The sequence below is a fragment of the Phenylobacterium sp. genome (assembly GCF_019636135.1).
GTDB lineage: Bacteria > Pseudomonadota > Alphaproteobacteria > Caulobacterales > Caulobacteraceae > Phenylobacterium.
Window position 1 is genome coordinate 111,352 of record NZ_JAHBYD010000002.1, and the last position, 56,390, is coordinate 167,741.

51 protein-coding genes, 1 tRNA gene and 1 pseudogene (2 of these 53 only partly in view) are annotated in these 56,390 nt (G+C 71.4%); 32 read left to right on the forward strand and 21 right to left on the reverse strand.

Annotated elements, in window-relative coordinates:
- The 4 genes in view from KF737_RS01815 to KF737_RS01830 are tightly spaced (each overlapping or abutting the next) and all read right to left on the reverse strand, a layout consistent with a single transcriptional unit that may run on beyond the window.
- Window positions 1-181 carry the beginning of an NADH-quinone oxidoreductase subunit D gene (locus KF737_RS01815; protein ID WP_296449762.1) on the reverse strand. 1,055 nt of this gene lie to the left of the window's left edge, so the window shows 181 of its 1,236 coding nt (coding positions 1-181); the start codon lies at window positions 179-181; the stop codon falls past the left edge of the window.
- The gene (locus KF737_RS01820) at window positions 178-807 is read right to left on the reverse strand and encodes an NADH-quinone oxidoreductase subunit C (RefSeq protein WP_296449764.1); all 630 of its coding nucleotides are present in this window, start codon (window positions 805-807) and stop codon (window positions 178-180) included. Before KF737_RS01820 ends, KF737_RS01815 begins: the two co-directional genes overlap by 4 nt.
- Window positions 804-1,385: an NADH-quinone oxidoreductase subunit B family protein gene (locus KF737_RS01825; protein WP_296449766.1), complete on the reverse strand. Its 582-nt coding sequence runs from the start codon at window positions 1,383-1,385 to the stop codon at window positions 804-806. Before KF737_RS01825 ends, KF737_RS01820 begins: the two co-directional genes overlap by 4 nt.
- A complete protein-coding gene (locus KF737_RS01830; RefSeq protein WP_296449767.1) occupies window positions 1,355-1,732 on the reverse strand; it encodes an NADH-quinone oxidoreductase subunit A in 378 nt (125 codons plus the stop codon). The genes KF737_RS01825 and KF737_RS01830 overlap by 31 nt, the downstream gene beginning before the upstream one ends.
- A gap of 670 nt (window positions 1,733-2,402) precedes the next feature.
- On the opposite strand from KF737_RS01830, the gene KF737_RS01835 reads away from it, so the two are divergent.
- The 6 genes and pseudogenes from KF737_RS01835 to KF737_RS01860 all read left to right on the forward strand — a co-directional run bounded on the left by KF737_RS01835 (window position 2,403) and on the right by KF737_RS01860 (window position 11,713).
- A tRNA-Asp gene (locus KF737_RS01835) sits at window positions 2,403-2,479 on the forward strand.
- A gap of 78 nt (window positions 2,480-2,557) precedes the next feature.
- A pseudogene (locus KF737_RS01840) lies at window positions 2,558-4,162 on the forward strand (DEAD/DEAH box helicase); the annotation flags it as partial.
- Between the two features lie 1,138 nt (window positions 4,163-5,300).
- Window positions 5,301-6,881: a winged helix-turn-helix domain-containing protein gene (locus KF737_RS01845; protein ID WP_296449769.1), complete on the forward strand. Its 1,581-nt coding sequence runs from the start codon at window positions 5,301-5,303 to the stop codon at window positions 6,879-6,881.
- A gap of 274 nt (window positions 6,882-7,155) precedes the next feature.
- Window positions 7,156-9,348 (forward strand): NAD(P)-binding protein, encoded by a 2,193-nt coding sequence (locus KF737_RS01850; protein ID WP_296449771.1) that lies wholly within the window; start codon window positions 7,156-7,158, stop codon window positions 9,346-9,348.
- 574 nt (window positions 9,349-9,922) lie between these two features.
- Window positions 9,923-10,636, forward strand: a complete 714-nt coding sequence (locus KF737_RS01855; protein ID WP_296449774.1) for a helix-turn-helix domain-containing protein — start codon at window positions 9,923-9,925, stop codon at window positions 10,634-10,636.
- 141 nt (window positions 10,637-10,777) lie between these two features.
- Complete coding sequence (locus KF737_RS01860; protein WP_296449776.1) at window positions 10,778-11,713, forward strand: ester cyclase; 936 nt, start codon at window positions 10,778-10,780, stop codon at window positions 11,711-11,713.
- Window positions 11,714-11,726: 13 nt separating this feature from the next.
- Here the strand turns inward: KF737_RS01860 and KF737_RS01865 are convergent, their stop codons facing one another.
- Window positions 11,727-13,742: a TonB-dependent receptor gene (locus KF737_RS01865; protein WP_296449779.1), complete on the reverse strand. Its 2,016-nt coding sequence runs from the start codon at window positions 13,740-13,742 to the stop codon at window positions 11,727-11,729.
- Window positions 13,743-13,866: 124 nt separating this feature from the next.
- Between KF737_RS01865 and nikR the strand changes: the two genes are divergently transcribed.
- Complete coding sequence (gene nikR / locus KF737_RS01870) at window positions 13,867-14,340, forward strand: nickel-responsive transcriptional regulator NikR (RefSeq protein WP_296449781.1); 474 nt, start codon at window positions 13,867-13,869, stop codon at window positions 14,338-14,340.
- 501 nt (window positions 14,341-14,841) lie between these two features.
- Here the strand turns inward: nikR and KF737_RS01875 are convergent.
- Entirely contained in the window at window positions 14,842-15,363 is a 522-nt protein-coding gene (locus tag KF737_RS01875; protein ID WP_296449783.1) for an ACT domain-containing protein, read from the reverse strand.
- A gap of 180 nt (window positions 15,364-15,543) precedes the next feature.
- Between KF737_RS01875 and KF737_RS01880 the strand changes: the two genes are divergently transcribed.
- Window positions 15,544-15,867 carry a YnfA family protein gene (locus tag KF737_RS01880; protein ID WP_296449785.1) on the forward strand — a complete coding sequence of 108 codons (324 nt, stop codon included), beginning with the start codon at window positions 15,544-15,546 and terminating at the stop codon, window positions 15,865-15,867.
- Window positions 15,868-15,898: 31 nt separating this feature from the next.
- On the opposite strand, the gene KF737_RS01885 is transcribed toward KF737_RS01880, so the two are convergent.
- Window positions 15,899-16,582, reverse strand: coding sequence for a Crp/Fnr family transcriptional regulator (locus tag KF737_RS01885; RefSeq protein WP_296449787.1), 684 nt, complete (start codon window positions 16,580-16,582; stop codon window positions 15,899-15,901).
- Window positions 16,583-16,666: 84 nt separating this feature from the next.
- On the opposite strand from KF737_RS01885, the gene KF737_RS01890 reads away from it, so the two are divergent.
- The 3 genes from KF737_RS01890 to KF737_RS01900 are packed head-to-tail and all read left to right on the forward strand — an operon-like array spanning window position 16,667 to window position 19,687.
- The gene (locus KF737_RS01890; protein ID WP_296449789.1) at window positions 16,667-17,983 is read left to right on the forward strand and encodes a CitMHS family transporter; all 1,317 of its coding nucleotides are present in this window, start codon (window positions 16,667-16,669) and stop codon (window positions 17,981-17,983) included.
- Between the two features lie 13 nt (window positions 17,984-17,996).
- Entirely contained in the window at window positions 17,997-19,382 is a 1,386-nt protein-coding gene (locus tag KF737_RS01895) for an acyclic terpene utilization AtuA family protein (protein ID WP_296449791.1), read from the forward strand.
- Window positions 19,379-19,687, forward strand: a complete 309-nt coding sequence (locus KF737_RS01900; RefSeq protein ID WP_296449794.1) for a DUF4387 domain-containing protein — start codon at window positions 19,379-19,381, stop codon at window positions 19,685-19,687. Before KF737_RS01895 ends, KF737_RS01900 begins: the two co-directional genes overlap by 4 nt.
- Before the next feature lie 224 nt (window positions 19,688-19,911).
- On the opposite strand, the gene KF737_RS01905 is transcribed toward KF737_RS01900, so the two are convergent.
- Together KF737_RS01905 and KF737_RS01910 are read right to left on the reverse strand one after the other, a co-directional pair.
- Entirely contained in the window at window positions 19,912-20,610 is a 699-nt protein-coding gene (locus KF737_RS01905) for a PEPxxWA-CTERM sorting domain-containing protein (protein WP_296449796.1), read from the reverse strand.
- 123 nt (window positions 20,611-20,733) lie between these two features.
- Window positions 20,734-22,923 carry a penicillin acylase family protein gene (locus KF737_RS01910; protein WP_296449798.1) on the reverse strand — a complete coding sequence of 730 codons (2,190 nt, stop codon included), beginning with the start codon at window positions 22,921-22,923 and terminating at the stop codon, window positions 20,734-20,736.
- Window positions 22,924-23,066: 143 nt separating this feature from the next.
- On the opposite strand from KF737_RS01910, the gene KF737_RS01915 reads away from it, so the two are divergent.
- Window positions 23,067-23,267, forward strand: a complete 201-nt coding sequence (locus KF737_RS01915; RefSeq protein WP_296449800.1) for a hypothetical protein — start codon at window positions 23,067-23,069, stop codon at window positions 23,265-23,267.
- Between the two features lie 211 nt (window positions 23,268-23,478).
- Here the strand turns inward: KF737_RS01915 and KF737_RS01920 are convergent, their stop codons facing one another.
- Both KF737_RS01920 and KF737_RS01925 read right to left on the reverse strand, forming a co-directional pair.
- Window positions 23,479-23,982: a hypothetical protein gene (locus KF737_RS01920; protein WP_296449802.1), complete on the reverse strand. Its 504-nt coding sequence runs from the start codon at window positions 23,980-23,982 to the stop codon at window positions 23,479-23,481.
- A gap of 190 nt (window positions 23,983-24,172) precedes the next feature.
- Window positions 24,173-25,030 (reverse strand): hypothetical protein, encoded by an 858-nt coding sequence (locus KF737_RS01925; protein WP_296449804.1) that lies wholly within the window; start codon window positions 25,028-25,030, stop codon window positions 24,173-24,175.
- A gap of 182 nt (window positions 25,031-25,212) precedes the next feature.
- Here KF737_RS01925 and KF737_RS01930 point away from each other — a divergent pair, with 182 nt between their 5' ends.
- A complete protein-coding gene (locus KF737_RS01930; protein WP_296449806.1) occupies window positions 25,213-25,416 on the forward strand; it encodes a hypothetical protein in 204 nt (67 codons plus the stop codon).
- Window positions 25,417-25,843: 427 nt separating this feature from the next.
- Here KF737_RS01930 and gmk read toward each other — a convergent pair whose 3' ends face one another.
- A complete protein-coding gene (gene gmk, locus KF737_RS01935; protein WP_296450011.1) occupies window positions 25,844-26,524 on the reverse strand; it encodes a guanylate kinase in 681 nt (226 codons plus the stop codon).
- Between the two features lie 189 nt (window positions 26,525-26,713).
- Window positions 26,714-27,610 (reverse strand): YicC/YloC family endoribonuclease, encoded by an 897-nt coding sequence (locus KF737_RS01940; RefSeq protein WP_296449808.1) that lies wholly within the window; start codon window positions 27,608-27,610, stop codon window positions 26,714-26,716.
- A 242-nt stretch (window positions 27,611-27,852) separates the two neighbouring features.
- Between KF737_RS01940 and KF737_RS01945 the strand changes: the two genes are divergently transcribed.
- Complete coding sequence (locus KF737_RS01945) at window positions 27,853-28,545, forward strand: PEPxxWA-CTERM sorting domain-containing protein (protein WP_296449810.1); 693 nt, start codon at window positions 27,853-27,855, stop codon at window positions 28,543-28,545.
- 14 nt (window positions 28,546-28,559) lie between these two features.
- Here KF737_RS01945 and mltG read toward each other — a convergent pair whose 3' ends face one another.
- The 5 genes from mltG to fabD all read right to left on the reverse strand — a co-directional run bounded on the left by mltG (window position 28,560) and on the right by fabD (window position 32,986).
- On the reverse strand, window positions 28,560-29,573 hold the full coding sequence (gene mltG / locus KF737_RS01950) for an endolytic transglycosylase MltG (protein WP_296449812.1): 1,014 nt from the start codon (window positions 29,571-29,573) through the stop codon (window positions 28,560-28,562).
- Window positions 29,570-30,853 (reverse strand): beta-ketoacyl-ACP synthase II, encoded by a 1,284-nt coding sequence (fabF, locus tag KF737_RS01955; protein WP_296449814.1) that lies wholly within the window; start codon window positions 30,851-30,853, stop codon window positions 29,570-29,572. The genes mltG and fabF overlap by 4 nt, the downstream gene beginning before the upstream one ends.
- Before the next feature lie 90 nt (window positions 30,854-30,943).
- Entirely contained in the window at window positions 30,944-31,183 is a 240-nt protein-coding gene (locus tag KF737_RS01960) for an acyl carrier protein (protein WP_068877152.1), read from the reverse strand.
- A gap of 121 nt (window positions 31,184-31,304) precedes the next feature.
- On the reverse strand, window positions 31,305-32,045 hold the full coding sequence (fabG, locus tag KF737_RS01965) for a 3-oxoacyl-[acyl-carrier-protein] reductase (protein WP_296449816.1): 741 nt from the start codon (window positions 32,043-32,045) through the stop codon (window positions 31,305-31,307).
- Window positions 32,045-32,986 (reverse strand): ACP S-malonyltransferase, encoded by a 942-nt coding sequence (fabD, locus tag KF737_RS01970; protein WP_296449818.1) that lies wholly within the window; start codon window positions 32,984-32,986, stop codon window positions 32,045-32,047. Before fabD ends, fabG begins: the two co-directional genes overlap by 1 nt.
- A 90-nt stretch (window positions 32,987-33,076) precedes the next feature.
- Here fabD and KF737_RS01975 point away from each other — a divergent pair, with 90 nt between their 5' ends.
- Window positions 33,077-34,159: a zinc-binding dehydrogenase gene (locus tag KF737_RS01975; RefSeq protein ID WP_296449820.1), complete on the forward strand. Its 1,083-nt coding sequence runs from the start codon at window positions 33,077-33,079 to the stop codon at window positions 34,157-34,159.
- On the opposite strand, the gene KF737_RS01980 is transcribed toward KF737_RS01975, so the two are convergent.
- Window positions 34,156-35,421: a hypothetical protein gene (locus tag KF737_RS01980; protein ID WP_296449821.1), complete on the reverse strand. Its 1,266-nt coding sequence runs from the start codon at window positions 35,419-35,421 to the stop codon at window positions 34,156-34,158. The two genes, KF737_RS01975 and KF737_RS01980, sit on opposite strands and share 4 nt — an antisense overlap.
- 585 nt (window positions 35,422-36,006) lie before the next feature.
- Here KF737_RS01980 and KF737_RS01985 point away from each other — a divergent pair.
- The 12 genes from KF737_RS01985 to alr all read left to right on the forward strand — a co-directional run bounded on the left by KF737_RS01985 (window position 36,007) and on the right by alr (window position 49,253).
- Entirely contained in the window at window positions 36,007-36,537 is a 531-nt protein-coding gene (locus tag KF737_RS01985; protein ID WP_296449823.1) for a DUF4402 domain-containing protein, read from the forward strand.
- 56 nt (window positions 36,538-36,593) lie between these two features.
- Window positions 36,594-37,103 carry a hypothetical protein gene (locus tag KF737_RS01990; RefSeq protein WP_296449825.1) on the forward strand — a complete coding sequence of 170 codons (510 nt, stop codon included), beginning with the start codon at window positions 36,594-36,596 and terminating at the stop codon, window positions 37,101-37,103.
- Window positions 37,103-38,011, forward strand: coding sequence for a hypothetical protein (locus KF737_RS01995; protein WP_296449827.1), 909 nt, complete (start codon window positions 37,103-37,105; stop codon window positions 38,009-38,011). The genes KF737_RS01990 and KF737_RS01995 overlap by 1 nt, the downstream gene beginning before the upstream one ends.
- A complete protein-coding gene (locus KF737_RS02000; RefSeq protein WP_296449829.1) occupies window positions 37,992-40,757 on the forward strand; it encodes a hypothetical protein in 2,766 nt (921 codons plus the stop codon). Before KF737_RS01995 ends, KF737_RS02000 begins: the two co-directional genes overlap by 20 nt.
- Window positions 40,758-40,810: 53 nt before the next feature.
- On the forward strand, window positions 40,811-41,800 hold the full coding sequence (locus tag KF737_RS02005; protein ID WP_296449831.1) for a DUF4402 domain-containing protein: 990 nt from the start codon (window positions 40,811-40,813) through the stop codon (window positions 41,798-41,800).
- 80 nt (window positions 41,801-41,880) lie between these two features.
- Window positions 41,881-42,423, forward strand: coding sequence for a peroxiredoxin (locus tag KF737_RS02010; RefSeq protein ID WP_296449833.1), 543 nt, complete (start codon window positions 41,881-41,883; stop codon window positions 42,421-42,423).
- A gap of 177 nt (window positions 42,424-42,600) precedes the next feature.
- Window positions 42,601-42,963, forward strand: a complete 363-nt coding sequence (gene rpsF, locus KF737_RS02015) for a 30S ribosomal protein S6 (RefSeq protein ID WP_296449835.1) — start codon at window positions 42,601-42,603, stop codon at window positions 42,961-42,963.
- A gap of 18 nt (window positions 42,964-42,981) precedes the next feature.
- Window positions 42,982-43,266 carry a 30S ribosomal protein S18 gene (rpsR, locus tag KF737_RS02020; protein ID WP_296449837.1) on the forward strand — a complete coding sequence of 95 codons (285 nt, stop codon included), beginning with the start codon at window positions 42,982-42,984 and terminating at the stop codon, window positions 43,264-43,266.
- A 13-nt stretch (window positions 43,267-43,279) separates the two neighbouring features.
- On the forward strand, window positions 43,280-43,870 hold the full coding sequence (gene rplI, locus KF737_RS02025; protein WP_296449839.1) for a 50S ribosomal protein L9: 591 nt from the start codon (window positions 43,280-43,282) through the stop codon (window positions 43,868-43,870).
- Window positions 43,871-44,115: 245 nt separating this feature from the next.
- Window positions 44,116-46,548: a TonB-dependent receptor gene (locus KF737_RS02030; protein ID WP_296449840.1), complete on the forward strand. Its 2,433-nt coding sequence runs from the start codon at window positions 44,116-44,118 to the stop codon at window positions 46,546-46,548.
- A 149-nt stretch (window positions 46,549-46,697) separates the two neighbouring features.
- Window positions 46,698-48,197 carry a replicative DNA helicase gene (locus KF737_RS02035; protein WP_296449843.1) on the forward strand — a complete coding sequence of 500 codons (1,500 nt, stop codon included), beginning with the start codon at window positions 46,698-46,700 and terminating at the stop codon, window positions 48,195-48,197.
- 6 nt (window positions 48,198-48,203) lie between these two features.
- Complete coding sequence (gene alr, locus KF737_RS02040; protein WP_296449845.1) at window positions 48,204-49,253, forward strand: alanine racemase; 1,050 nt, start codon at window positions 48,204-48,206, stop codon at window positions 49,251-49,253.
- Here alr and KF737_RS02045 read toward each other — a convergent pair.
- Both KF737_RS02045 and KF737_RS02050 read right to left on the reverse strand, forming a co-directional pair.
- On the reverse strand, window positions 49,238-49,858 hold the full coding sequence (locus tag KF737_RS02045; protein ID WP_296449847.1) for a Yip1 family protein: 621 nt from the start codon (window positions 49,856-49,858) through the stop codon (window positions 49,238-49,240). The two genes, alr and KF737_RS02045, sit on opposite strands and share 16 nt — an antisense overlap.
- 65 nt (window positions 49,859-49,923) lie before the next feature.
- On the reverse strand, window positions 49,924-51,129 hold the full coding sequence (locus KF737_RS02050) for a Yip1 family protein (protein ID WP_296449850.1): 1,206 nt from the start codon (window positions 51,127-51,129) through the stop codon (window positions 49,924-49,926).
- Window positions 51,130-51,255: 126 nt separating this feature from the next.
- On the opposite strand from KF737_RS02050, the gene radA reads away from it, so the two are divergent.
- The 5 genes in view from radA to KF737_RS02075 are tightly spaced (at most 12 nt apart) and all read left to right on the forward strand, a layout consistent with a single transcriptional unit that may run on beyond the window.
- Window positions 51,256-52,626 (forward strand): DNA repair protein RadA, encoded by a 1,371-nt coding sequence (gene radA / locus KF737_RS02055; RefSeq protein WP_296449852.1) that lies wholly within the window; start codon window positions 51,256-51,258, stop codon window positions 52,624-52,626.
- The gene (locus tag KF737_RS02060) at window positions 52,611-53,219 is read left to right on the forward strand and encodes a CvpA family protein (protein WP_296449854.1); all 609 of its coding nucleotides are present in this window, start codon (window positions 52,611-52,613) and stop codon (window positions 53,217-53,219) included. The genes radA and KF737_RS02060 overlap by 16 nt, the downstream gene beginning before the upstream one ends.
- Complete coding sequence (gene purF, locus KF737_RS02065; protein ID WP_296449856.1) at window positions 53,216-54,709, forward strand: amidophosphoribosyltransferase; 1,494 nt, start codon at window positions 53,216-53,218, stop codon at window positions 54,707-54,709. The genes KF737_RS02060 and purF overlap by 4 nt, the downstream gene beginning before the upstream one ends.
- Window positions 54,706-55,746 carry a bile acid:sodium symporter family protein gene (locus tag KF737_RS02070; protein ID WP_367273202.1) on the forward strand — a complete coding sequence of 347 codons (1,041 nt, stop codon included), beginning with the start codon at window positions 54,706-54,708 and terminating at the stop codon, window positions 55,744-55,746. Before purF ends, KF737_RS02070 begins: the two co-directional genes overlap by 4 nt.
- Before the next feature lie 12 nt (window positions 55,747-55,758).
- Window positions 55,759-56,390 carry the 5' portion of an SDR family NAD(P)-dependent oxidoreductase gene (locus tag KF737_RS02075; protein WP_296449858.1) on the forward strand. The gene runs 133 nt beyond the window's last position, so the window shows 632 of its 765 coding nt (coding positions 1-632); it begins with the start codon at window positions 55,759-55,761; the stop codon falls past the right edge of the window.

Genomic DNA, 56,390 nt, shown 5'->3' on the forward strand with positions numbered 1-56,390 from the left:
GGCCGATGTGCGGGTCGACCCGCTCCACCACCTCGCCGTCCAGCTCCAGCACCAGGCGCAGCACCCCGTGGGCCGCCGGGTGCTGCGGGCCGAAGTTGATGTTGAACTTGCGGACCGGGGTCTCGGCCGCCTCGGGCGCGAAGAAATCGGTGGCCGCCGCGGGCGTGTTGTCGCCGGTCATTTGGCCTTCTCCCCGGACTTCTCGTCGCCGGGCAGGATCGGGGCGAAGCCCTTCTCCACGCCCTCCCAGGGCGACAGGAAGTCCCAGTTGCGCCACTCGACCGACTTCACCGGCTCGTAGACCACCCGCTTCAGCTCGTCGTCGTAGCGGACCTCGACGTAGCCGGTCATCGGGAAGTCCTTGCGCAGCGGATGGCCGTGGAAGCCGTAGTCCGTGAGGATGCGCCGCAGGTCCGGATGGCCGTCGAAGAAGACGCCGTACATGTCGAACGTCTCGCGCTCGAACCAGTCGGCCGCCGGGAAGACCGACACGACCGACGGCACGGCGGTGTCCTCGTCGGTCTGCACCTTCAGCCGCACCCGCCGGTTCTTCGTCATCGACAGCAGGTGGTAGACCACGTCGAACCGCAGTGGCCGCTCGGGATAGTCCGCGCCGCACAGGTCGATGAGCTGATGGAAGCCCTGCGCGTCCTTCAGGTAGGTCAGCGCCTCGACCACGCGGGCCGCCGGGCCGGTCAGGGTCAGCTCGCCGAACGCCACCTCGGCGCCCGTGATCAGGCCCTTGGCCTCCTTCACGATGGCCTTGCCGAGCTTGGAAAGCTCGCTCTCGCTCGCCGGCCAGCTCATCGGATGATCGTCCCGGTGCGGCGGATCTTCTTCTGCAGTTGCAGCACGCCGTAGACCAGCGCCTCGGCGGTCGGCGGGCAGCCGGGCACGTAGACGTCCACCGGCACGATCCGGTCGCAGCCGCGCACGGTCGAATAGCTGAAGTAGTAGTAGCCGCCGCCGTTCGCGCAGCTTCCCATGCTGATCACGTACCGCGGCTCGGGCATCTGGTCGTAGACCTTGCGCAGCGCCGGAGCCATCTTGTTCACCAGCGTGCCGGCCACGATCATCACGTCGCTCTGCCTGGGGCTGGCGCGCGGCGCGAAGCCGTAGCGCTCCAGGTCGTAGCGCGGCATCGAGGCCTGCATCATCTCGACCGCGCAGCACGCCAGGCCGAACGTCATCCACATCAGCGAACCGGTGCGGGCCCAGGTGATCAGGTCGTCGACGCCGGCGGTCACGAAGCCCTTGTCGGCCAGCCGCTGCGACACGCCGTCGAAGAAGGGGTCGTGCGTCTTCGGGTCGTAGCCCTCGACCGCGCTCCGGCCGGCCGACCCCGCAGGAACGATCACTCCCATTCCAGGGCGCCCTTCTTCCACTCGTAGATGAAGCCCACCGTCAGCACGCCGAGGAAGGTCATCATCGACCAGAAGGCGTACTTCGCCGCATCCGGCGGCAACTTCATCAGCGCCACGGCCCACGGGAACAGGAATGCGACTTCCAAGTCGAAGATGATGAAGAGAATCGAGACGAGGTAGAATCGCACGTCGAACTTCATCCGCGCGTCGTCGAAGGCGTTGAAGCCGCACTCGTAGGACGACAGCTTCTCGGGATCGGGCGCCCTGGGCGCGAGCACGGTCGCGGCGAGAATGAAGACGATACCCAGCACCGCCGCGATCCCCAGGAAGATCACGATGGGCAGGTACTCGAGCAGGAAGTCGTTCACGTAAGTCTCCGGCGGGGAGTCGCGGCGCCCTTCTAGACCGATCATTCCGGCGTTTCAAACCGCCTTGTGCAGCGCGAAACGCAGGTTTTTTCGACAGTTGCGAACCATTCTCAATTCGCCGCCCAGCCAGGCCACGCCCGCCGTCGCCCGCGCCCCGCCACCTCTCACTCAATAGGATGTCATCCCGGTTTCGCCCCCCTGTCATCCCAGGGCTATCGCATATGGCTTGTGGGCGGCTTGTCCGCTCGATTCATGAACCGCAGAGATCGCGGAGATACGCAGAGAAGCTCGCGGATCCACGGGAATCCTCCGCGTATCTCCGCGATCTCTGCGGTTCGACTGACGGCCTTTCGGCCACCCGCATCCATATGCGATTGCCCTCCCTGTCATCCCGGTTTCGCGAAGCGAAGACCGGGACCCAACCATCGGGCGCGTCGATGTTTGGCGGGTGGCCTTGGCGGTCGGGGCCGGATCACCGCCTCAGGGCACCGGTAGGTTGGGTCCCGATCCCCCGCCTTCGCGAGAGCAGGCTTTGGCCTGCGGCGAAACCGGGATGACACTTTGGGGTAAGCGGCAATGCGCACCGCGCGGTCACGCCCCGCACTCTTCCGTTGACACGATTCCGGCCCGCCCATATGAGAGCCGCCTTCGCACGGCCGGACGGTCTTGCGCGGGTGTAGCTCAGTTGGTTAGAGCGCCGGCCTGTCACGCCGGAGGTCGCGGGTTCGAGTCCCGTCACTCGCGCCATGTCCGGTGGCGAACTCCCCAGATCCGAACAGACTCCTGACGCCAGGCGCTGTCCGCCGCGTTATGGAATCCCCGCCCATGGCCTTCCCCGCCACCCATCCCGCCCTCGCCCGCGCGCTCGACGCGCAAGGCTACGCCGAGCCGACGCCGGTCCAGGCCGCCGTGCTCGCCGCCGAGCCCGACCGCGACCTGCTGGTCTCGGCCCAGACCGGCTCGGGCAAGACCGTCGCCTTCGGCCTGGCCGCCGCGCCGGCCCTGCTGGGCGAGGCCGAGCGGTTCGACCGCGCCCAGGCGCCGCTCGCCCTGGTCATCGCCCCCACCCGCGAGCTGGCCCAGCAGGTCGCCCGCGAGCTCGGCTGGCTCTACGCCCCGGCCGGCGCGCGCCTCGCCACCTGCGTCGGCGGCATGGACGCCCGCGCCGAGCAGCGCGCGCTCGCCGCCGGCGCCCACATCGTCGTCGGCACCCCCGGCCGCCTGCGCGACCACCTGGAACGCGGCAACCTCGACCTCTCGGCCCTCAAGGTGGTCGTCCTCGACGAGGCCGACGAGATGCTGGACATGGGCTTCCGCGAGGACCTCGAGGAGATCCTCGACGCCGCCCCCGCCGAGCGCCGCACCTTCCTCTTTTCCGCCACCATCGCCCGCGAGATCGCCGCGCTGGCCCGGCGCTACCAGCGCGACGCCCACCGCATCGACACCATCCGCCGCGACGAGAGCCACGGCGACATCGCCTACCGCGCCGTCCGCGTCGCCCCGACCGAGATCGAGAACGCGGTCGTCAACGTGCTGCGCTACTTCGAAAGCCCCGGCGCGCTCATCTTCTGCGCCACCCGCGAGCGCGTCCGCTACCTGCATTCCGCCCTGCGCGAGCGCGGCTTCGCGGTCGTGCAACTCTCCGGAGAACTCTCGCAGAAGGAGCGCTCCGACGCGCTCCAGGCGCTCCGCGACGGCCACGCGCGGGCCTGCATCGCCACCGACGTCGCCGCCCGCGGCCTCGACCTGCCCGACCTGGGCCTCGTCATCCACGCCGACCTGCCGGCCGGCCCGCCCGCCCTGCTCCACCGCAGCGGCCGCACGGGCCGTGCGGGCCGGAAGGGCGTCTCGGTGGTCATGGTCCCGCATCCCAAGCGCCGCCAGGCCGAGCGCCTGCTGCAGATCGCCGGCGTCGACGCCGAATGGTCCGGCCCGCCGCTGCCGGAGGAGATCCGCGCGAAGGACCAGGCCCGGATGCTGGAGGACCCGATCCTCGCCGACCCGCCCACGCCCGAGGACCTCGAACTGGCGCAGCGCCTGCTGGCCGACCGCAGCCCGGAGGCCGTCGCCGCCGCCCTGGTGCGCCTCTACCGCTCGCGCCTGCCCGAGCCCGAGGAGATGCTGCCCGACCGCGGCCCGGACCGCGGCGAGCCCCGCCCGCTGCGCCCCGAGCGCCAGGCCCAGATCGAGTCCGCCGACGGGAGCTGGTTCCGCCTGCCCGTCGGCCGCTCGAAGAACGCCGACCCGAAGTGGCTGGTCCCGCTGATCTGCCGCCTCGGCCACGTCACCAAGAAGGACATCGGCCTCATCCGCATCTTCGACCACGAGACGAAGTTCCAGATCGCCGCCGACGCCGAGGGCCGCTTCGGCGAGGCCATCCGCGCCGCCGCCGACGCCGGCGAGATCCGCATCAACCCGTCCAGCGCCCCCGGGCCCCAGGCCCCGCGCGGCCCCCGCCCTCACGGCAAAGGCCCGCCCGGCAAGCACGCGCCGAAGCCCCGCGGCCCCAGGCCGCCGCGCGGACCCCGCCCCTGACCACGGCGTCGATCGCGCCAGCGTCCGCACTCAGGCGCACATCATACGCCGCCGTCATCCCGGCCGCAGCGCAGCGGAGAGCCGAACGGCCCTCCGGCCGGGATGACGGGATATTTTGCGGCGACTCCATTAAGTCCGGACCCCAAGCAATGTTGCGATGCCTGCCCAACAGGCAGCCTCCCTTCCTCCTCGATGGAGGAAGGGCCGGGGATGGTGGTGTGCGCAGGACCTCACCGGCCGGGCGCGGGAGGCGCCGTCTGCCGTAACGCCGTCGCCACACCACCCCTCCTCGATCCAGCAGGGCGATCGCATACGGATTCGAACGGCCGGAAGGCCCTTAATCAAACCGCAGAGATCGCGGAGATACGCAGAGGATTCCAGTGGATCCGCGCCCCTCTCTGCGTATCTCCGCGATCTCTGCGGTTCATGAATCGGGCGGACGAGCCGCCCACGATCCATGCGATCGCCCTGCTCCATCGAGCAGGGCTCTCGATTGTCCGGCCGCCTCGTCACGTCGCACCCCTGACGCGCCCGCGCGAAAAAGGACCCCCGGTCCTGAAGTCGGGACCGGGGGCTCAGAGGGGGCCTACGGGTCTAGGGTCCCGCAAGCTCTCGCCGGGTGTCGAATCGGGACGGCGGCCCCCCAGCCACCTTCCGGACCCCTCGCCGGGCGAGCTGGGCTCGCGCCGGCGAGCCCGGGGAGAGGTCTCGACGCTCGAGGCGTCCCCCCGGACGCAATCCCTCCGCAGCCGCCCGCGGGAGCTGAGGCGGCGGCGTCGGGACCGAGACCAGGGGCCGAGTGTCGGGTCCGCCCAAGGTCTCCGGATGCGGTCGAAACCCACGAGTGAGAACACCAGCAGTAGCGCCGACTCGACATGGCGCGGTTCCGATCTTTCCCCGAGCGATTCCCGATCTTTCCGCCTTGGTTGCGGCGCAACGCGCCACTAGGTTGTGAAACGGCGTCCGAGTCAGGGGGATGCAGGCGAACGGGGAGCACGGTCCCGATCGTCCGGTGGAACGGGACTGGAGTTTCATGCAGCTTGCCCATGAGGATGGGTTCACGATCGGCGCGCTCGAGGTGCGTCCGCCGACCCGCGAAGTCATGGCGCCGCACGGGCGCGAGGTGTTGCAGCCGCGCGTGATGCAGGTCCTGGTGACCCTCGCGCGGGCGAACGGCGCCGTCGTGAGCCGCGACGACCTCATCGCCGAGTGCTGGGACGGCCGCGTCGTCGGCGAGGACTCCATCACCCTGGTGATGAGCAAGCTGCGCAAGCTCGCGGCCAGTTGCGGCGGCGCCTTCGTCGTCGAGACCATCCCGCGGGTCGGCTACCGGCTCATCGCCTCCGACGACCGCGCCGCGCCCGCCTTCGAGCCTTCGACCGGCCCGGCCGGCAAGGCGCGGCCGCGCATCGTCGTGCTCGAATTCACCCACCAGCCGGGCGACGAGGATCAGGCCTGGTTCGCCGAGGCGCTGGCCGACGAACTGACCGCCGGGCTCTCGAAATCCCCCCTCCTCGCGGTCACGCCCCGCCAGTCGCTGCTGGTCTCCGACGTCGTGGGCGCCCCGCCCGGCGCGATCTGCGCGCGCCTCGGCGTCGACTACGTCATCGACGGCAAGGTCCGGGCGCTCGGCGGGACGGTCCGGGTGTCGGTCGACCTGATCCGGGGCACGGACGAGACCAGCGCATGGTCCGCCCGCTACGACCGCCGGATGTCCGATCTCTTCCCGATGCTGGACGAGATCACCGCCTCCATCATCGGCACGGTCGAGCCCGCGGTCCTCGAACAGGAGGAGCTTCGGGCCCTCAAGACCCCCGAGCACAGCCTCCTCTTCTGGCGGCTTTTCGTGCAGGGCCGCCGCCATTTCTGGCGCTCGACCGCAAAGGACGTGCGCGCCGCCGAGCAGTTCCTGGAGCAGGCCCTGGAGATCGAGCCCGACGACGTCTCGGCGCTCTCCATCCTGGCCCACTGCCGCCTGTTCGACGTCTGGAGCGGCGTGTCGCGCAATCCGGCGGCCGCCATCGCCGACGCGCACAGGATCGCGCTGAGGGCCGTCTCCGCCGGCCAGTCCGACGCCTTCGCCCACTTCACGCTGGGCGTGGTGCTCTCGCTCCTCGACCGCCTGCCCGAGGCCAAGGCCGAGCAGCGCCGCGCCCTGGAGCTCAACCCCTACCTCGCCGCCGCCTCGGGCGAGATAGGCCGCCTGATGGCCTTCGAGGGCGAGGCCGCCCAGGCCATCGCCCACAGCGAGCGCGCGATCTCCGCCAGCCCCAACGACCCGCAGGCCTGGCTCTGGTACCGCTCCAAGGCCCTGGCCCGCTTCACGACGGGCGACTATGCCGCCGCGGCCCTCGACGCCGCCGATGCGCGCGCCCGCAAGCCCGAACGCTTCTCGCTCTGCTATCTGGTGGCCGCCTGCTACGCCGCGGACGGCCAGATGGACCCGGCGCGCCGCGCGCTGGACGAAGGCGACCGCCTCGCCCGCGAACAGCTCGGCGGCCAGGGTCCCGGCTACACGCCGGACGCGCTGCGCACCGGCCACCCGTTCGTGCGCCAGGAAGATTCCGAACGGCTCGTCAACGCTCTCCGCGCCGCCGGCTGGGAAGGCGCCTAGGAAAGGGCGCGCAACCTGTCGGCGCGGCATGCGCCGCAGGCGCGCTATTTCAACCACCAAGGCCACCAAGACCACCAAGCGTCCGGGAAACGCGCGGCGCCCACCCCATCCGCGACGCCTTCGTGCTCTTGGTGATCTTGGTGGTTGAATCGAAACGGCGCCGCCGCGCGCTCGAAGCCGACAGATCGAAGGGCGTTCCCCGCCCCTGCTTAACCTAAATAAAACCGCCGATATGCAGGCTTCTCAACCTTGACGTCAGTTGGGGGATGCAGAAGTGACCAAGGCGACCAAGCCGCAGAAGGTGGCGATCCTGGGCGGCGGCATGGGAGGTCTCGCGACCGCCTACAACCTGTCGAACCGCCCCGCCTGGCAGGACGACTACGACATCACGGTCTATCAGCTCGGCTGGCGCCTCGGCGGCAAGTGCGCCTCCTCGCGCGGCGAGAACGCGCGGATCGAAGAGCACGGCATCCACGGCTTCGTGGGCAGCTACTTCAACGCCATCCCGATGATGCACGAGGTCTACGCCGAGCTGAACCGCCCCGCCGGCGCGCCGCTCGCGACCTTCGACGAGGCCTTCATCCCCTCGAACTTCGCCATGATGTGGGAGTACGAGAACGGCGGCCTGAAGCCCTGGCCCACCCGCTTCCCGGAAAACAAGCACTCGGCGATCGACCCGTCCGACTACAAGGGCCTCGAAAGCTCGATCACCTCGATCATCTTCGAGGTCCAGTCGATGCTCGACGCCGCCAAAGGCGTCCCGAAGATCGTCGAACTGGCCATCGGCGCCCTGCTCGGCAAGGCCGCCGACCAGTGCCGCGAGATCCCGCTCTCGGAGGGCCCGAACCACCCGCTGGTGGGCGAGATCAAGGCGGCCCGCAAGCTGATCACCGGCGTCGTCGACACGGTCGACAGGTTCGCGCCCGGCATCCTCGAGCACTGGGACGACCTGCGCCACGCGCTCATGACCCTCGACTTCTACTCGACGATGATCCTGGGCGCGCTCGAGGACAACGTCGTCGTCAACGGCTACGACGGCCTCGACGACGAGAACTGGTCCGACTGGCTGATCCGCCACGGCATCGACGCGGCCACGCTCAAGTCGCCCGTCGTGATGATCACCGTCAACATCTGCTACCAGAGCCCGAACGGCGACACCTCGCGCGCCGCCCGCATGGCCGCCGGCGCCTTCCTCGACTGGACCCTGCGCACCTGCGCCTACCGCGAGGCCTTCCTCTGGAGCTTCGCCGCCGGCTCGGGCGAGACGGTCGTGGCGCCCATGTACGAGGTGCTGAAGCGCCGCGGCGTGAAGTTCGAGTTCTTCCACAAGGTCGATGCGCTGCACATCGACCCGCGCGACCGCCGCTCCATCGAGTCGGTCGAATTCACCCTCCAGGCGACGCTCAAGGACCCGGCCAGGGGCTACGAGCCGCTGATCGAGGTGAAGGGCCTGCCCTCCTGGCCGCACCGCCCGCTCTACGAGCAACTGGTCGAGGGCGAGTACATGCGCGCCCTTTGCCAGGATCTCGAATCCTACTGGTGCCCCTGGCCCACGGCCGAGTTCCCCTACCTGAAGCAGCCCCGGACGCTGAGGCGCGGCAAGGACTTCGACCAGGTGGTGTTCGCCATCTCCCTCGGCGCCGTCCCGTTCCTCTGCAAGGAGCTGATGCAGGAAAGCCCGCGCTGGGCCGACATGGTCGCCAACATCCCCTCGGTGCAGACCCAGGCCATGCAGCTCTGGCTCTCCAAGGACCTCTACGAGCTGGGCTGGCAGGAGAAGCTGGACCCGGCCAAGCACGAGGTCCCGATCACCGGCACCTACTTCTGCCCGCCGAACGGCAACGCCGAGTTCCACGACCTGCTGAAGTGGGAGGACTGGCCGGCCGACAACAGCCCCAAGGCCCTCTGGTACTTCTGCGGCCTGATGCCCGACTACGAGCCGATGCCGCCCTTCTCGGACCACGAGTACCCGGCCCGCCAGGCCGAGCGCGTGAAGGCCCAGTGCATCCAGTACCTCCAGGCCTCCATCGGCACGATGCTGCCCAACGCCACCGTGCGGGCCAACAACCCGATCGGCGACCCGATGGGCCTCGACTTCGACCTCCTGGTCGACACGCGCGATGTGGACGTCCAGGGCGTCCACCGCTTCGACAGCCAGTTCTGGCGCGCCAACATCGACCCCACCGAGCGCTACGTCACCACGCCGCCCGGCAGCGTGAAGCACCGCATGGAGGCCTGGGGCTCCGGCTTCGACAACCTCACGCTGGCCGGCGACTGGATCTACACCGGTCTCAATGTCGGCAGCTTCGAAGGCGCCACCATGAGCGGCAAGCTCGCCAGCCACGCCATCGCCGGCTACCCCGCCCTCGCCACCGTCATCGGCTACCCCACCGTCCCGCGCCCCGACGCGACGGCCGTCCCCCCGCCCGCCTCCGCGCCCACTCCCCACCTCAGGCTCGTCGGCTAGGGAAGGACGGGAGCGGGGTCACGCCAACCTGCCGGCGCGGCATGCGCCGCAGGCGCCCCGATTCCCACCACCAAGACCACCAAGACCACCAAGGGTCCGAGAAGCTCGCCGCGCCCATCTGCGGGATCCGCCGCCTTCCGTGTTTTCCGTGTTTTCCGTGGTTGAATCCAAGCGGCGCTGACGCGAAGTCGACAGCTCCGCGCCCCCTCGTCCGCCCCGATTCATGAACCGCAGAGATCGCGGAGACACGCGGAGAGGTCGCGGGTCCACCGGAATCCTCTGCGTATCTCCGCGATCTCCGCGGTTCGACCAAGGGCCTGTCCTCGTCGCAGGCTGACGGATGGGGTCGCGCCAACCTGTCGGCGCGGCATGCGCCGCAGGCGCCCCGCTTCCCACCACCAAGACCACCAAGACCACCAAGGGTCCGAGAAGCTCGCCGCGCCCAGCCCATCCACGACGCCTTCGTGCCCTTGGTGCTCTTGGTGGTTGAATCGACACGGCGCTGCCGCGCCCAGGCTTCGGCGGGGCCGCTTTGCCGGGTGACATCGGGCGGCCCTGCGCTAGCTTGGCCGCGATGCCGCGCACCCTCCACCCGGCTCCGGACGGCCTCGCGGGCGTGATGTTCGCCCGCCTGTGTCCGCGGCCCGGCCGGATCACCCAGGCCGACGTCTGCTGCGACCTCGTCTGGCGTGGCGAGCGTCTGTATCTCAGCGGCCCGCAGAGCGAGGCGCGCCCCTCGCAGTCGGTGGGCCAGGACATCCAGGTCCTCAACCTCGATCCCGTGGTGGCCCAGGCGTGGCTGGGGATTCCGCTCAGCGAGCTGCGCGACCGGCAGGCCCCGCTCGCCGAGATCGCCCCGCACGCGGCCGGGCCGCTGGAGGAGCTGTTCCATGCCGGCGAGGCCGCAAGCCTGGTGCGGCCGGAGGGCGTCTCGGCCGCGTTCGTGCTGGATCGTCGGGCCTCGGTCGCCGCGCAGGTCCTGCGGCGGTCGGGCTCCGTGCGGCGCGCCGCCGAAAGCGTCGGGCTCTCGGAGCGCCAGCTCGAACGTCTCTTCGGCGAACGCTTCGGCCTGCCGCCCAAGCGCTACGCCACGATCCTGCGGATGCGCCGGGCCGTGGCGCTCGCCAAGGACGGCGCGAGCCTCGCCGGCGCCGCCGTCGAGGCGGGCTATGGCGACCAGGCGCACTTCAACCGCGACGTCCGGATCCTGAGCGGCCGCACCCCGCTCACGCTGCTACCGCATGTCGGAGACTTCCAATACGTCCGGGCGCGGACGCGCGACTACTAGGCCGGCCCCGCGCTGGTGCGGCGCCGTCCATGAGCTGAGCGCATGCCCGTCCTCACCCGATTGTCCCGCCGTCGTCTCCTGGGCGCGGCGGGCGCCCTGTCGCTGCCGCCAGCGTCGTCCCGAGCCGCGAGCCCCACACCGATGCAGACCGCCCCTGTCGAGATCGTCCGCGGCTACTACGACGCATTCAACGCCCACGCGCCGGACAGGGCCGTGCGGCGCCTGGCGCCGTCCATGACCGAATGGGGCAAGCCCTTCGGCCGCGCGCGAACGGCCGAAGCGCTCGCCGACATCTTCACCCTGTTCCCCGACGCCCGGCTCGATGTGCGCGAGGTCGTGCCCCATGGCGACGACGTCGTGGTCATGGCCGCCTGCTCCGGCACGCATCGCGGCGTGGGGCGGCTGCCGCTGTACGGCGGCCGGACGGCGGGCGTCCCGCCGACCGGCCGGCGCTTCTCCGTCCTGCGGATCGACTGGTGGAGCCTGAAGGACGGCCTCGTGGCGGATCGCGTGGGTCTCGGCGACGACGCCAGCCTCCTGATGCAGCTTGGCCTCATTCCGGCGCGGACGCCGTTCGACCTGCCGGTCGGCTTCGACGGCCCGCCGGTCGTCCACCGCGGGATCGCCACCGAACCCCGGCAGGCCCGGAACCTCGCCCTGATGCAGGGCAACCAGGACGCCCAGGCCCGCGGCGACTTCGACGAGGCGGTCAAGGTGTTCGCGCCGGACACCAGCAACCACGGGCGGGCGTCGTCGCTCGACCGCCTGAAGCTGATCTACGGCGCGATCCGGGACAGCTACACCCGCGTGGACGGCGGCACGGGGCTTCTGAAGATGGTGGCGGTCGACGACGGCGTGATCGCCAGCACCGAGCGCCTGGTCCGGCACACCGGGGTCATGCGCTTCCCGATCGATTCCGGATTCCTGTTCGAGCTTCCGCCCACCGGCAGGACCTTCGTCCAGCGCCAGATCCACTGGTGGACCCTGGAGGACGGCCTGGTGGTCTCGCACCGCGCCTGCCGCGACGACGTCGGCATGGCCATCCAGCTCGGCCTGCTTCCGCCGCCGCCCGCCTGACAGGGGCGCGCCTTCAGAACCTGTAGCGCAGCCCCACCCTCACCTGCCGCGGCTCCATCGGGTGGAAGTGATAGTCCTCGACGCCGTCGGCCGCCTCGCCCGGCAACCGTGAGGCGTAGAAGTAGGTGATGTCGTTGTCCCGGCTGTCCAGCAGGTTCAGCACGTCGACGGTCGCCGCCAGCGGCCCGAAGCTGTGGGTGTAGGCCAGGTTCACCACCGTCGCCGCCTTCGAGCGCGCCGAATTGTCCTCGATCAGCGGCGCGGGCCCCAGCCGGCGCAGCGTCACCTGGGCCACGTCGTCGTCGGTGAGGCGCACCGTGGCGCCGGCCGTCACCACGTACTCCAGCGCGTTCGGGATGCGGTCGCCGCCGGGCGGGTCGCCGCGATAGCGCGCCCGGGTCGCCGCGCCCGAGACGTCGAGGTTGATCCCCGGCCGCGGCGACCAGGTCATCAGCACCTCGGCGCCCAGGCGCCGGGTCCCGTCGGTGCTCTCGGTGTCGCCCGCGTCGCCCACGTAGACCAGCTCCGATTCGAGCCGCAGCGCCCACAGCGCCACGCTCGCCGAGAACCCGGGGACCTCGTAGCGCGCGCCGACCTCGGCGCCGTCGGCGGCGGCGAACAGCGGGACCTTGTCGACCGGATCGCCGGTCGTGGGCGAGACGCGCTGCACGGCGCCCCGCGCATCGTTCGAGTGGAAGCCGCGGCCCGCGTCGGCGTACAGCTCCACCTGCGGCGACACCCGCCACGCCAGGGTGAGCTTGGGGCTGACCTGGGCCGCGCTCTCGCGCCCCGAGTTCAGCGGCGTGTCGGAGTCCACGTCCACCGCGATCGCGTCGGCGCGCAGCCCCAGCGTGGCCCGTAGCGGCCCGTCGGCCCAGGTCGCCGCGCCCCAGAGGCCGCCGGACCATTCGCGCAGCCCGTCCTGCCGATCCGTCGAAAGGCGCTGCCTCGCCCGCGTGCGGTAGAGCCCGACGCTGCCGATGTCGTCCAGCCGTGCCTCGCCGCCCACCCGCACCGTCAGCGCCTCGGACGGCCGCCAGGTGCGCAAGCCCGACGCGCCCACGATCCAGCGGCGCTCGGCCTGCTCGAACTGGTCGCCGTTCACCGGGTCGTCCAGGAAGTAGGTGAAGTTCGACCACAGGTTCAGCCTGTAGCGCTGGACGTAGACCACCAGGTCGCTGTCGGCGTCCGGCCGCCGCCGCGCCGAGACGATGAAGCGGCTGGTCCTGCCCCCGTCGGTCCCGTCGATGAAGCCGAAGCGCGACAGCGTCCCGGCGTCCACCGCCCGCTGCGGGATCTGGTCGGTGGAATCCCACCGGGCGCCGTAGGCCAGCGCCGTGACCGACCAGCCGCCGGCCGCGAACCGGCCCAGCGCGCTCGCCTTGCGCAGGTTCTCGTCGCGCTTCCACGGCCCGTCCCCGGTGGTGAGGTCGACGCCGAGCATCCCCGCCTCGCCCAGGTTCGCCCCGACGACCGCGCGGCCGAAGCCGTACGCCCCGCCCTGCGCCTGCGCGAAGCTCGACGGCAGGGTCTCGAAGGTGCGGAACCCCGCCGTCCCCGCCGCCGAGAAGTCGCCGGCCTCGGCGAAGTACGGCCCCTTGCGGTAGTCGATGGCCTGCACGAACTCGGGCGTCACCCCGTTCACGTCCAGGTAGCCCTGGCCGTGCGCGTGCGTGCGCAGGTTCAGCGGCGCCCCGTCCAGCGAGATCGAGAAGTCGGTGCCGTGGTCCAGGTTGAACCCGCGCAGGAAGAACTGGTTGGCCTTGCCCGAGCCCGAGTGCTGGGTCGCCGCCAGCCCCGGGACCACCTCGGCCAGCTCGCCGGGCCGCAGGATCGGCCGGTTGGCGTAGGCCGCATACGAGACCTCGCCCTGGCTGGCGCTGGCGGCGACGCCCACCTGGCCCTCGCGCTTGCCCCAGACGTAGACCTCCTCGACCTCCGGCCCCGCGGTGGCCATGGCCTCGTCGGCGGCCCGGGCGACCGGCGCGGCGGCCGCGACGACGGCCAGGGTCAGCAGCGTGATACGCAAAGGCCCCACTCCCCGTAGGAACTTTCGGATGATAGTTCCTACGCTATCCCGGCGCCACGTCCATACGACAAACGGGACTGAGCCCATGCCCCGTGCCTATGATGCGGGCGCCAGGAGGACCCCGATGCAGCGCGTGACCGTCTCCCTCGAAGAGGACCTCGCCGAAGCGTTCGACGCGCTGGCCGCCGAGCGGGGCTACGGGAGCCGCTCGGAAGCGGTGCGCGACCTCGTGCGCAAGGCCATCGCCGAGCGGCGCGAGGAGGCGGCCGAGGGCGACTGCGTGGCCAACCTGTCCTACGTCTACAACCACCACGTCCGCGCGCTCGCCCAGCGGCTGACCGAGATCAGCCACCAGCACCACGACCGCGTCCTGGCGACGTTCCACATCCACCTCGACCACGACCACTGCCTGGAGAGCGTGATGCTGAAGGGCCGCACGGCCGACGTGCGCGCCCTGGCCGACACGATCCGCGCCGAGCGGGGCGTCCGCTTCGGCCAGCTCAACCTGATCGCGGTCGAGCCCAACGGCGAACACGGCCCCGCCGACCACGGCCACCGCCACGGCGCCCACGAACACCTCCGGCCGGTCGTCGGCTGAGCGCGCAGGACTTCACCGGCCGGGCGCAAGAGGCGTCGACGCCAAAGGCGCCGTCTGCCGCAACGCCGTAGCCACACCACCACCCAACCCTCCTCCATCGAGGCCGCAGGCTGCTGGATGGGCATGCTGCGGAAAGCACCCTGCGCGCCGCAGGCGCCGTCATCCGGAACCACGAACGAACACGAAAGACACGAACGCGTCCTGGACGAGCCCGGCCCTGAGACCGCCCCCGGCCTGTTCGTGTCTTTCGTGTTCGTTCGTGGTTGATTCCTTCCGGCGCCGACGCGCCAACGCAGGCTCGAAAGCTCCCGCGACCCACAGGGCCATCGCATAGGGTTTGCGGGCGGCCTGTCCGCCCGAGTCATGAACCGCAGAGATCGCGGAGATACGCAGAGAGCTCGCGGGTCCACGGGAATCCTCCGCGTGTCTCCGCGATCTCCGCGGTTTGACCGAGGGCCTTTCGGCCACCCGCATCCATATGGGGCAGACCCCGGCGCCGCTTCAGCCCTCCGCCGGCGTCAGCGAGGTGTCGACCATGATCTCGGCCGAGATGTCCTCCAGCGCCGCCTGCACCCGCGCCGCCGTCATCCCCGCCGGCAGCCGCAGCCGGGCGTCCATGTGGAAGAGCGCGGCCCCCGAATGCGGCTCGGGGCCGACGCGGGTCTCGAAGGTCTCGATGTTCACGTCGATGGCGGCCAGCACGGCCGTCACCTGGCGCACGATGCCGGGCCGGTCCTGGCCGACCAGGCTGAACCGCAGCGCCTCGCCGCCGGCGCCCGCGCCGTCCACGGCCGGCGCGATCCGCACCTCCAGGCCCCGGGCGTCCACCGCCCGTACGGCCTCGCGCAGGGCCTCCAGCCTGTCCGGGTCCAGCGCCACCAGCACCGAGCCCACATAGAGCCCGCCCAGTTGCGAGAGGTGGCTCTCCAGCCAGTTGCCGCCGGCCGCCAGCACCGCGCCCGCCAGCGCCTCCGTCAGCCCCGGCCGGTCGCTGCCGCTCACGCTCAGGATCACCGACGCCACGTGCCGCCCTCCAGCTTCCCGCCCTCGCGCGGGAGCCGCCATCAGACCGGCGCGCGGCCGCGGGTCAAGAGGCCGGCGGCTCCGGCGTCGGGTTCCGGAACTTCGGCGCTGAGGGGTCCGTCCCGCGTCGGGCATTGTGCTACGGCTGCGGCGACGAGCGCGCGCAGCGGGACGGAATCCATGTCTTTCATCTATTTCGCCCTGGCGGCAGTGGCCGAGATCGCCGGATGCTTCGCCTTCTGGGCCTGGCTGCGGCTGGACCGTTCGCCGCTGTGGCTCATTCCCGGGATGGGATCGCTGGCCCTGTTCGCGTTCCTGCTGACACGCGTGGACAGCGACGCCGCGGGGCGGGCCTATGCGAGTTACGGCGGCATCTACATCATCGCCTCGATCGCGTGGCTCTGGCTGGTCGAACAGAAGACGCCCGACAGGTGGGACGTGACCGGCGCGCTGCTCTGCCTGGTCGGCGCCGGCGTGATCCTCCTGGGCCCGCGCGCGGCGTAGCCCCCGGAGAGGCGGCGGCGCCCTCACAGGCTCAGGCGTCCCCGAGGTCCAGCGCCCACCGCTTCAGCCCGCGCACGTCCAGCACCTCCCAGACGCCGCCGCGCTTCTCCACGATCCCGGCCGCCTTCAGCGCGGCGATCTCGGGCTGCACGCTCTGCCGCGTGACCCCCAGGAAGTCGGCGATGTCGGTCTGGGTCAGCGGCGCCTCGATCACGCCGCGGTTGGCCGCGGGCTCCGGCGCGCCGTGCAGGAAGGCGTAGAAGCAGCCCGCCACGCGCCGCGCCATCCGCTCGCGCGACTGCGCCGCCTCGCGCCGGATGAGCTGCGACATCGAGCGGCTGAACTTCCGGCACAGCGCCAGGCTCACCGCCTGATGCGCCGCGTAGATGCGCAGGAAGTCCGCGCGCGGGTAGTGGCGCACCCGCACGTCGGTCATCGCGGTCGTCGTGTGGTGATGCGGCCGCTCCGCGATCAGCGGCGACTCGCCCCAGCAGTTGCCCGGCCCGTAGACGACGATGACCGCCGTCTCCCCCGCCCGCGTCAGGCCGGTCACCTTGATATAGCCCTCGACCACCTGGTGGACGCCGCGCGCCGGATCGCCCGCCTCGCAGATCGCCGCGCCGCGGGGGTAGTCGCGCACGACCGCGCACGCCTCCAGCTCGGCCCGGATCCCGGCGGGCAGCGCGGCGATCCAGTTCTCGCGGCGATTGATCATCGGCGGCGACCTTAGCCCGCCTTCTTCGGCCCGATGTAAAAAACCAGGCAAGGGAACCGCGGCCGGCCGCGCTAGTCCGTCGCCATGCCCGCGCTCCTCACCCACCCGGCCGTGCTCGGGGCGGCCATGGTGGCCACGTTCATGACGCTGATCATGACACGGCGGATGTCGGCCGTCGCCGCGCTGCTGGCCGTCCCCATCGCCTTCGGCCTGCTGGCCGGCGAAGGCGCCGGGCTCGGCCGCATGATCCTGGAGGGCGTGGGCCAGGTCGCGCCCACCGCCCTCTTCCTCGGCTTCGCGGTCCTCTACTTCGCGCTCATGATGGACGCCGGCCTCTTCGCGCCCCTCGTCCGCGGCGTCCTGCGCGTGGTCGGCCGCGACCCGCTGCGCATCAGCCTCGGCACGGCCGTGCTGGCGACGCTGGTCTCGCTCAACGGCGACGGGACGAGCACGGCGCTGATCGTCATCACCGCCTTCCTGCCGGTCTACCGCCGGGTCGGCATGAACCCGCTGATCCTCGCGACCCTGCTGGGCCTGTCCAGTTCGCTCGTCAACCTGCTGCCCTGGGGCGGCCCCGCCGCCCGCGCCGCCGCCGCGCTCCACCTGGACCTGGCGGACGTCGTCGGCCCGATCCTGCCCGCCATGCTGGCCGGCCTGGCCGTGGTGTTCCTGCTGGCCTGGCTGTTCGGCCGCGCCGAGCGCCGCCGCCTGGGCTGGGTCCCCGGCGCGCCCGATGCCGTCACGACGCCCCTTCAGCCCGAAGCCGAAGACGACGCGCGGCGGCCGAAGCTCCTCGGGTTCAACCTGGCGCTCACCCTCGCCCTGCTGGCCGGGATGATCTCCGGCCTCGCGCCGCTCCCGGTCCTGATGATGGGCGCCTTCGCCATCGCGCTCACGGTCAACTACCCGCGCCTGGCCGACCAGCGCGCCCGCTTCGCCGCCCACGCCGACAACGTGCTGCAGGTCTTCCTGCTGATCTTCGCCGCCGGCGTCTTCACGGGCATCCTGAACGGCGCCGGCATGGCCGACGCCATGGCCACGGCGGTCCTCTCGGTCGTCCCGCCCGAGGTCGGCCCCTCCATGGCGCCGATCGCGGGCCTCGCCGCCCTGCCGCTCAGCTTCGTGATGTCCAACGACGCCTACTACTTCGGCGTGGTCCCCGTCGTCGCCAAGGCCGCCGCGGCCTTCGGCGTCGAGCCCGTCGCCATCGCCCGCGCCGCGATGGTCGGCCTGCCGGTGCATACGCTGAGCCCCCTGCTCGCGCCCATCTACCTCGCCTGCAGCCTGCTGGAGGTCGACGTGGGCGAGGCCCAGCGCTTCGCGCTCAAGTGGGCCGTGCTGGTCAGCCTCGTGCTGCTGATCGTCATGGGGCTGACCGGCGCCATCCCCTGGCGCGCCTGAAAGAGGACGACCGATGACCGAAGGCCCCATCCGCATCCTCGTCCCGTCCGGCTCGCTGGGCAGCGGCGTGCGCGAGGCCGAGGTCCGCCGCGGCGTCGCGCTCGGCGCCCACGCCATCGCCACCGACGCCGGCTCCACCGACAGCGGCGCGGCCTACCTGGCGCTCGGCGTCTCCAAGAACGACCGCGGCGCGGTGAAGCGCGACCTCGCGATCCTGATGCAGGCCGGCGCCGCGGCGGGCATCCCGGTGATCGTCGGCACGGCCGGCCAGGCCGGCGGCGACCTCAACGTCGACTGGACGCGCGACATCGCCGTCGAGATCGCCCGCGAGCACGGCCTCACCCCCCGCGTCGCGCTCCTCTACTCCGAGCAGGACAAGGCGACGCTCAAGGCCCTCAACGCCGCGGGCCGCATCCGCCCGCTCCCGCCGCTGGGCCCGCTGGACGACGCCACCCTTGACGGCTGCGACCACATCGTGGCCGCCATGGGGCCCGAGCCCTACGTCGCCGCCCTCCAGGCCGGCGCGGACGTCATCATCGGCGGCCGCACCACCGACACGGCCGTCCTCGCCTGCTTCGCCCTCATGCGCGGCATGGACGCCGGCGCCGCCTGGCACGCCGCCAAGATCGCCGAGTGCGGCGCGCAATGCACCGTCCGGCCGGCCGACGGCGCGGGCGTCCTCATCGCCGTCGGGACCGACGGCTTCGAGGTCGAGCCGCTGAACCCCGCCAACCGCTGCGACCCGCACAGCGTCTCGGCCCACATGCTCTACGAGAACGCCAACCCGTTCCGCCTCACCGAGCCCGGCGGCGTGCTCGACGTGACCCGCGCCCGCTACGTCGCGCTGGACGACCGCCGCGTCCGCGTCACCGGCTCCGTCTGGGAGCCGCAGCCCTACACGATGAAGCTCGAGGGCGCCGCGCGGGGCCGCTACCAGACGGTCATGCTGATCGGGATCCAGGACCCCGACGTGCTCTGCCGCCTCGACGAGTTCCACGACCGCATGCTGGCCGCCCTCTACGAGCGCGCGCGCCGCAGCCTCGGCCCCGAGGCCGGCGACTTCCACATCTCGCTCAGGCTCTACGGCTGGAACGCCGTCTCCGGCGACCGGCCGCCGCCGGGCGCGCCGCCGCCGCGCGAGGTCGGCGTCCTCTTCGTCGCCACCGCCGAGACCCAGGCGCTGGCCACCCGCATCGCCAAGGCCTGCAACGCCTGGTTCTTCCACTTCCCGATCGTCCCCGACCAGGAGCTGCCCAGCTACGGCTTCGCCTTCACCCCGGCCGACATCGAGCGCGGCCCGGTCTTCGAGTTCCGGCTGAACCACGTGGTGGCGGTGGACGATCCCCTGCAGCTCGTCCGCACCGCCTGGATCGACGTGCGCGAAGGAGCCGACGCATGACCACCGTCAGGGACGCCTGCCGCCACGTGCGCTCCAAGAACGCCGGGCCCTACTGGGTCACCGTCGACCTCTTCTTCCGCGACGCCGAGCGCTTCGCCCGCTACGCCGGGAGCCCCGCCCTCGGCCCGGCCCTGTTCGAACGCCTCTTCGGCGCCGACCCGGCCCTCGTCCAGCACCACCGCATCGCCGACCTCGGCATCCTCAAGGTCTCCTACCCCCGCACCAGCCCCCAGGGCGGCGAGGTCGAGCGCGACATGCACTGCGGCCAGCAGTTCGTCCGCCTGCTCGACGTGCGGCTCGAATGACGCAGAGGGCCCGACCTAGGGTCTCCACTCAATTGCAGATGCGCGAAAGAAACATAGATTCAATAGCATAGATCGTCATCCCGGCCGCAGCGCAGCGGAGAGCCGGGACCCAGGAGGACCGGGCGCCGAGCTTGAACCCCCTGGGTCCCGGCTCTACGGGCCGAATACGGCCCTCCGGCCGGGATGACGGGTGGTTTGGGGCAAAACTCTATCGAGCCCAGCCTCTAGGCCGTCGCCACCCGGCGCCGGCGCATCATCGCGCCCACGCCGCCGAAGCCCAGGATCATCAGCGCCCAGCTCGCCGGCTCGGGCACGCCGGGCGCCCCGTCGGGTCCGGTCACGCTCAGCGCGAAGCCGGTCGAGTCGAAGCTGTAGTCCCCGGCCGAACCGAGCGCGAAGCTCACCTTCTGGCCCGCGGTCAGGTCGGCGTCGAAGCTGAACGCGCCCCGGCTGTTGGCGATCTGGCTCACGCCCGACACATACGCCGCCACGTCGACGCTGTTCGGCGAGCTGTCGTTGGCGGTGAACGCGCCCGAGAAGCTGTAGAGGCCCGAGATCGGCACGATGAACTGCACGACCGTCGTCTGGTTGCCCGCGCCCGGGTGCAGGTTGAGTTCGCCGGCGTCGAAGAACGGCGTGCCCGGCTGATCATAGGCGCCCGCCGCCTTCACCACGCTGGCGCCGTTCGCCGCGCGCGCGCACTGGAGGTTGGCGTCGCCGGCGCAGGCCGTCTCGAAGATGTCGAAGGCCGTGATCGCATCGGCCCCGGCGTAACCGCTCGTCGCGTAGCCGAACGCGAAGTTGGCGGCCGTGATCACGCCGCCCGCAACCGCGAACTGGTCATAGGCCGAATAGGTCGCCGACGCGGCCGGACCGGCCACGAGCATCGCCGCCGCGACGCCCGAAACGATGATTGTCTTCATGATGCTACACCCCCACTTTCCCCACCATGACGCCCCCAGGGACCCCATGGCTGCGCAAGACGTAACCCGGCGCCCGGAAACTGGATTGTAAGGAATCGCCATCCCGCGAACGCGGTCGGCGCCTCACTCTCCCGGCCGGTAGGTGCGCTCGGTGTGCCCCGCGAGCTGCTCGGGATGGAAGTAGACCTCGCGCAGGTTCCCGCTCGCGTAGCGCCCGGCCTGGTCGTTGAAGTGCGGGCTCGCGGGGTCGCCGCTCTCGCCGCCCGCCGTCACCGCCAGGGCGCGGACCCTCGGCCCGAACTCCACCACGGCGACGAAGCTGTTGCCGCTGGTCCCGTAGTACCGCTTCGTCCCCAGGTAGCGCCTGGCCCCGAACGAGGCCAGCGAGCCCCAGGCGGCCGAGGTGAACGGCACGGCGATCGACGGCCCGTCGTCGCGGAACGCCTGCACGATGTCGCCCGTCAGCCGCTGGAACCGGTTGATCTCGCCCCAGGGCGTCTTCCAGCTCCCGAAATCCGCCGTCAGCCGGTCCGAGGCCTCGGCGAGCGCCGCCAGCCGCTCGGCCGGCGTGCGCTCGGCCATCGCCTGGATCAGGCCCCAGTTCCCCGCCCGCCCCGGCGGCGTCTTGGCCAGCAGCGCCTCGGCCCAGAACACCGCCAGCGACGTCTCCGTCGACGCCGCCGACCAGCGCCGGTCCCACGCCTTCAGCGCCGCCACCTGCCCGGCCAGCCGCGCCTTCATCGGATCGTCCGCCGGGCGCTCGTCCCACGCCGCGGCCAGCGCCGGGATCAGCACGTCGAACGCCGGCAGGTCCGGGTCGAACGCCGCCTTCAGCAGCCCCTCGCGCGTGAACCCGCTCTGGCCGTCCAGCACCCGGATCGCGTGGAACGTCCGTGCGTTCCGCCCCGCCGTGTCCATGTACTTCGGGAACGCCGCCGCCTTCGGGCTCTCCGGCCCCGCGCCGTCGTACGGCCCGTCGTTGACGTTGAAGACCCAGCCGCCCTTCGGCCGCACCACGTTCGGCCGCTCGGCGAACGCGTGCAGCGGCCCCCAGTCCGTCGCCGGGTCCGCCCCGTCCACCGGCCGGGTGAAGTCGAACCGGTCGTCCCGCCGCGGGATGAACTGCGGGTGCAGGTAGGCCACCGCCCCCTTGTCGTCGGCGAACAGAGTGTTGTTCGACGAGTTCGCCTTCTCCGCCTCCGCCACCTCCAGGAACCCGTCCAGGTCGGTCGCCTTGGTCCGCAGGTACGACTGCGTCAGCGCCTCCACCGGCCTGTACATCATCGCGAACGCGATCCAGCGGTCGCCCTCGGTGCGCACGATCGGGCCGTGGTGCGTGCGGTAGGTGGTGAAGTCCCGGCTCCCCATCGCCCCGTCCGGCAGCCGGTAGCGGATCGTCACCTTCGCCGTCTGCACCGGCCGCGCGTCCCTGCCATAGCGGTACATCAGCGCGCCCGGCGTGCGCACGATGGTCTCGGCGAACTCGTCCACCACGTCGACGCCGCTGGACGTGTGCATCCACCCGGCGTGGGCGTTGAAGCCCTGGTAGATGAAGAACTGCCCCCAGGTGACCGCCCCGTAGGCGTTCAGCCCCTCCTCGCTCGTCATCTGCAGCTCCGAGCGGAAGAAGAAGCTGGTGTGCGGGTTGATCAGCAGCAGCGCATGCCCGTCCTGCGTGATGGACGGCCCGATCGCGATCCCGTTCGACCCCGACGGCTCCCTCACCTCCCCCGTCGCGGCAGCGACGGCGGGAGGGGGACCGCCCGCCGAAGCCGGCGTCCCGCCGTAGAAGGCCTCCAGGTCGCGCAGCGGGATCCGCTCGATGTCGCCGCCGATGCTGCCCTCGGTGAAGCTGAGCGCCATCCACGGTTCGAACCGCGTGATCACCCGCGGCCTCGTCTGCGGATGCGTCGCCAGGTAGTGGTTCAGCCCCGCCGCCCAGCCGTCCATCAGCGCCCTCAGCCACGCCGGCGCCGCGGCGTACCGCGCCTGCAGGTCGGCCGGGTCGACGAAGAGCCGCTGGCGCAGGTCCTGCCAGATCGCCCCCGGCCCCTCCGCCTCGGCCAGCCGGCCCAGGCTCACCAGATAGTTGGTCTCCACCCGGTTGAAGTCGTCCTCGGCCTGCGCATAGGCCATGCCGAACACCGCGTCGGCGTCGGTCTTCCCGCGCACGTGGGCGATCCCCCAGTCGTCGCGCACGATGGTCACCCGCGCCGCCTGCGCGCCCGTATCCGCCAGCCCGCCCGCCGACCCATCCGCCGCCGCCGGCGCCGCCAGCAGCGCCAGAACCAGGACCACACCCGCCACCCGCACGCCCGCACCTCCACCGCCCGAAACACCGCCACCTCGCCCGCGCCTCCACGGATTGTCCAGCCCGCGACGTGCGGCCGCGCTTGGCGTGCGGGCGGACTCACCTTCCCTTCGCCCCGGGGCGCAACGTCGAGTGGGAATGCAGCATGCCGGACGCCACCTATGTCGCCTTCGTGCCCAGCGGGATGAGCGCGAAGCTGCGGTCGGTCCTCCAGGCCGAGGACACCGGCCAGATCTCCTGGCGGGAGCGCCGCGTCATGTTCGGCAGCGAGTTCTACTTCTCCGGCCCGCCCAAGCTGGCCCGCGCCACCCACGCCTACGTCAGCGAATGGGTGGTCCGCCACTAGGCGCGCCGGATGATGGATGGCGCGAGCCTTTCAACTCCGAGGGCGCGTCAGCGCCGCTTCGATTCAACCACGGAAAACACAGAAAACACGGAAGACGGCGGGCCACGCGGAGCCTCTTCTGTGTCTTCCGTGTTTTCTGTGGTCCATCTTGAGGGCGCCTGCGGCGCGCAGGAAGCCCGCCCACTCGGCCCAACCCACCCCTCAGCCTGCGCTAGGGCGCCGCGCGCACCACGATCCGGTGGATGCGCCAGCGCCGTTCGCGCGCGCTCGCGCCGGCCCGGTCGGTCCGCCGCAGCGTGACGGCGCCCGAGGCGCGATAGTCGCCCCCCGTCACGAACCGCCCCGTCAGCGCCACGGGCACGCGCGCATAGCTCCACCCGGGCTCCTCGCCGGCCGCCGGCCGCGCCCGCGCGATGTCCGCCTTCAGCGACAGGAACGGCGCGACGTCCTCGACCCCGCCGTCCTCCCGCAGGTCGGCCGCCTCGGCCGTCCGCCCCGACTCCACCGCCAGGTAGTAGTCGCGCACCACCTGCGCCGCCGCTTCGGGCGAGGCGCGCCCATCGGCCGGCGCCCCCAATCCGCCCCCGCCCCCGCCCGCGCCTGCGCCCGCGCCGCCGCGCGAACACGCCGCCAGCGCCAGCCCGCCCCACACCACGCCGCGCCGCGCCGCGCCGCAACATCCATGGCTCCCGATGCAGCCGAACCCCGGCTCCATCCGTAGTTGCAGCAGACGACATCAACGATCGCTTAAGGATGGTCTCCCCGTGTCCCCCGCCCTCGGCCCCCTCCGGTTCAGCCTCCCTCCGTGGGCGCGCCGCACGCTGGTCGTCTGCGCGCCCGGCCGCCCGCTGGCGCCGCCGGCGCTCCGCGGCCCCGCGCCGCCCCGGCGCAAGGCCGCCTGACCGTCAGCGCGGCTGCAACCGCTCGCGATAGGGCAGCCAGTCCGCCGTCGGCGGCAGGGTCTCCGCCGTCTTCCGCCCGGCCCGGATGTCCGCCTTCAGCGCCTCGATCTCCGCCTGCGGCAGGCCCTCCACCAGGTCGGTGATCTCCAGCAGCCGCCCGTCCGGCGTCTGGCCGAACCGCCGCGCGACGAACCACGTCGTCTTGCGGCCCGCCCCCGCCCCGCTCCCCGTCCCGCCGTCCGCCGCCTGCGCCTTCTGCGTCCCGAACACCCGCGGGGCCAGCTTCGCGATCCGGTGCCGGATCGCCTGGATCTTCAGGCGCGCCGTCTTCACCTCGTGCTCCTCGGCCTCGCAGGCGATCCGCCACGCCAGGTCGAACAGCCGCTCGGCCTGCGCCTCCCGCGCCTGCAGGTACGCCGCGTCGAACGCCGGCCGCTCGGTCCGCCAGCGATGCACGGTCACCGGCGTCGGCATGTCCCGCTCCTCGCACACCTCGGCCAGCGACCGCCCGTGCGCCAGCCGCTCCAGCAGTTCCGCCGCCACCGCCTCGTCGAAGCCCACGTACGCGCGGCGCGGCCCGAACACCTCCGCCGCCCGCGCCGTCGCCGCCTCGAACATCGCCCGCAGCTCGGCCTCGTGCGCCAGCCAGTACATCAGCGTCGCCCGGGGCGGCATCGTCGGCTCCCGGCAGGCGTCGGCCACCGTCCCGCCCGCCTCCAGCCGCCGGCACAGCCGCTGCACCGCCGCCACCTTGCGCAGGTAGTCCCGCCGCTCGTAGGCCCGCCGCGCCCGCTGCGTCCGCTTCTTCAGCGCCTCGGCGGACGGCTCGGCCGGTCCCCCCTCCGCGCACCCCCCCTCCACGCACCCCAAATCCCCCGGCCCAAAGTCCGCTCCGTCCATCGCCCTGCCTCCGGAAATCCGCGGCGCCCGCCCGTCAGGCGCAGTCACCGACGCAAGCCGGACCCTAGCATTTGTTCATGTAATGTTCTAGTTTTCCGACACGTCCATTGCCGACGCGCCCCGCCCGACGTAGCCATGGCCGCATGCAAGTCCGTCCCCTCGCGATCGGCGCCATCCTGTTCGGCATCCTCGCCATCGGCGGAACCCTCGACGGCGCGCGCCGCAAGATCGCCGCCCAGCCCGACTGGGTCGCCTTCAACTGGAAGTCCTACCTCAGGGGCCTCGCCGCCTGGCTCGCCATCGGCGCCCTCGCCATCGCCGGCGGCATCGCCGCCATGCTGCTCTGACCCGCCGCATCCGCGTCAGCCCCAGACGGTTGCGCTGAGCCGGCGGGCTTCCTGCGCGCCGCAGGCGCCCTGATTCCAACCACCAAGGCCACCAAGGGTCGGAGAAGCGCGCTACGCCCAGCTCATCCACGGCGCCTTCGTGCCCTTGGTGATCTTCGTGGTTCAATCAAAACAGCGCTGACGCGCCCTCGAAGCCGAAAGGCTCGCGCCGTCCATCATCCGCCACGCTTCGTGCACCACGCCAACCCGTCAACGCAGCACGCGCCGCAGGCGCCCTCAAGATGGACCACAGAAAACACGGAAGGACACAGAAGAGGCTCCGCGTGATCCCCCGCCTTCCGTGTTTTCTGTGTTTTCCGTGGTTGAATCAAAACGGCGCTGACGCGCCCTCGAAGCTGAAAGGCTCGCGCAGCCGCCCCCGCCGCCCCTACTTCTGCACCGGCCGCATCATCGTCGTCCGCGGCGGCGCCCCGGATGGGTCGTGCGGCGGGGCCTCCCCCGACGCCTCCGCCAGCAGCCGCCCCACGAACTCCGGCAGCCAGGTGTTCCGCTGCGGCTTGATGCGCTCGGCGCGGTAGATGTGCCCCAGGTCCGCGTACGCCCGGTCGAAGTTCTGGTTGACGATGACGTAGTCGTAGGCCGCCCAGTGGCGGACCTCCTCCTGGCCGAGCCGCAGCCGCGCCTCCATGATCGCCTCGCTGTCCTGGGCCCGCGCCCGCAGGCGGCGCTCCAGGTCGCCCCAGGCGGGGGGCAGGATGAACACGCGCACCGCGTCGTCCGGGGCCTTCTCGGCGATCTGGGCCGCGCCCTGCCAGTCGATGTCGAAGATCACGTCGTGGCCGGCTTCCAGCGCCGCCTCCACCGGCGCGCGCGGCGTGCCGTAGTAGTTGCCGTTGACGGTGGCGTACTCCAGCAGCTCGCCGGCGGCGATCATCGCCTCGAACTCGCCGCGGCTCTTGAAGTAGTACTCCCGCGCCTCCTGCTCGCCGGGCCGCGGCTCGCGCGTCGTGGCCGAGATCGACAGGATCAGGCTGTCGTGGTCCGCCACCAGCGTGCGCGTCAGCGAGGTCTTCCCCGCCCCCGCCGGGCTCGACACCAGGAGCAGCATCCCCCGCCGCGTCGTCTCCCAAGGCTTCAGATCGTCCTGCGCCGTCACCAACCCCACCCCCGGCGCGCAGCGCCAACCAGATTCAAACCACGGATTTCACCGATTTCACGGATGTCCGGGCCGCCGCCGGGCGCATCCGTGAAATCCGTGAAATCCGTGGTTCCAATGTTCGCCTGCGGCGCGCAGGGCCTACTCCACATTCTGCACCTGCTCGCGGAACTGCTCGATCACGGCTTTGAGGTCCAGGCCGACCGCGGTCAAGGCGCCCGACGCCGACTTCGAGCACAGCGTGTTGGCCTCGCGCATGAACTCCTGCGTCAGGAAGTCCAGCCGCCGCCCCACGGCCCCCTTCCCATCAGGGGCGTCCGCGCCGATCAGGCCGCGGGCGGCGTCCACGTGCCCGCCCAGCCGGTCCAGCTCCTCGCGCACGTCGGCCTTCACGGCCAGCGCCGCGGCCTCCTGCACGATCCGCTCCTCGGTGGCCGCCTCGCCCGCCAGCTCCTTCAGCCGCGCCGCGAAGCGGGCCTTGATGGCGGCGGGCTGGCCGGCCGCCAGCTCGCGCGCCTGCGCCGTCAGCGCCGCGATCCGGTCCACCTGGCCGGCCAGCACGGGCAGCAGCGCCTCGCCCTCCTGCCTGCGCGCCGCCAGCAGGCCGTCCAGCGCCGCGGCCACCGAGGCGGCCATGGCGGCCTCCAGTTCGGCCTGCGCCTCGGGGTCCAGCCCCGCGTCGTCCGCCTCCACCACGCCGCGCAGCGCCAGCAGGCCGTCCAGCGTCGGCGGCGCGGCCCTGCCGTCCGCCACCAGCGGCGCGCCCAGCGCCAGGTAGCGCTCCAGTTGCCCGGTGTTGATCCGCACCGCGATCGCCCCCTCGGCCCGGCGCGCCTGGACGCCGACCGTCACCTGCCCCCGCTGGAACCTCGCCTGCGCCCCTTCGCGCGCCGTTCGCTCCAGGGCCTCGAACCCGGGCGGCCCCCGGAAGCGCACCTCCAGGTTCCGGCCGTTGACGCTGCGGGCCTCCGCCGCCCAGCTCCACGGGCCCCACGCGCCCTCGGCGCGGCCGAACCCCGTCATCCCCGAGATCGGCATCCGATCGCCTCCGTCAACGCAGGGTCGGGAGCCGCGACGCGCGATCCCGACGGACTTCCAGTCTTTCCAGGTGTTGTCGCGATCCCGCCCCGGCAGATCCAGGCATGGTTCGGATAACGTCGTAACTCGCCCGAGAGTAAACCGGCGCTCTGCTGTCGAGAGAACGCGGTTGCCGAAAAGCGGGATCCCTGTTCTCGTCGCGCCCGGCCGTTCGGGAACGGTCGCATGGGGGGATCCATATCGTGCTTCGTAAGCTTTCCGCCGCGGCGATCGCGGCCGCCTTCGCTTGTCCGGCCTCGGCCATGGCCACGACCTGGGACGCCTTCGACCTGTTCGACGGCTCCAACCCGACCGGCGTGTTCCGCTATGTCGGCTTCACCGGCCCGATCGGCCAGAACCCCTCGCTGATGGCGACGGACGACTGCCCGCTCGACACCACGTGCCTGCGCGCGAATCCCGGCGATTCCGGGTTCTTCAAGGCCGGCGCCGACACGCCCGCCACCATCGAGGTCGACGACGGCTCGATCCTGACGGTGCCGACCGGCGCCCTGATCGTGCAACCCGGCGATTTCGGCGCCGCGGTGTTCTTCAACGCGCCGCACGCCGGGACCTACCGCATCAAGGCGGTGTTCAACGGCGCCGAGACGCTGAACGACGGCGTCACCATCGCGAGCCTGCAAAGCCTCGCGCCGTCGGTGATCCTCGGAACGGCCAACACCACGCCCAACAACCTCGTCTACGACGGCCGGGTGACCCTCGGCGAGAACCAGTTCTTCGCCTTCTTCGTCGGCCCCGGCCTCGCGGCCGAGCACGACCTCACCTCGCTGTCGTTCCGCGTCATCGAGGGCGTGCCCGAGCCGGGCGCGTGGGCGCTGATGATCATGGGCTTCGGCGGCGTCGGCGCCGCCCTGCGCCGGCGCGCGGTCCCGGCCTGACATCCCGCGACGCGTCACCGGCTGCCTCCGGCGCCGGCGGCGCGCTCGCGCTCGATCCGGCGCCAGCGGGCGACGTTCTTCTCGTGCTCTTCGTACGTCCTGGCAAAGGCGTGCCCGCCCGTGCCGTCGGCGACGAAGTAGAGCTCGTCGGTCTTCGGCGGGTTCAGCACCGCCGCCAGCGCCTCGCGGCCCGGGTTGGCGATCGGCCCGGGCGGCAGGCCCGTCGCCTTGTAGCTGTTCCAGGGGCTGTCCGCGGCCAGCTCCGAGGCGCGGATGCCGCGCCCCAGCGGCCGGCCCTTGGTGATCCCGTAGATGATGGTCGGGTCGCTCTGCAGCGCCATCCCGGCCCGCAGCCGGTTGACGAAGATCGCCGCCACGCGCGGCCGCTCCGACGCCACGCCCGTCTCCTTCTCCACGATCGAGGCCAGCGTCACCGCCTCCTGCGGCGTGGCGATCGGCAGGCCCGGCTGGCGTGCGGCCCAGAGCTCGGCCAGCAGCTTGTCGCGGGCGGCCTGCATGCGCCGGATCACCGCCTCGCGGTCCTCCCCGCGCTGCACCTCGTAGCTGTCCGGCAGCAACGAGCCCTCGGGCGGCTCGACGGCGGTTCCCGTCAGCACGGGGTAGGCGTTGACCGCGTCCAGGGCCATGCCGCTGGTCCAGCCCTCGGGGATGGTCACCAGGCGGCGCACGACCCGGCCCGCGCGGATGTCGCCCAGCACCGAGGCCATCGAGGCGCCCGACTTCACCTCGTACTCGCCGGCCTTCAGCTCGGCCGCCGCGCCCGTCAGCCGCGCGGCGACGGCGAACAGCCCCGCCGAGGAGATGACGCCGGCCGTCTTGAGCGTGTCGGCGATCTGGCGCACGCCCGCGCCGCGCTCCAGCACGACCGCGGTCGCCTCGCCGCTCATCGCCCTGGGGCCGGGCCCCGCGTAGCTCCAGACCCCGGCCAGGGCGACGAGGATCGCCAGGCCCAGTGCGATCAGGCCGCCTCCGGCCGCGGCGCGACGGGAGAGGCGGCGTCTCGTCACGCGTACTTCTTGAAGATCACCGAGGCGTTGGTGCCGCCGAAGCCGAAGCTGTTCGACAGCGCCACGTTGATCTCCATCGGCTTGGCCTTGTGCGGGACCAGGTCGATGGCGGTCTCGACGGAGGGGTTGTCCAGGTTGATCGTGGGCGGCGCGATCTGGTCGCGGATCGCCAGCACCGTGAACGCCGCCTCGATGGCGCCGGCGGCGCCCAGCAGGTGGCCGGTGGCCGACTTGGTCGAGCTCATGGTGGCCTTGGCGGCCGCATTGCCCAGCAACCGCTCGACGGCGCCCAGCTCGATCTCGTCGCCCAGCGGCGTCGAGGTGCCGTGGGCGTTGATGTAGTCGATGTCGCTGGCCTGGATGCCGGCGTTCCGGATCGCGGCCTTCATGGCGCGGAAGCCGCCGTCGCCGTCCTCGGCCGGGGCGGTGATGTGGTAGGCGTCGCCCGCCAGGCCGTAGCCGATCACCTCGGCGTAGATCCTGGCCCCGCGCGCCTTGGCGTGCTCCAGTTCCTCCAGCACCAGGATGCCGGCGCCCTCGCCCATCACGAAGCCGTCGCGGTCCTTGTCGTAGGGGCGGCTGGCCTTGGTGGGGTCGTCGTTGAAGCCGGTCGACATGGCGCGGCAGGCGATGAAGCCGGCGATGCCCACGGGCACCACGCTGGCCTCGGCCCCGCCCGCGATCATCACGTCGGCGTCGCCGAACATGATCAGCCGCGCCGCGTCGCCGATGGCGTGGGCGCCGGTGGCGCAGGCGGTGACCACCGCGTGGTTCGGCCCCTTGAAGCCGTAGCGGATCGAGACCTGGCCGCTGACGAGGTTGATCAGCGACGAGGGGATGAAGAACGGGCTGACCCGGCGCGGGCCCTTCTCGTGCAGTTCGATGGCCGTCTCGGCGATGGTGCCCAGGCCGCCGATGCCCGAGCCGATCATGACCCCGGTGCGCTCCCGGTCCTCGTCCGTCTGCGGGACCCAGCCCGAATCCTTCACCGCCTCGTCCGCCGCGGCCACGCCGTAGAGGATGAAGTCGTCGACGCGCCGCCGGTCCTTGGCCGACATGGTCTGGTCCGGATCGAAGCTGCCGGCCACGTCGGGCCCGCCGCCGCCCCGCCCGTCGACCCGCGGCACCTCGCACGCCACCTGGCAGGCGTAGTCCGACACGTCGAAGGCGGTGATGCGCCCCGCGCCGGACTCGCCGGCCAGGATCCTCTTCCAGGTGTGCTCCGTCCCCTGGCCCAGGGGGGTCAGGAGACCGATGCCGGTGACGACGACTCGACGCATGGCGAACCCTCAAAAACGAAGCCGCCGCGCCATCGGGCGCTGGTGCCCAGGGACGCGGCGGCTCTTGATCCGATACGTGAAGTTGCGGCCTTAACCGCCCAGACGCTCCTGGATGAACTTCACGGCGTCGCCGACCGTCTGGATGTGCTCCGCGGCGTCATCGGGGATTTCAATGTCGAACTCCTCCTCGAAGGCCATCACGAGCTCGACGTTGTCCAGGCTGTCGGCGCCCAGGTCGTCGATGAAGCTGGCCTTCTCGGTCACCTTCTCCGGATCGGCATCCAGATGCTCGATCACAATCTTACGGACGCGTTCAAGAACGTCGGACATTCGCTTAAGTCCCTCAGGGGTTAGTCAGGTCTTGCATCGGCGACGTAGAGGTCGAAGTCAACCGCCGCCTTGGTGATCAAATCCGGGTGGCGCGTAGCATGTTCCACCGGGAACGCGATAGTCAGATCATGACCATGCCGCCGTTCACGTGCAGGGTCTGGCCGGTGACGTACCCGGCCTCGTCCGACGCCAGATAGGCGACCGCGGCCGCCACGTCACGCCCGGCGCCCAGCTTTCCGGAGGGGATCGTGCCGAGGATGCCGGCCTTCTGCTGTTCGTTCAGCGCGTCCGTCATCGGGCTCTCGATGAAGCCCGGCGCCACGCAGTTGACGGTGATGCCGCGCGTGGCGACTTCCTGCGCCAGGGCCTTCGAAAACCCGATCATCCCGGCCTTGGAGGCGGCGTAGTTGGCCTGGCCCGGATTCCCCATCACGCCCACGACCGAGGTGATGCCGATGATGCGGCCGTGGCGGCGCTTCATCATCCCGCGCATGGCCGAGCGGGCAAGGCGGAAGTAGCTCTCGAGGTTGACCTTCAGGACCGTCTCCCAGTCCTCGTCCTTCATGCGCATCAGCAGGCCGTCGCGGGTGATTCCCGCGTTGGCGACCACGATGTCGATCGGCGCGCCCGCCGCCGCCTCGGCGGTTTCCATCAGGCCGTCGACGGCCGCAGGATCGGAGAGATTCGCCGCGGCGACCGACACCCGTTCCTTCAGGCTGGCGGCCAGTTCCTGCAGCACCGCCTCGCGTGTGCCGCTCAGCACCACGTGGGCGCCCTGGGCATGCAGGGTCCTGGCGATCTCGGCGCCGATGCCGCCGGTCGCGCCGGTGACGAGGGCGGTCTTTCCGGTCAGGTCGAACATCAGAGGCTCCCCGCGAAGGCTTCGAGGTCGGCGGGCGTGTTCAGCGGCGTGGCTTCGGCGTCCGGCGCGATCCGCTTGGCCATGCCGGACAGCACCTTGCCGGCGCCGGCCTCGGCGAAGCGGGTGACGCCGTTCTCGGCCATCCAGGCGACGCTCTCGCGCCAGCGGACGCGGCCGGTCACCTGCTCGACCAGCATGCGCCGGATGGCTTCAGGGTCGTTGGTGGGCCGCGCGATGACGTTGGCGACCAGCGGCGCGCGCGGGGCCAGGATCGTGGCGGCGGCCAGCGCCTCGGCCATCTCGTCGGCGGCGGGCTGCATCAGCGGGCAGTGGAAGGGCGCCGAGACGTTCAGCGGGATCGCCCGCGCGCCCAGCTCCTTGGCCTTCTCGATGGCGCGGTCCACGGCGGCCTTGCCGCCCGAGATCACCACGTTGCCCTGGTTGTTGTCGTTGGCCACGACGCAGACGCCCACCTCGGAGCCCGCCTTGGCGGCCTCTTCGGCGAGCGCGATGTCGGTCTTTGGGCCGATCAGGGACGCCATCGCGCCCTGCCCCACCGGCACGGCGCGCTGCATGGCCTGGCCGCGGCGCTTCAGCAGGCGCGCGGTGTCCGAGAGGCTGATCGCGCCGGCGGCGGCCAGCGCCGAGTATTCGCCCAGGCTGTGACCGGCGACGAAGGCGGCCTTCCCGACGGAGACGCCGAATTCCTTCTCCAGCGCCCGCATCACGGCCACGGAGACGGCCATCAGCGCCGGCTGGGCGTTCTCGGTCAGGGTGAGCTGGTCCTCGGGCCCGTCCTTCATCAGCGCCGAGAGCTTCTGGCCCAGAGCCTCGTCCACCTCCTGGAAGACCTCGCGCGCGGCGGCGAACGCGCCGGCCAGTTCCTGGCCCATGCCGACGGCCTGGCTACCCTGGCCGGGGAAGAGGAATGCGAGGGTCATAGGCGATCCCGTTCCTGGTGATTCCGAGGCGCGAGGGTTAGGGGATAGAACTCGCAGGCACAAGAATGACGAGACCGAAGGGGTGAACGCATGAGGGCGGTGATCCGGCGCGATAAGCGCCTGGTGTGCGATGAGATCGCGGAGCTGACGCCGGGCGCGGGCCAGGTGCTGGTCAAGACGCTGGCCTGCGGGATCTGCGGGTCCGACCTGCACGCGCTCCACTCCATGGAGCACATGATCGACCTGTCGCGGCGCGCGGGCGGCGCCATGGACAGCGGCTTCGACCCCACTGCCGACACCGTGTTCGGCCACGAGTTCTGCGCCGAGATCCTCGACCACGGCCCAGGCTCGACCAAGGCGCTGAAGGCCGGAACGCGGGTCGTGAGCGTGCCGGTCACCATGCACAACGGCGGCGTCGAGGCCCTGGGCTTCTCGAACCTCCTGCCGGGGGGCTTTGCCGAGCAGATGCTGCTGACCGAGGCGATGGTGCTCGCCGTCCCCAACGGCCTGCCGACCGACAAGGCCGCGCTGACCGAGCCGTTCGCCGTGGGCGCGCACGCCGTCGCCAAGGCCCGGCTTGAGCCGAAGTCCGTGTCGCTGGTCGTGGGCTGCGGGCCGGTGGGCCTAGCGGTCATCGCGGCGCTCAAGGCCAAGGGCCATGGCCCGGTGATCGCCGCCGACTTCTCGCCCCGCCGGCGGGCGGCCGCCGAGAAGCTGGGCGCCGATATCGTCGTCGACCCGGCCGTCGAGAACCCGCATGACCGCTGGGAGGCCCTGGGCGTGCCGAGGGCGCGCGCCGCGCAGTCGATGATGCGGATGATGGGCAACGCCATCGCCCAGCCGGTGGTGTTCGAATGCGTCGGGTTTCCCGGTGTCGTCCAGGCGCTGATCGAGGCGGCCCCGGCCGGCGCGCAGATCGTCGTGGCCGGCGTCTGCATGGAGACCGACCAGATCGAGCCCTCGATCGCCATCACCAAGGAGATCGAGCTCACCTTCGTGTTCGGCTACACGCCCGAGGAGTTCGCGCTCACCCTCAACCAGCTCGCCGAGGGGGTCATCGACGTCGACGGCCTGGTGACGGGCAAGGTCGGGCTGGACGGCGTCGCCCAGGCGTTCAGCGACCTCGGCGATCCCGAGGCGCACGTGAAGATCCTGGTGCAGCCGAACGGCTAACGCTGCGGATGATCGCGCAGGTAGGCCGTCGACGCCTGCCGGAAGGCCGGCGAGGCGACGCCGTCGATCGGGCCCACGTAGTAGCCCTGGCGCGCGAGCAAGGCCTGGGTCTCAGCGATGGTGGTCGCCGGCGCGATGACGCCCGAGGTGTCCAGCACCGGCGCGCCGGGCTGGAAGGCGACGACGTCCCGGTCGAGGCCGGCGCGCTCGGCGCCGGTCAGGCGGCCCTCGATCTCCACCTGCTTTTCGCGCGCGGCCATGTCGCCGGCGTTGGCGGCGATGGCGTACCAGCGGTAGGCCTCGCGCAGGTTCTTCTCCACGCCGCGCCCGGCCTCGTAGAGGAGGCCGAGGTTGTACTGCGAATCCACGACGCCCTGTTCGGCGGCGCGGCGGAACCAGGCCACGGCGGCGGCATAGTCGCGTGAGCCCCCCTCGCCCTCCATCAGGAAGAGCCCGAGGTTGTGCATGGCCATGCGGTCGCCGCGCTCGGCGGCCTTGGCGGTCCAGCCGCGCGCCGCGGCGATGTCGCGGGGCAGGCCGGCGCCGCCGGTCTCGTAGAGGCTGGCGAGATGCAGCTGGGCCTGGGCGTCGCCGGCCTGGGCCAGGCCGGCCAGCCGCGGCAGCGCCATGGCGTCGCCCCGGGCCAGCGCTTCGGCGACAGCGGCATAAGTCTCGCTCGGCGCCGCGGGAACGACCACGGACGGCAGCGGAGGCGTTCGGGCGGCGGACGCCGCGACGTGCGCCGCGACGGGCTTCAGGCCGGGGCGGAGCGGCAGGCTGTCGGTGAGCACGGCCACGACCCGCGGCAGGAGCTGCGGCTGCGTCGCGATCAGCACCCCGGCGCCCACGACGCTCAGCGCCGCCAGTGCGCTCGCGGCCACCAGCACGGCGCGCAGGACGCCCGGCTCCGGCGGCGGCGCAGCCGCGCGGCCGAGCTCGTCCAGCATCAGGTCCAGCCGCGCCGACATCGCCTGCTCGCGCGCCGCCTGGGCGGCGGACTGCGCCTCAAGCCGGCGGGTGAGTTGGCCAACGACCATCGCGAGCTCGCCGGCCCGGGCCTTGGCGGCCGCCTCGTGATCGGCCATCCGACGGGCCAGGGCGTCCAGCGTGCGGATCAGTTCGGCGGCGGTCTCGACCGGCAGGGTCGTCGCGGCGGCGTCGAGGCGCGCTTCGAGGGCGGCCAGCACGGCGCGCAACTCGTCCAGCGCCGCGCGCGTCCGCGCCTCGCCCGTCCCGATCGGCCAGCCCCCGTCGTCGGCCAAATCACCCCCCTGAAGACCCGCCGCCGACCACGGTCCGGCCGTGGCGATCCTACATCAACCCGCCGCGTCGCCGCGAAAACGCCTGCGCCGATTGTCGCACACGGCCGACCGGCCCCGAGCGCCGGGCTCCCTGGCGGCCTGGTCGGCCAGGTCTCAGGCAATCGTGCCGTGCGACGCCTGAGGAGAGACTGAACGCCGCAGAGATCAGGACCGTCGCGTCGCTCGCCCACCAAGGACTCGCGCCGGCAGGTTCAGGATATCGCGCGCCGCAATGCCTGCGCTCAGCCTGCGATTCCGCCGCCGGGACACAGCACTCGACAGCAAATTCCCCAGCCCGCGCTTCCTTCGAAACATGAACAAGTATCAGGAGTTGTGAGGCATCACCAACGAAGAGCTCGAACTTGACAGTCGCGGAACGCAGTTTCACAAGCGACGATGGTTAGCAAAAGGTAAAAGTCGCGGCTGCAACCCTAGGCATCCCGGGATTTTTGCTTTCGCCTTTCAGGGGAATATTCGGCGGAAACGAGCCGACTAAGTCTCGCGGAAGCCGCAGTTCGGTCGGGAAAGTCACCGGGGGGATCACTCATGAAGCTTCGTCTTGCGTTCGCCGCGTTCGGCGCCGCCACGCTCACCGCCGTCGCGGCCCAGGCCGCCGACGCCACCGCCAACGCCAGCGCCACCATCGTGGCCCCGACGCAGCTCGCCGCGACGCGCGACCTGGCGTTCGGCACGATCGCCAAGCCGACCGCAGGTACGACCCTGGTCACCGTGGCGTCCGATCCCTCGAACAGCGCCACCCCGACGGTCAGCGGCGGCAACGGCTCGATCCCGACCTCGGGCCAGGCCCGCGCCGCGACCTTCCGCCTGATCGGCAACCCAGGCTCCACCTATACGATCGGCGGCAACGTCCTGAGCTTCCCGGGCGCGGGTTCGAACCTCATCAGCCCCGCGTCCGAGACGCCGGTGGCGTCGTTCGGCACGGTCGGCACGATCCCGAACAGCGGCGCGACGCCCGGCCAGCAGGACCTCTACGTCGGCGGGCGCTTCTCCATCGACACCAACACCGCGCCGAACACCTACAACGGCACGCTCGTGCTGACCGTGACGTTCAACTGATCGCCTGCGACGTCGCCGGGACTTCCTGTCCGGGCGTCTGCGCCTAGGTTTGGGCCATGACACGCGCCGTTCCCATCGCTGGCATCCTGGCCGCCCTCGGCGCCGCGGCCCCGGCGTCGGCGGCCGACCTGCAGGCCCAGGCCGCGGCGCGCGCGGTGATCGTCGAGCCGATGGCGATCCGGATGCAATGGGCGACCGCGATGCCCAGCGTCCGCGGCGCGGTCGACGGCGCGGTCTTCAGCGGCGTGATGCCCTCGATGGCCATGGGCATGATGATGCCTGCGAACGCCCGGCTGATGATCCAGCGCCGGGACGAGACGGGCGAGCCCGCCACGGCGCCCGGGGCCTTCGACGTCACCACCATCCGCAACCAGCCCGCCGTGCTGGTCCGCACCGGCCTGACCGCCGATGTCCAGGTCGGGGGCCGCCCCACCCTGGTGGGTGGCGAGGTGCGGTCCGGAACGGCGGCCAGCATCGGCGTCGCCCGCGGCCTCGTGCTTGCATCGACGGGCGGTCAGGCGCCCGGATCGGCCGGAACGCTGGTCGTGATGGTGCAGTACAACTGATGCGCTCGGCCCTGTTCCTCGCGTTCGCGCTCGCGGCCACGGGCGTCCCGGCGCTCGCCCAGGCGCCGGAGGCCGGCCCGACGCCCGTCGTCACGACCGGCGGCGCCTTCATCAACATCACGCCCAAGCGGATCACCTTCGACAGGGGCCGCCGCATCGGGACGGTCTTCCTGGTGAACCAGGGGCGAGAGCCCATCACCGTCGACATCGCCATGATCGACCGGGTGATGCTGCCGGACGGCCAGATCTTCGCGCTCGACGACGCCGTGCAGCGCGAAGACGCCAAGGCGGTCGCCGCCCAGGTGAAGTCGGCCAGGGACCTGCTGCAGCTTTCGCCCCGCCGCGTCACCCTGCAACCGAACCGGCCGCAGACGGTGCGCATCCGCTTGGCGACCCTGCCCGACGCGGCCGGCGGCGAGCGCCGCAGCCACCTGACGATCACGACGCTTCCGCCGCGCGACACCGGCGCCACGCCCGAACAGGCCGCCAACCCGGCGCGCAACGAGCTCAGCTTCCAGATCACCGCCGTCTACGGCATCTCGATCCCGGTGATCGTCCGCCCGGCCGATCCGGACGTCAGCGCCACCCTGCAGGGCGTCCGCCTTGAGTTCGCCGAGGCGTCGCCCGACGGCCGCGCCGAGCCGCGTCGCACCGCGGTGGTCGCCCTGGACCTCGTCCGCGGCGGCGCGAGCTCCGTCTACGGCAACTTCGAGGTGCGCGTCGCCGGCGCGAAGAAGGACGCCGAGCCGCTGGGGCTCGCGCGTGGGGTCGCCGTCTACCCCGAGGTCGCCCGCCGAGCGGTGCGGATCCCGCTCAGCCGCGCGCCTGCTCCTGGGGAAACGCTGGAGGTGACCTTCACGGACGACGACACGTCACCGGGGAAGGTCCTTGCGAAAGCCGCGCTCTAGATGGCCGGCCCTCACTGCGACCGCCGTCCTGATCCTGATGCGGGGCGCGCCGGCCGAGGCGGCTGAGCCCCCTGCCCCGCCCGCAACCGACGCGCCGGCGCTCGATCCGGCGACCCTGCTGCTGTTCGCCGTCTCGCTGGACAACCTGACGCTCTCGGAGGGCCTGGGCGCCTATGGCGACCCCGCCGATCCGCTCGTGCCCGTAGGCGAACTGGCGCGCCTGCTCGAAGCCGACATCGACGTCCTGCCGCCGGAGCGCCGCATCGTCGGGCGGCTCGGCCAGGCCCGCAGTTCGCTGCTGGTCGACCTCGCGGCCGGGGTCGCGCGCTCGGGCGGGCGGGAGACGCCGATCGCGGCCGACGACGCCGCCGTCACGCCGACCGAGATCTACCTGCGCGTCTCGCAGGTCCGAAAGCTGCTCGGCCTGGAGATCGAGGTGGCCGACGACGAGCTCGCCCTGCGCCTGCATGCGCGCGAGAAGTTCCCGGTCCAGGCCCGCCTCGAGCGCCTCGCCAACCGCCCGGACGGGTCGCAGACCGGCGTCGAGCAGGATTCGCTGCGGGTCAGCGAGCCCTACGCCTTCCTCAGCCCGCCGGGCGTGGATGCGATCCTCGACGCCGGGGTGAAGTCCGGTAATCCGGACCGCTCGTTCCGCTACGACCTGCGCTTCGCCGGCGACCTGCTCTGGAGCAACTTCCAGGGGTATCTCGGGTCGGACGAGGAAGGCCGCGTCACCAACGCGCGGTTCCTGCTGCAGCGCCGCTCGATCGAAGGCGCGATGCTGGGGCCCCTGCATGCCCGCGAGGTGAGCCTGGGCGACACCTACACGCCGGCGCTCCCGCTCGGCCCGCGCAGCGTGGCCGGCCGCGGCCTCTCGTTCTCGACGGCGCCGCTGGAGCAGACCAGCGTCTTCAACCGCATCGACCTGCGCGGCGACCTGCCCCCCGGCTTCGACGTCGAGCTCTACATCAACGACGTGCTCCGCAGCAGCACCAACCAGGCGATCAACGGCCGCTTCGAGTTCCTCGACGTCCCGCTGTCGCCGGGCCTCAACGTCCTGCGCGTGGTGACCTACGGGCCGCGTGGCGAGCGGCAGGAAGAGGTGCAGGTCGTCAATGTCGGCGCAGGCCTGCTCCGGCCCGGCGAGGCCCAGGTCCAGTTCGGCGTCGTCGAGCAGGAACATCCGGTCTTCCAGCCGCGCCGCGTCGGCCGGGCGCTGCTCGGCGACACCGCCATCTTCGCGGGCGGCGGCGTGCGCACGGTCGTCTCGGTGAACTATGGCGTCAGCAGCCTGGCCACGATGTCGGCGGGCCTCGCGCGCACGCCGCGGCCCGACGGCGACGCCGTCTCGATCTACACGCTCGGCCTGCGCGGCTCGGTCATGGGGCTGGCGACCCAGTTCGACCTGGGCACGGACGACAACGGCGGCCAGGCGATCTCGCTGGGCGCGGCGGGCATGTGGGGCCCGCTCTCGGGGGTGCTGCGCCACGCCGAGTACCGCGATGGCTTCATCGACGAGAACAACCTGGGCTTCAGCTCGCAGTTCGAGATGCGCCGGCGCACCGAGGTCACCGTCGACTCCAGCCTGAACCTGCGCGGCCGGATCGTGCCGGTGTCGATGCGGGCGCTCCGCAACGAATACGCCGGCGGCTCGTACGATTTCCTGGCCGCGACCCGCGCGTCCTCCAGCGTCGGCCAGGTGCTGCTGTCGGCCGGCCTGGAATATCAGCGCCAGCGCTATCGCCCGACGCCCGCCACGGAGGTCCTGCGCGGCTATGTCACCGCCACCACCTTCCGCGGCTACAGGTGGCAGATCCGGACCGCCCTGGACTACGACGTGCTGCCCGACTTCAAGGCCCGCTTCCTGGCGGTGACGGTCGACCGCAAGCTCTCCGACGCCTGGTCGGTCCGCTTCGGGCTGGGCCAGCCGCTGGACCACGACCTCGACCGCTGGAACGTGGTGCTCTCGTCGATCCTGGCCACCCGCTACGGGGACGTCGCGCTCACCGGCGAATACGACAGGGCCGACGACGACTGGCGGCTGGCCGCGCAGTGGAACTTCGGGCTGGGCTACGACCCCGCGCGCCGCCGCTACGACCTGATGCGCACGGGGCCCGGAACCGGCGGCTCGGTGCTGTTCAACGCCTTCATCGACGAGAACGGCGACGGCGTGCGCCAGGCGAACGAGGCGCCCGCGCCGAACGTGGCCCTCGACGCGGGCGGCCAGCGCGGCGTGCTGACCGGCCCCGACGGGCGCGTGTTCCTGACCGGCCTCGGCGGCGGGCCCAGCGGCAGCATGGACGTCAGCCTCGACCGCATCGACAACCCGTCCGTCGCCGCGCCGCCGTCGAAGGTGCGCCTGCGGCCGCGCCCGGGCGGCGTGACGCGGGTGGACTATCCGCTGCGGCCCACCGGCGGCGTGGCGGTGAAGGTCGAACTGCTGCGCGACGACGGCGCGCGCGTGGGCCTGGCGTCGGTGCGGCTGCAACTGGTCAAGGACGACGGCCAGGTGGTCGATGCGGTCAGCGAGTTCGACGGCTCGACGATCTTCGACGCCGTGCCGGTGGGCGCGTGGCGGCTGCGGCTCGATCCGCGCCAGGCCGAGAAGCTGCGCATGCGGCTCACCGCCGAGCCGATGGTGAAGATCGCCGGCGACGGCGACTTCGCGCCGGACGTCACCCTGCAGGTGCGCTTCGACCCCGCGCCGCCGGACACCACGGTCGCCAGGGCGGGAGGCGGCGGATGAGCCCGCAACCTGCGGTGCGCCGACATCGGCCGGGCCGTCTGCTATCGGAGGCCATGCGCGGCCTCGTCCTCATCGTGCTCCTGGCGCTGGTGGCGCCGACGCCCGGACACGCCGCCAGCTACACCCTGAACGTGACCGAAGCGATGGACCTGGGCTCCGTCGCTGCGGCCTCCAGCGGCGACACCGTGTTCCGCGTCGATCCCGTCAGCGGCTCGGTCAGCGTGGTCTCCGGCGGCGGACGGCGCCTCACGGCCGGTAACGCGCGGGTCCAGGTCAACATCACCTGCAAGCCTTCGCGGACCGGCGACACCGACTGCACGACCCGGAACGTGCGCATCCAGATGGGCCGGATCGGCCCGCTGGTCGGCCGCGCGCGGGCGTTCTCGGCCTTCTACGCGGCCAGCGGCACCGCCACGATCGTGACGCCGCCGACCGCCGCCGTGCCCACGATCTTCGAGCTCGCCCCGCTGGGCGACAACAGCATGAAGAACTTCTTCGTCGGCGCCGACTTCCCGGTGGCGGGCGACGACTCCGGCCTGGCGTCCGGCGCCGGCGAGAACGCCTTCTTCGTCTACGTCGTCGACGCCAACGGCCTGATGATCGTGGGCGACACCGACAAGGGGAAGATCAGGGCGCTGCGCGCGCTGGCCGTCGCCAAGACCGCCGACCTCTCGTTCGGCGCCATCCAGCGGCCCGGCAGCGGCGCCTCGACGGTCACGCTGAACGCGAACAACGGCAACCGCACCGTCAGCGGCAATGCGGTGGCCTTCGCCACCCCGGCGCCGACCCGCGCGGCCTTCACGATCACGGGCGAAGGCGGCCAGCAGGTCTCCCTGACCGTGCCGGCCACGATCAACCTGACCGGCCCGGCGAGCCTGCCGGTGACGATCACCCGGACCGGCGCCGCCTCGCCCAGCCTGAATTCGGGGCTCGGGAGAGCGGGCAGCTTCAGTTTCACGGTGGGCGGAAGCTTCACGCTCGGCCCGACCACACCCCCCGGCGCCTACTCAGGGACTTTGACGGTGAGCGTCGACTACAACTGACCCTTGCGCCAACGCGGACCCGGGTATTCAACTGTCGCGCCTCGAACCAGGCTGCCCGCCGGCCCCAAGGACCTCGAACCATGAAGCGCATCGCCCTCGCCGCCGCCGCCATCGCGGTGCTCGCCACGCCGGCCGCCGCCGCCCTGAAGCCGGGCGACAAGGCGCCGAACTTCACCGCGCCGGGCTACCTCGCGGGCGATCCCGTACAGCTCTCGCTGGCCGAGGCGCTGAAGAAGGGGCCCGTGGTGCTCTACTTCTTCCCGTCGGCCTACACGAAGGGCTGCAACCTCGAAGCGCACCTGTTCTCCGAGGCCGCCGACCAGTTCAAGGCGCAGAAGGCCACCGTGATCGGGGTCACCGCCGGGGCCGTAGACCGCCTGGCGCAGTTCTCCAAGGACACCGAGCACTGCGGCGGCAAGTTCGCCGTGGCCGCCGATCCTGGCGCCAAGATCGCCAGGTCCTACGACTCGGTGCTGACCGTGAAGCCGGACTGGTCCGACCGCACCTCGTACGTCATCGCGCCCAATGGCACGATCCTGCACGCCTACTCGAAGCTGGACCCCAGCCAGCACGTCGAAGAGACCCTGGGCGCGGTGAAGGCCTACAACATCAAGCGGAAGTAGCCCCTTCTTCACCGGACGGCGGTATCGAAAGCCCTTGCCCGCGCGGGGGTTTTCCCCTATCAGCGCGCCTCTTCACGGATGGCGGTCCTCGCGAAATCGTTCGCGACCCAGGATCCATCGTGGCCGGCGGGCTTCCGCTGCCGACCGCGCCGCCTTCCACAACGGAAGAAGGAAACCATGGCGCTCTACGAGCACGTCGTCATCTCGCGGCAAGATATCTCGCCGCAGCAGGCCGAAGCCCTCAACGATCAGCTGAAGCACCTCATCGAGGAAGGCGGCGGCGCCGTCGCCAAGATCGAGTACTGGGGCCTGCGCAACCTCACCTACCGGATCAAGAAGAACCGCAAGGGTCACTATTCCCTGCTGGCGATCGACGCCCCGGCCGACATCGTCAAGGAAATGGAACGCCAGTTGTCGATCAACGAAGACGTGCTGCGCTACATGACCGTGCGCGTCGAGGAGCTCGACCTGGAGCTCTCGCCGATCCTCGCCCGCCGCGATCGCGACCGCGAACGCCGCGACGACGCCCCGCAATTCTAGGAAAGGGAGGCCCATCGCATGACTGACGAAACCTCCACGGCCCCCGCGCCCGCCGCCGGCGCCTCGACGGGGGGCGGCCAGCGCCGCCCGTTCTTCCGCCGCCGCAAGGTCTGCCCGTTCTCAGGCGCCAACGCCCCGAAGATCGACTACAAGGACGTGAAGCTCCTCCAGCGCTACGTCTCCGAGCGCGGCAAGATCGTGCCGTCGCGCATCACCGCGGTGTCGGCCAAGAAGCAACGCGAACTGGCCAAGGCCATCAAGCGCGCCCGCTTCCTGGCGCTGCTCCCCTACGTCGTGAAGTAAGGGAGCCAGGCACATGAAAGTCATTCTGCTCGAACGGCTGGAAGGCTGGGGCACGCTCGGCGACGTGGTCGACGTCAAGGACGGCTACGCCCGGAACTTCCTGCTGCCCCGCCAGAAGGCGCTCCGCGCCAACGCCGGCAACCTCAAGATCTTCGAAGCCCAGCGCGCCGAGATCGAAGCCCGCAACGCCAAGGCCAAGGAAGCCGCCGGCAAGTCGGGTGAGAAGCTGGACGGCACGTCCTACATCATGATCCGCCAGGCCGGCGAGAGCGGCCAGCTCTACGGTTCGGTCGCGGGTCGCGACGTGGCCGATGCGGTCAACGCCGAAGGCGGCAAGATCGAACGTTCGATGGTCGTGCTGGACAAGCCGATCAAGACGCTCGGCCTGCACGAGGTGAAGGTGCGCCTGCACTCGGAAGTGACGGTCACCGTCACCCTGAACATCGCGCGCAGCCAGGATGAAGCCGAGCGCCAGGCGCGCGGCGAGAACGTGATCAACGCGCAGTTCGAGGAAGAGCGCGTGGCCGCCGAGCAAGCCGCAGCCGACCTGCTCGAAGGCGGGGCCGGTCAACTGGCTCAGGAGTTCGCGCCCGCGGACGCCTAGGACCGGGCGTCGGATCCCCGACGGAATTGCGGCCCGGAAGGCGACTTCCGGGCCGTTTTTCGTGGGCGATCGTCGACTGCCCGACACTCACGCTATGGCTCCGACGCTTCACCGCGCGCCGAATGCGACAACTGTGGCCGTTTCCCCACGGCTGTTGCAGAATTGTCATTTCAGACGAAGGCGATGCTTCCTAGCTTCCCCCAACGGGGCGAGACCGGATCACCCGGCCACCCGAGGGGAACTTCATGCACTATCGTCATATACTGTTCGCCGCGGCCTCCGTCGCGGGCCTGCTGGCGACCGCCGGCGCCGCCTATGCCCAGGCCGCCGCCGATGACACCAACGTCGAGGAGCTGGTCGTCACCGGCACCCGCACCGAAGGCCGCTCGCGCCTCGAGTCTCTCGCGCCCGTCGATGTGATCAGCGAGCAGGCCCTGCAGCGGCAGGGCACGACCGAGCTGGGGGCCGCCCTGGCCACCCTCGCACCGTCCCTCGACTTCCCGCGGCCCGCCATCACCGACGGCACCGACTCGGTTCGCCCGGCCACGCTGCGCGGCCTGGCGCCCGACCAGACCCTCGTGCTGCTGAACGGCATGCGCCGCCACGCCTCGGCGCTGGTGAACGTGAACGGCTCGATCGGCCGCGGTTCGGCCGCCGTCGACCTCAACTCGATCCCGACCGTCGCCATCGACCGCGTCGAGGTCCTGCGCGACGGCGCCTCGGCGCAATACGGCTCGGACGCCATCGCGGGCGTCATCAACATGCGCCTGCGCGAAGCCCGCGAAGGCGGCGGCGCCACCTACACCTACGGCTACTACAACACCGACGTCGAAACGGCCCGGGTCCCGAACGGCTACAAGAAGAAGGACGGCGTCTCGAACACCGTGTCCGGCTGGGTCGGCCTGCCCCTGGGCGCCGAGGGCTTCCTGACCCTGTCGGGCGAGTACCGCCACCAGAACCCGACCAGCCGCGGCGACCTTGACCCGCGCGTCCTGCCCACGCCCAAGATCACCTCGCGTTACGGCGACCCGCAGTCCGAGAACATCACGGTCTACGCCAACGCCGGCACGCCGCTGAACGACGCCTGGAGCCTCTACAGCTTCGGCGGCTATCAGAACCGCAAGACCGACAGCGCCGCCAATCCGCGCCTGGCCAACAACGCCAACAACGTGCCGTCGATCTATCCGGGCGGCTTCCTGCCGCGCATCACCACCGATATCGACGACTTCACCGCGGCCTTCGGGACCAAGGGCGAAGTCGCCGGCTTCAGCGTCGATGCGGGCGTGGTCTATGGCTACAACAAGGTGCATTACGGCGTGGTCGACTCGGTCAACGCCTCGCTGGGCGCCGCCTCCCCGACCAAGTTCGACGCCGGCACGATGCAATACGACCAGTGGGTCGCCGGCATCGACTTCACCCGGCCGCTCGAGTTCGGCATGGCCAAGCCGGCCACCCTGGCCTTCGGCGTCGAATACCGCCACGAGGGCTATGAGATCGGCGCGGGCGACCAGGCGTCGTACGTGTTCGGCGGCATCGCCGGCAAGGCGGCGGGCGCCCAGGGCTTCCCGGGCTTCCAGCCGGGCAACGAGGTCGACAAGAACCGGCACTCCTACGCCGCCTACGTCGACCTGGACGTGCCGCTCACCGACGCCTTCGGCGTCGATGTCGCCGGCCGGTTCGAGGACTATTCCGACTTCGGCTCCACCGTGAACGGCAAGATCTCGGCCCGCTACGAGCTGAGCGACGCCTTCGCCCTGCGCGGCACGATCGCCAGCGGCTTCCGGGCCCCGGCCCTGCAGCAGCAGTACTTCACCGCCACCTCGACGAACTTCATCGTCATCAACGGCGTGAACACCCCGGTCGAGGTGGGCACGTTCCCATCGGTCAGCCCGATCGCCGTGGCCCTGGGCGGCAAGCCGCTGGAGGCCGAGAAGTCGATCAACTACTCAATCGGCGCGGTCTTCCATCAGGGACCGTTCGAGCTGACGGTCGACGCCTACCGGATCGAGATCGACAACCGGATCGTCCTTTCGGAGAACATCCAGGGCTCGCCCACCGGTACGCCGACGGCCCAGGCGATCTTCCGCCTGATCAACCCGCCGGGCAGCTCGGGCCTGGGCGCCGCGCGCTTCTTCATCAACGGCGTCGACACCACCACCAAGGGCATCGACATCGTCGCGCGCTACCGCCTGAGCACTGAGGCGGCCGGCCGCTTCGACTTCACCGCCGCGGCGAACTTCAACTCGACCGACGTGACCAAGATCCCGACCACCGCGGTGCTCTCGTCGCTGCCGGTTCCGCCCATCCTCTTCGACCGCGGCAACCGCCTGACGTTCGAGGAAGGCACCCCGGACCAGAAGCACGTCTTCGCGGTCGACTGGTCCCTGGGCGCGTTCGGCGCGACGGCGAAGGCCACCTACTACGGCGACGTCCTGATCCCGAACAACACCGCGACGCTGGACTACCACTCGGGCAGCCACACGCTGGTCGACCTCGAAGCGCGGTATCAGGCGCCGATGGGCGTGAACCTGGCCTTGGGCGTGAACAACGTGTTCGACGAATACCCGAACCCGACCCCGGCCAACGTGAACACCAACGGCCCGATCGGCTTCCCCAGCTACTCGCCGTTCGGCTTCAACGGCCGGTTCCTCTACGCCCGCGTGGGCATCGCCTGGTAGCGATCTACGACCGTTTCTGACGTGGCGGCGCGGGAGTCTCTCCCGCGCCGCTTTCGTTTGGCGGGCCGTCCACACGAGCCCTGTGAATCACGGGGAAGGGCGGTTCGTCGCACGCGCGTCACAATGCCAATTCGCTAAGACTGACCGTCATGGCCCTCGTCCCGGCGCTCGATCTCCGCCCCACCATGACCGCGTCCAACGACGTCGCGATCGCGCACGCCCCTTCGAATCTGGAGGCTGAACAGGCCCTGCTGGGCGCCCTGCTGTTCGACAACGCCGCGTTCGAGCGCCTGGGCGACCATCTGCAGGACCGCCACTTCTACGAGCCGTTCCACCAGCGCCTGTTCGCCGCCGTGGAGGGCGCGATCCGCAAGGGCGCCCTCGCCGACCCGATCCTGCTGGCCGAGCAGTTCTCGTCCGACCCGGCGTTCCAGGAACTGGGCGGCGTCCGCTACCTGGCCGACCTCGTCGACCGCGCGCCGCCGGCGGCCAACGCGCCGGACTACGCCCGCACGGTCTATGACCTTGCCCTGCGCCGCGACCTGATCCGCATCGGCGGCGACATCTCCACCACCGCCCAGCGCGGCGACGCCGAACTGGACGCGCGCGACCAGATCGAGGCGGCGGAGCAGCAGCTCTATCAGCTCGCCGAGACCGGCGGCGTCTCGTCGGGCTTCGTGAACTTCTCCGACGCCCTGCAGGGCGCGCTCGCCATGGCGGCCGAGGCCCACAGCCGCGACGGCGGCCTCGCCGGCCTCTCGACCGGCCTGATCGACCTCGACCAGAAGATCGGCGGCATGCACCCATCGGACCTCATGATCCTCGCCGCCAGACCCTCGATGGGCAAGACGTCGCTGGCCTGCAACATCGCGTTCGACGTGGCCAAGAACTACGCCTGGGAGCCGCAGCCCGACGGGTCGAGGAAGACCGTGTCGGGCGGCGTGGTGGCGTTCTTCTCGCTGGAAATGTCGTCCGAGCAGCTCGCGATGCGCCTGCTCGCGGAAGTCTCGGGCGTGTCGGGCGACCGGCTGCGCAAGGGCGAGATCGATGCGATGGAGTTCGGCCGCATCCGCGACGCCGCGCTCGAGATCCAGGAAGCGCCGCTCTACATCGACGCCACCGGCGGCATCACGCTGGCCAAGCTGACCGCCCGGGCGCGGCGGCTCAAGCGCATGGTGGGCCTCGATCTCATCGTCGTGGACTACCTCCAGCTCGTCACCACCGGCGCGGGCGGCCCGGACAACCGGGTGCAGGAGGTCTCGATGATCACCCAGGGCCTCAAGGCCCTGGCCAAGGAACTCGCCGTCCCGGTGCTGGCGCTCTCGCAGCTCAGCCGCCAGGTCGAGAGCCGCGAGGACAAGAAGCCCCAGCTCTCCGACCTGCGCGAATCCGGCTCGATCGAACAGGACGCCGACATGGTGATGTTCGTCTACCGCGAGGAGTATTACCTCTCCCGCCTGGAGCCGCGCGAAGGCACCGAGGAGCACTTCCGCTGGCAGGAGCAGATGGACCAGGTGAAGGGCCTCGCCGAGGTCATCATCGGCAAGCAGCGCCACGGCCCCATCGGCAACGTGAAGCTCTCCTTCCACTCCGACACCACCAAGTTCGGCAATCTGGCCCGTGACTCAAGCCGCTATGACCCGCACTAAGCGGGCATGAGCCTGACGGACCGCGCGCGCCTCACGATCGACCTCGACGCCCTCGCGCACAATCGCGCCGTCCTGGCCGCAGAGGCCGCGGGCGCGGAGGTGGCGGCGGTGGTGAAGTCCGACGGCTACGGCCTCGGCGCCGGCGCGATCGCGAAGCGCCTGTACGCGGAGGGCACGCGCAGCTTCTTCGTCGCGCGGATCGCCGAGGGCGAGGCCCTGCGCGCCGACCTGGGCGACCGCGACGCGGCCGTCTACGTCCTCGACGGGCTGCTGGACGGCACGGCGGACCGGCTGGCGAGCGCGGGGCTCACGCCGGTGATCGCGACCGCGGCGCAGGCTGAGGCGGCGCGCAGCTTCGGTCGGCCCATCGCCTTGCAGGTCGACACGGGCATGAACCGCCAAGGCCTCACCCTCGATAAGGCGCGCGCCGTCGCCAGCGGGCTCGAGGTCAGCCTGGTCATGAGCCATCTCGGCTCGGCCACCGATCCGGCTGAGCCACGCAACCCGGAGCAGCTCGCGCGTTTCCGGGAAGTCCGCGGGCTCTTTCCCCACGCGCGGGCCAGTCTGGCGGCCTCCGCCGGCGCGTTCCTCGGCCCCGACTATCGCTACGACATGGTGCGCGCGGGCATCAGCCTCTTCGGCGGGGGCCCCGGGGAGCGGCCGGACCCGCGATTGAAGGCGGTGGCCACCCTCACCGCCCCGATCCTCGACATCCGGCGACTGGCGACCGGCGACCGCGTGGGCTACGGCTCCAGCTTCACCGCGCCCGGTCCCATGCGCGTCGCCGTGGTCGCGGCCGGCTATTCCGACGGCATGATCCGCGCGGCCATGGGCCGGGGCTGCGCCTGGGCGGCCGGCGCGCGGCGCGTGTTGCTGGCGGTCAACATGGACATCCTGGTGATCGCCCTGCCCGACGGCGGCGCGGTCGGCGATCCGGTCGAGCTGCTGGGTCCCAACGCGCTGCTGGACGACCTCGCCAACGCCGCCGGCACCGTGGCGCACGAGGTGCTCGTGCGCCTCTCGTCCCGCGCCGAGCGGGTCTATCTCGGCGCGTAGGAGGCCGAGAGCGGCCCGCCGAGCTCGGCGGCCATGCTGGCCAGCGTCGCCCGGCCCGCCGCCAGAAGCAGGATGGCGATCAGCACGGCGGCGAAGGCGGTGAGCCGCTGGTCGTCGGCGACCCGCATCAGCTTCGGCAGACCCAGCCAGATCGCATAGCCGCTGTAGAGGCCGGCCAGGATGCCCACCGGAATGCTCAGGCTGGGGTAGATCCCGGCGACGCCGGCGACCCAGCTCGCCGTGGCTCCGTAGGCGATCAGGTTCATCGCGGCGGCCCCGTCCCGCCGGCCGCCGAACGCCGGCGCGGCCAGATCGACGAACAGGGCCGCCAGCCAGACCGACGCGAGCGTCGCGACGTAACCCACCGCGGCGCCCAGCAGCAGGCCCGGCACGCTCATCCGCACGCCCACGTTGGCGATGTTGAAGCCGAAGGCGAGCGCGCCCGCGACGCCGCAGACGGCCGCGACCGCCGCCAGGGGCGCCACGTAGCCGCGCATCAGGGCGCCCGGCGCCGTCAGGTCCCCGGCGATTCGGTCCCACGTGCGGCCGGGCGCGAACAGCATGCCCAGGGCGCGCGAAAAGAACTCCGCCGCGCGTGGCGCCATCCCAGCCCTCCAACACCGGTCCGCATCCTGCGTAGCACAACGCGCGAGAGGCGCTATGCGGGCCGCTACCTGGCCTTGGCCTGGGCCTCCAGCCGCGGCAGGCCCACGGCGTCCACCGCGTCCTTCAGCTCGTCCATGCTCGCGCCGTCGCCCTTGGCCTCGACCATGAAGCGCTCGCCGACGAGGACCCCGTACTCGCCGTGCTTCGACGCCCGGTCATAGCTCTCGTGGGTCATGCGACCGCCGACGTTCCCGTACTTCTCGTAGCCGGTGGCGCTCTCCTTCGACGACTTCATCTTGAAGGCGCCCATCATGCCGGCGATGGCGCCCGCGCCGCCGATGTCGGTGATCTGCACGCGGATCGCCGAGTCGCCCTTCTCGTAGCGCGCCTCGACCTGCGAGCCTTGAATCCCGGCCGCCTCGCTCGACGAAGCGCTGACCTCGCCGCGCGTGTAGCCGCCGAGCGACGCCGGCAGGTAGCCCTTCAGCGCGTCGGTGTCGGTGGCCGTCACGGTCTTGCCGGCTTCGATCTGCCGCGCCGCCGCCTCGGCCTGCTTCTGCAACTCGCCGACGTCGAGCTCGCCCTGCCCCGGGATCGTCACCTTGCCGCTGACCTGCGGCGGCCCGGCCAGCCGCATGGTCGCCATGGAGACCGCCGAATAGGCCATCGAGACGATCAGGCCGAGAACGAAGGTCACGACCAGCACCGTGACGAAGTAGCCGACGGTGCGCTCAGGGGCGTTCTTCATCAGCTTCGGCAGGCCCTGGTAGAGCGTGTAGAGGCTGTAGACGAAGGCGGCGATCAGGATCAGGCCGACCAGGAAGCCCACGACGCCCCAGCCCGCCACGAGGCTCAGCACGCCCGCGACATACGACGCCGTCGGGAAGTAGGCGGCGAGCTTCATCGCCTGGATGCGGTTCTTCTCGGCCCCGAAGTTCGGCGCGAGGCCCTCGATCACCAGCGCCATGACGTAGACGAACAGCAGGCCGAGGCCAAAACTCACGGCCGCGCCGCCGACGGCCCAGACCGGGTTGGGCCTGGCGACGATGCCGAAGCCGCCGAAGCCGGCCCGCACCCCGAAGACCAGTTGGCCGATCAGGCCGGCGATAGCCGGGATCGCCGCCAGCGGCAGGATGTATCCGCGATAGAGACCGCCGATCGTCGCCGGCTCGCCGTCGATCACGTCCCACGTCGCGCCGGGCTGCGTGAGGATCGCCCGGACGCGGGCGACGAGCCCCGCACCGGCCGACCCGGGTTCCACCATGCTCATGAACCGACACTCCCTCGAACAATCCCGCGCAAAGACCCTAGACCTCTCGTCGCAGGCGGCAACCCGGGCGTGGGACCGGGAACGCCGGCTCGGCTAGACTCGACCGCATTCGAATCAGGAGGACCCATGGCCCGCGACGGCGCCGTCTACGCCTGCCAGTCCTGCGGCGCCGTGCAGACGCGCTGGACGGGCCAGTGCCCGGCCTGCGGCGCGTGGAACACCCTGGTCGAGGAGCTGACCAGCCGCCCGCCCGGCGCGCTGAAGCTGACCAAGCCGACGCGGAAGGCCGGGCTGGCGTTCGAGGGGCTCGACGCCGAGACGCCCGCGCCGCCCAGGATCATCACCGGCGTCGACGAATGGGACCGGGTGTGCGGCGGCGGCGTGGTGCCCGGCTCGGCGATCCTGGTCGGCGGCGACCCCGGCGTGGGCAAGTCGACGCTGCTGCTGCAAGTGGCGGCCAGCGCGGCGCGGCGCGGCGCGCGCTGCGCCTACATCTCGGGCGAGGAGGCGATCGAGCAGGTGCGCAGCCGCGCCCACCGCATGGGCCTCGCCGACGCGCCGGTGAAGCTGGCCGCCGAGACCGCCCTGCGCGCCATCGTCGACGGGCTGAAGGCCGAGCCGTTCGACCTGGTGGTGGTCGATTCCATCCAGACGATGTGGAGCGACGCGCACGAGGCCGGGCCGGGCTCGGTCACCCAGGTGCGCGCCGCCGCCGGCGAGCTGGTGCGGCTGGCCAAGAAGCGCGGGCTGGCGGTGATCCTCGTCGGCCACGTCACCAAGGAGGGCGCCATCGCCGGACCGCGGGTGGTCGAGCACATGGTCGACGCCGTCTTCGCCTTCGAGGGCGAGCGCGGCTATCCGTTCCGCATCCTGCGCGGCGCCAAGAACCGCTTCGGCGCCACCGACGAGATCGGCGTCTTCGAAATGGGCGACGCCGGCCTCGCCGAGGTGAAGAACCCCTCGGCGCTGTTCCTCGACACCTCGGGCGAACGGGCGGCGGGCGCGGCCGTGTTCGCCGGAATCGAGGGCTCGCGGCCGGTGCTGGTGGAGATCCAGGCGCTGGTGGCGCCGTCGGCCTACGGCACGCCACGCCGCGCCGTCGTCGGCTGGGACTCCGGGCGGCTGGCGATGATCCTGGCGGTGCTGGAGGCGCGTTGCGGTCTCTCCTTCGGCGATCGGGACGTCTACCTGAACGTGGCGGGGGGCCTGCGCATCTCAGAGCCCGCGGCCGACCTGGCCGCCGCCGCCGCGCTGGCCTCCTCGGCCTTCGACGTGGCCCTGCCGCAGGACTGCGTGGTGTTCGGCGAGATCAGCCTCTCGGGCGAGGTCAGGCCCGTCAGCCGCATGGACTCGCGGCTCAAGGAGGCCGCCAAGCTCGGCTTCCGCCGCGCGTTCGCCCCGGCGGACCCGGAGAGTTCGGCCCTTCAGGTGACGGGCGCGAGCCGCCTCGCCGACGCCATACAGCGCATCCACGATGGGGCATGGGACAAGCCGTGACCCAGTTCGACTTCCTTGTCCTGGTGCTACTCGGCGTCTCGGCCGCCGTCGGCTTCTCGCGCGGCGCGGTGCGCGAGGTGTTCGCCCTGACGGCGCTCGTCGTCGCGGCGGGACTCGCGGTCTTCGGCCTGCCGGTGTTCGGGCCGATGGTGCGCAAGGCCGTGCAGCCGGACTGGCTCGGAACGATCGCGACGCTGGTGGTGGTGTTCGGCGTGGCCTTCGTGGCCCTGCGGCTGATCGGCGCGGGGCTGGCGCGCAGCGTCCAGAAGACCCAGATGCTCGGCTTCCTCGACCGTTCGCTCGGGCTGCTGATCGGCCTCGGCCGCGGCCTCATCGTCCTGGGCGCGCTCTTCCTGATGTTCAACGCCGCCACGCCGGAGGATCTGCGGCCCAAGTGGATCACCGGCGCCCGCACCTGGCCGCTGGCGACCAGCATGGGCCGGCTGCTCGACGACCTGGCGCCCAAGGGCCTGGACGTGGCCGGAAGACTGAAACCGGCGTTCGATCGCGCGGTCTCTGGTGACAATCCGGCGACAGAGGGGTACGAGGCCCGCGAACCCGCCACCCCCGACCGCCCGGAGCGATCCCGATGAGCCATGCGCACGAGCATTGGTCCCCTCCGGCGCGCGATCCCGACGACGATTCCCTCCGGCTCGAATGCGGCGTGTTCGGCGTCTACGACACCGCCGAGGCGTCGGGGATCACCGCGCTCGGCCTGCACGCCCTCCAGCACCGCGGCCAGGAGGCCTGCGGCATCGCCAGCTTCGACGGCCAGCGGTTCCACACCGAGCGCCACATGGGCTACGTCGGCGACGCCTTCGGCGGCGGCGACCTCAGCAAGCGCCTGCCGGGCCGCCACGCGATCGGCCACACGCGCTACTCCACGGCCGGCGGCAGCTTCCTGCGCAATGTGCAGCCGATGTTCGCCGACCTGGAGGCCGGCGGCCTGGCCCTGGCCCACAACGGCAACCTGACCAACTTCCTGACGCTGCGCGAACAGCTCGTCTCGGAAGGCGCGATCTTCCAGTCGACCTCCGACTCCGAGGCGATCCTGCACCTCATCGCCCGCTCGCGGCGGCCCAAGTTCCTCGACCGCTTCACCGAGGCGCTGCAGCAGCTCGAAGGCGGCTACGCCCTGGTCGCCATGACCAACAAGAAGCTGATCGGCGTGCGCGACCCGCTGGGCATCCGCCCGCTGGTGCTGGGCGACCTGCACGGACGGGCCGTGTTCGCGTCCGAGACCTGCGCGCTCGACATGATCGGCGCGACCTTCGTGCGCGACATCGAGCACGGCGAGATGGTGGTGGCCGACGACAAGGGCCTGCGCAGTTTCCGCCCCTTCCCGGCCCAGCAGGCCCGCCCCTGCATCTTCGAATACGTCTACTTCGCCCGCCCAGACTCCGTGGTGAACGGCCGCTCGATCTACGAGGTCCGCAAGCGCATGGGCCGCCGGCTCGCGCAGGAGAGCCTCACCGGCATCGATATCGACGTCGTGGTGCCCGTGCCCGACTCCGGCGTCCCGGCCGCGCTCGGCTTCGCCCAGGAGGCGGACAAGCCCTTCGAGATGGGCATCATCCGCAACCACTACGTCGGCCGCACCTTCATCCAGCCCACCCAGGGCGAGCGGGAACTGGGCGTGCGCATGAAGCTCGCGCCGAACCGTTCGGTGCTGGCGGGCAAGAAGGTGCTGCTGGTCGACGACTCCATCGTCCGCGGCACCAATTCGGTCCGCGTGGTGCGCATGGTCCGCGAGGCGGGCGCGGCGGAGGTCCACCTGCGCTCGGCGTCGCCGCCGATCATGTGGCCCGACTACTACGGCATCGACATGCCCGACCGCGAGAAGCTGCTGGCGGCCAACCACACCGTCGAGGAGATCGCCAGGATCCTGGGCGTCGACTCCATGGGCTACCTCTCGGTGGAGGGCCTCTACTGGGCGATGGACGCGGTCCGCGACGACGCCCATCCGCAGTACACCGACCACTACTTCACCGGCGACTATCCGACCCGGCTCCTCGACAAGGAGATCGCCGAGGGCCGCAACGAACTCGTCGAGCGCCAGCTCTCGTTCCTGGTCGACGCGTGAGCGTTCCTCCCCCCTCGGGGGAGGGGAACCGCGACGCGGCGGAGGGGGCGAAGCGAGGCTCATGGCTCGCCCGTCTCAAGCCCGACTGGTACCTGATCTTCATCCTGGCGGCGGCCGGGCTGGCCTCGGTGCTGCCGGCGCGCGGCGAGGCCGCCTTCGCCTTTGGATGGGCCAGCAAGATCCTGATCGGGATCGTCTTCTTCCTGCACGGCGCGCGGCTCTCGCGCGAGGCGGTGATCCGGGGGCTGACGCACTGGCGGCTGCACCTGACGATCCTGGCCGCGACGTTCCTGCTGTTCCCGGCGATCACCGTCGGCATGGCCGCCCTGCCCGCCTGGATCACGCCGCCGGAGATCGCCGGCGGCCTGGTCCTGCTGGGCTGCCTGCCCTCCACCATCCAGAGCTCCATCGCCTTCGTCGGCATCGCCCGCGGCAACGTCGCGGCCGCGGTCGCCTCGGCCTCGGCGTCGAACATGATCGGCGTGTTCCTGACGCCGGCGCTGGCCAGCCTGCTGCTGCACGCCGAGGGCGCGATCAGCCCGGGCTCGTTCTGGGCGATCGTGCTGCAACTGTTCGCGCCCTTCGTGGCCGGCCAGATCGCGCGGCCCTGGATCGGCGCCTTCGTGCAGCGCCACAACAAGACGCTGGGCCTGCTCGACCGCGGCACCATCGTCCTGATCGTCTACGTCGCCTTCTCCGGCGCGGTCGTGGCGGGCGTCTGGAACAGGCTGAGCGCGCTCGACCTCGTGCGGCTCCTGGTCCTGTGCTGCGTGCTGCTGGCGGCGGTGCTGGCCATCACCGCCTTCGCCGCCCGCGCGCTCGGCTTCTCCAAGGAGGACGAGATCGCCATCGTCTTCTGCGGCTCGAAGAAGTCGCTGGCCAGCGGCGCGCCCATCGCCGCGGCCCTGCTGACGCCCGCGGCGGCCGGCATCGCGATGATCCCGCTGATGATCTTCCACCAGATCCAGTTGATGGCCTGCGCGGCGATCGCCCAGCGCTACGCCCGGCGCGCTGACACCGCAGCCGAAAGCGTCTAGAGACGCCGCCTCATGCCCGACCTGCCCACGTCTTCGCTCCCTCTGGCCGACCGCATCGCCCTCGTCGTCGGCGCCAGCCGCGGCATCGGCCGCGCCTCCGCCCTCGCCCTCGCCAGGGCCGGCGCGCACGTCGTGGCGGTCGCGCAGACGCAAGGCGCGCTGGAGTCCCTCGACGACGAGATCCGCGCCGCGACCGGGCAGTCCGCCACGCTCGTGCCGATGGACATCGGCCAGGTCGACGGGCTGGACCAGTTGGGCCTCGCCATCCACCAGCGGTTCGGGCGGCTGGACGTCCTCGTGCATGCGGCGGCGCTCCTCGGGTCGCTGACGCCGGTCTCGCACCTGGAGCCCAGGCACTGGGACCGCCTCGTCGCGGTGAACCTGACGGCGCCCGTACGACTGATTCGGTCGTGCGAGCCGCTGCTGCGCGCCGCCACGGCGCCGCGGGCGATCTTCCTGACCTCCAGCCGCGCCTCGCACCCCAAGGCCTTCTGGGGCGCCTACGGGGCCACCAAGGCGGGGCTGGAGAACATCGTCCGCACCTGGGCCGACGAGCTGGAGAACACCCACATCCGCGCCGTCCTGCTCGATCCGGGCGCCATGCGGACGCGGATGCGGGCCGACGCCTATCCGGGCGAGGACCC

Coding starts and splice junctions, on each gene's coding strand:
- KF737_RS02050 (WP_296449850.1), bottom strand. CDS start 51,129: ATGAGCATGGTGGAACCCGGGTCGGCCGGTGCGGGGCTCGTCGCCCGC.
- KF737_RS01960 (WP_068877152.1), bottom strand. CDS start 31,183: ATGTCCGACGTTCTTGAACGCGTCCGTAAGATTGTGATCGAGCATCTG.
- gmk (WP_296450011.1), bottom strand. CDS start 26,524: ATGCTGCTCCTGGTGTCGAGCCCGGCGGGGGCGGGGAAGACCTCGCTG.
- KF737_RS01995 (WP_296449827.1), top strand. CDS start 37,103: ATGCGCTCGGCCCTGTTCCTCGCGTTCGCGCTCGCGGCCACGGGCGTC.
- KF737_RS01845 (WP_296449769.1), top strand. CDS start 5,301: ATGCAGCTTGCCCATGAGGATGGGTTCACGATCGGCGCGCTCGAGGTG.
- KF737_RS01920 (WP_296449802.1), bottom strand. CDS start 23,982: ATGGAGCCGGGGTTCGGCTGCATCGGGAGCCATGGATGTTGCGGCGCG.
- KF737_RS02010 (WP_296449833.1), top strand. CDS start 41,881: ATGAAGCGCATCGCCCTCGCCGCCGCCGCCATCGCGGTGCTCGCCACG.
- rpsF (WP_296449835.1), top strand. CDS start 42,601: ATGGCGCTCTACGAGCACGTCGTCATCTCGCGGCAAGATATCTCGCCG.
- KF737_RS01985 (WP_296449823.1), top strand. CDS start 36,007: ATGAAGCTTCGTCTTGCGTTCGCCGCGTTCGGCGCCGCCACGCTCACC.
- KF737_RS02005 (WP_296449831.1), top strand. CDS start 40,811: ATGCGCGGCCTCGTCCTCATCGTGCTCCTGGCGCTGGTGGCGCCGACG.
- KF737_RS01900 (WP_296449794.1), top strand. CDS start 19,379: ATGACCACCGTCAGGGACGCCTGCCGCCACGTGCGCTCCAAGAACGCC.
- KF737_RS02030 (WP_296449840.1), top strand. CDS start 44,116: ATGCACTATCGTCATATACTGTTCGCCGCGGCCTCCGTCGCGGGCCTG.
- KF737_RS01855 (WP_296449774.1), top strand. CDS start 9,923: ATGCCGCGCACCCTCCACCCGGCTCCGGACGGCCTCGCGGGCGTGATG.
- KF737_RS01990 (WP_296449825.1), top strand. CDS start 36,594: ATGACACGCGCCGTTCCCATCGCTGGCATCCTGGCCGCCCTCGGCGCC.
- purF (WP_296449856.1), top strand. CDS start 53,216: ATGAGCCATGCGCACGAGCATTGGTCCCCTCCGGCGCGCGATCCCGAC.
- rpsR (WP_296449837.1), top strand. CDS start 42,982: ATGACTGACGAAACCTCCACGGCCCCCGCGCCCGCCGCCGGCGCCTCG.
- fabG (WP_296449816.1), bottom strand. CDS start 32,045: ATGTTCGACCTGACCGGAAAGACCGCCCTCGTCACCGGCGCGACCGGC.
- KF737_RS02060 (WP_296449854.1), top strand. CDS start 52,611: ATGGGACAAGCCGTGACCCAGTTCGACTTCCTTGTCCTGGTGCTACTC.
- KF737_RS01890 (WP_296449789.1), top strand. CDS start 16,667: ATGCCCGCGCTCCTCACCCACCCGGCCGTGCTCGGGGCGGCCATGGTG.
- KF737_RS01820 (WP_296449764.1), bottom strand. CDS start 807: ATGAGCTGGCCGGCGAGCGAGAGCGAGCTTTCCAAGCTCGGCAAGGCC.
- radA (WP_296449852.1), top strand. CDS start 51,256: ATGGCCCGCGACGGCGCCGTCTACGCCTGCCAGTCCTGCGGCGCCGTG.
- KF737_RS02035 (WP_296449843.1), top strand. CDS start 46,698: ATGGCCCTCGTCCCGGCGCTCGATCTCCGCCCCACCATGACCGCGTCC.
- rplI (WP_296449839.1), top strand. CDS start 43,280: ATGAAAGTCATTCTGCTCGAACGGCTGGAAGGCTGGGGCACGCTCGGC.
- KF737_RS01885 (WP_296449787.1), bottom strand. CDS start 16,582: ATGATCAATCGCCGCGAGAACTGGATCGCCGCGCTGCCCGCCGGGATC.
- KF737_RS01915 (WP_296449800.1), top strand. CDS start 23,067: ATGCCGGACGCCACCTATGTCGCCTTCGTGCCCAGCGGGATGAGCGCG.
- KF737_RS01905 (WP_296449796.1), bottom strand. CDS start 20,610: ATGAAGACAATCATCGTTTCGGGCGTCGCGGCGGCGATGCTCGTGGCC.
- KF737_RS01975 (WP_296449820.1), top strand. CDS start 33,077: ATGAGGGCGGTGATCCGGCGCGATAAGCGCCTGGTGTGCGATGAGATC.
- KF737_RS02045 (WP_296449847.1), bottom strand. CDS start 49,858: ATGGCGCCACGCGCGGCGGAGTTCTTTTCGCGCGCCCTGGGCATGCTG.
- nikR (WP_296449781.1), top strand. CDS start 13,867: ATGCAGCGCGTGACCGTCTCCCTCGAAGAGGACCTCGCCGAAGCGTTC.
- fabF (WP_296449814.1), bottom strand. CDS start 30,853: ATGCGTCGAGTCGTCGTCACCGGCATCGGTCTCCTGACCCCCCTGGGC.
- fabD (WP_296449818.1), bottom strand. CDS start 32,986: ATGACCCTCGCATTCCTCTTCCCCGGCCAGGGTAGCCAGGCCGTCGGC.
- KF737_RS01860 (WP_296449776.1), top strand. CDS start 10,778: ATGCAGACCGCCCCTGTCGAGATCGTCCGCGGCTACTACGACGCATTC.
- KF737_RS01895 (WP_296449791.1), top strand. CDS start 17,997: ATGACCGAAGGCCCCATCCGCATCCTCGTCCCGTCCGGCTCGCTGGGC.
- KF737_RS01880 (WP_296449785.1), top strand. CDS start 15,544: ATGTCTTTCATCTATTTCGCCCTGGCGGCAGTGGCCGAGATCGCCGGA.
- alr (WP_296449845.1), top strand. CDS start 48,204: ATGAGCCTGACGGACCGCGCGCGCCTCACGATCGACCTCGACGCCCTC.
- KF737_RS01940 (WP_296449808.1), bottom strand. CDS start 27,610: ATGCCGATCTCGGGGATGACGGGGTTCGGCCGCGCCGAGGGCGCGTGG.
- KF737_RS01930 (WP_296449806.1), top strand. CDS start 25,213: ATGCAAGTCCGTCCCCTCGCGATCGGCGCCATCCTGTTCGGCATCCTC.